General features: G+C 57.3%; 48 protein-coding genes and 1 riboswitch (2 of these 49 running past the window's edge). Of the genes, 24 read left to right on the top strand and 24 right to left on the bottom strand.

What is annotated here, in order from left to right:
- Nucleotides 1-602 carry the end of a beta-ketoacyl-ACP synthase gene (locus ABLV66_RS01355; protein ID WP_047078861.1) on the top strand. It extends 628 nt beyond the left edge of the window, so only the last 602 of its 1,230 coding nucleotides appear in the window; its start codon lies off the left edge, out of view; it ends in the stop codon at nucleotides 600-602.
- A 1-nt stretch (nucleotide 603) separates the two neighbouring features.
- Nucleotides 604-1,191 carry a 4'-phosphopantetheinyl transferase AcpT gene (acpT, locus tag ABLV66_RS01350; RefSeq protein WP_213797598.1) on the top strand — a complete coding sequence of 196 codons (588 nt, stop codon included), beginning with the start codon at nucleotides 604-606 and terminating at the stop codon, nucleotides 1,189-1,191.
- Here acpT and arnF read toward each other — a convergent pair.
- The 8 genes from arnF to ABLV66_RS01310 form a co-directional block, all read right to left on the bottom strand.
- Nucleotides 1,175-1,558, bottom strand: a complete 384-nt coding sequence (gene arnF / locus ABLV66_RS01345) for a 4-amino-4-deoxy-L-arabinose-phosphoundecaprenol flippase subunit ArnF (RefSeq protein ID WP_045397099.1) — start codon at nucleotides 1,556-1,558, stop codon at nucleotides 1,175-1,177. The genes acpT and arnF overlap by 17 nt on opposite strands.
- Complete coding sequence (arnE, locus tag ABLV66_RS01340) at nucleotides 1,558-1,896, bottom strand: 4-amino-4-deoxy-L-arabinose-phosphoundecaprenol flippase subunit ArnE (protein ID WP_045397101.1); 339 nt, start codon at nucleotides 1,894-1,896, stop codon at nucleotides 1,558-1,560. Before arnE ends, arnF begins: the two co-directional genes overlap by 1 nt.
- A complete protein-coding gene (gene arnT / locus ABLV66_RS01335; protein ID WP_047078859.1) occupies nucleotides 1,893-3,548 on the bottom strand; it encodes a lipid IV(A) 4-amino-4-deoxy-L-arabinosyltransferase in 1,656 nt (551 codons plus the stop codon). Before arnT ends, arnE begins: the two co-directional genes overlap by 4 nt.
- On the bottom strand, nucleotides 3,545-4,447 hold the full coding sequence (gene arnD, locus ABLV66_RS01330; protein WP_348876580.1) for a 4-deoxy-4-formamido-L-arabinose-phosphoundecaprenol deformylase: 903 nt from the start codon (nucleotides 4,445-4,447) through the stop codon (nucleotides 3,545-3,547). Before arnD ends, arnT begins: the two co-directional genes overlap by 4 nt.
- Nucleotides 4,444-6,429 (bottom strand): bifunctional UDP-4-amino-4-deoxy-L-arabinose formyltransferase/UDP-glucuronic acid oxidase ArnA, encoded by a 1,986-nt coding sequence (gene arnA / locus ABLV66_RS01325; protein WP_047078858.1) that lies wholly within the window; start codon nucleotides 6,427-6,429, stop codon nucleotides 4,444-4,446. Before arnA ends, arnD begins: the two co-directional genes overlap by 4 nt.
- On the bottom strand, nucleotides 6,426-7,409 hold the full coding sequence (gene arnC / locus ABLV66_RS01320; protein WP_348876581.1) for an undecaprenyl-phosphate 4-deoxy-4-formamido-L-arabinose transferase: 984 nt from the start codon (nucleotides 7,407-7,409) through the stop codon (nucleotides 6,426-6,428). The genes arnA and arnC overlap by 4 nt, the downstream gene beginning before the upstream one ends.
- Before the next feature lies 1 nt (nucleotide 7,410).
- The gene (gene arnB, locus ABLV66_RS01315) at nucleotides 7,411-8,550 is read right to left on the bottom strand and encodes a UDP-4-amino-4-deoxy-L-arabinose aminotransferase (RefSeq protein ID WP_045397116.1); all 1,140 of its coding nucleotides are present in this window, start codon (nucleotides 8,548-8,550) and stop codon (nucleotides 7,411-7,413) included.
- 393 nt (nucleotides 8,551-8,943) lie between these two features.
- On the bottom strand, nucleotides 8,944-9,450 hold the full coding sequence (locus ABLV66_RS01310) for a phenolic acid decarboxylase (protein WP_026612202.1): 507 nt from the start codon (nucleotides 9,448-9,450) through the stop codon (nucleotides 8,944-8,946).
- Between the two features lie 97 nt (nucleotides 9,451-9,547).
- On the opposite strand from ABLV66_RS01310, the gene ABLV66_RS01305 reads away from it, so the two are divergent.
- The 8 genes from ABLV66_RS01305 to ABLV66_RS01270 all read left to right on the top strand — a co-directional run bounded on the left by ABLV66_RS01305 (nucleotide 9,548) and on the right by ABLV66_RS01270 (nucleotide 17,188).
- Complete coding sequence (locus ABLV66_RS01305; RefSeq protein ID WP_049059225.1) at nucleotides 9,548-10,408, top strand: LysR family transcriptional regulator; 861 nt, start codon at nucleotides 9,548-9,550, stop codon at nucleotides 10,406-10,408.
- A gap of 117 nt (nucleotides 10,409-10,525) precedes the next feature.
- Entirely contained in the window at nucleotides 10,526-12,094 is a 1,569-nt protein-coding gene (gene nikA / locus ABLV66_RS01300) for a nickel ABC transporter substrate-binding protein (protein ID WP_063447379.1), read from the top strand.
- Nucleotides 12,094-13,038 carry a nickel ABC transporter permease subunit NikB gene (nikB, locus tag ABLV66_RS01295; RefSeq protein WP_045397197.1) on the top strand — a complete coding sequence of 315 codons (945 nt, stop codon included), beginning with the start codon at nucleotides 12,094-12,096 and terminating at the stop codon, nucleotides 13,036-13,038. Before nikA ends, nikB begins: the two co-directional genes overlap by 1 nt.
- Entirely contained in the window at nucleotides 13,035-13,868 is an 834-nt protein-coding gene (nikC, locus tag ABLV66_RS01290; RefSeq protein ID WP_348876582.1) for a nickel ABC transporter permease subunit NikC, read from the top strand. Before nikB ends, nikC begins: the two co-directional genes overlap by 4 nt.
- Nucleotides 13,868-14,632 (top strand): nickel import ATP-binding protein NikD, encoded by a 765-nt coding sequence (gene nikD, locus ABLV66_RS01285; protein ID WP_045397129.1) that lies wholly within the window; start codon nucleotides 13,868-13,870, stop codon nucleotides 14,630-14,632. The genes nikC and nikD overlap by 1 nt, the downstream gene beginning before the upstream one ends.
- Entirely contained in the window at nucleotides 14,629-15,420 is a 792-nt protein-coding gene (gene nikE / locus ABLV66_RS01280; RefSeq protein WP_213292951.1) for a nickel import ATP-binding protein NikE, read from the top strand. Before nikD ends, nikE begins: the two co-directional genes overlap by 4 nt.
- The gene (gene nikR / locus ABLV66_RS01275) at nucleotides 15,408-15,845 is read left to right on the top strand and encodes a nickel-responsive transcriptional regulator NikR (RefSeq protein WP_348876583.1); all 438 of its coding nucleotides are present in this window, start codon (nucleotides 15,408-15,410) and stop codon (nucleotides 15,843-15,845) included. The genes nikE and nikR overlap by 13 nt, the downstream gene beginning before the upstream one ends.
- A gap of 91 nt (nucleotides 15,846-15,936) precedes the next feature.
- Nucleotides 15,937-16,118, top strand: a riboswitch (M-box (ykoK) riboswitch).
- A gap of 56 nt (nucleotides 16,119-16,174) precedes the next feature.
- Nucleotides 16,175-17,188, top strand: a complete 1,014-nt coding sequence (locus ABLV66_RS01270; protein ID WP_320482746.1) for a magnesium transporter — start codon at nucleotides 16,175-16,177, stop codon at nucleotides 17,186-17,188.
- A 39-nt stretch (nucleotides 17,189-17,227) separates the two neighbouring features.
- Here the strand turns inward: ABLV66_RS01270 and ABLV66_RS01265 are convergent, their stop codons facing one another.
- Nucleotides 17,228-18,421, bottom strand: a complete 1,194-nt coding sequence (locus ABLV66_RS01265) for a BaiN/RdsA family NAD(P)/FAD-dependent oxidoreductase (RefSeq protein ID WP_047047843.1) — start codon at nucleotides 18,419-18,421, stop codon at nucleotides 17,228-17,230.
- A gap of 230 nt (nucleotides 18,422-18,651) precedes the next feature.
- Between ABLV66_RS01265 and pitA the strand changes: the two genes are divergently transcribed.
- The gene (gene pitA / locus ABLV66_RS01260; RefSeq protein ID WP_045397146.1) at nucleotides 18,652-20,148 is read left to right on the top strand and encodes an inorganic phosphate transporter PitA; all 1,497 of its coding nucleotides are present in this window, start codon (nucleotides 18,652-18,654) and stop codon (nucleotides 20,146-20,148) included.
- 67 nt (nucleotides 20,149-20,215) lie between these two features.
- On the opposite strand, the gene uspB is transcribed toward pitA, so the two are convergent.
- The gene (gene uspB, locus ABLV66_RS01255) at nucleotides 20,216-20,551 is read right to left on the bottom strand and encodes a universal stress protein UspB (RefSeq protein ID WP_015703743.1); all 336 of its coding nucleotides are present in this window, start codon (nucleotides 20,549-20,551) and stop codon (nucleotides 20,216-20,218) included.
- Between the two features lie 384 nt (nucleotides 20,552-20,935).
- On the opposite strand from uspB, the gene uspA reads away from it, so the two are divergent.
- From uspA to ABLV66_RS01240, 3 genes are all read left to right on the top strand, one after another.
- Nucleotides 20,936-21,373, top strand: a complete 438-nt coding sequence (gene uspA, locus ABLV66_RS01250; protein WP_004145166.1) for a universal stress protein UspA — start codon at nucleotides 20,936-20,938, stop codon at nucleotides 21,371-21,373.
- A gap of 267 nt (nucleotides 21,374-21,640) precedes the next feature.
- Nucleotides 21,641-23,113 carry a dipeptide/tripeptide permease DtpB gene (gene dtpB / locus ABLV66_RS01245; protein WP_045397149.1) on the top strand — a complete coding sequence of 491 codons (1,473 nt, stop codon included), beginning with the start codon at nucleotides 21,641-21,643 and terminating at the stop codon, nucleotides 23,111-23,113.
- 282 nt (nucleotides 23,114-23,395) lie between these two features.
- Nucleotides 23,396-23,779, top strand: coding sequence for a hypothetical protein (locus tag ABLV66_RS01240; protein WP_348876584.1), 384 nt, complete (start codon nucleotides 23,396-23,398; stop codon nucleotides 23,777-23,779).
- 337 nt (nucleotides 23,780-24,116) lie between these two features.
- Here the strand turns inward: ABLV66_RS01240 and rsmJ are convergent, their stop codons facing one another.
- Both rsmJ and prlC read right to left on the bottom strand, forming a co-directional pair.
- Nucleotides 24,117-24,869 carry a 16S rRNA (guanine(1516)-N(2))-methyltransferase RsmJ gene (rsmJ, locus tag ABLV66_RS01235; RefSeq protein WP_047078852.1) on the bottom strand — a complete coding sequence of 251 codons (753 nt, stop codon included), beginning with the start codon at nucleotides 24,867-24,869 and terminating at the stop codon, nucleotides 24,117-24,119.
- A 7-nt stretch (nucleotides 24,870-24,876) separates the two neighbouring features.
- Complete coding sequence (prlC, locus tag ABLV66_RS01230; protein ID WP_045397157.1) at nucleotides 24,877-26,919, bottom strand: oligopeptidase A; 2,043 nt, start codon at nucleotides 26,917-26,919, stop codon at nucleotides 24,877-24,879.
- Nucleotides 26,920-27,095: 176 nt separating this feature from the next.
- Between prlC and ABLV66_RS01225 the strand changes: the two genes are divergently transcribed.
- Together ABLV66_RS01225 and gorA are read left to right on the top strand one after the other, a co-directional pair.
- Complete coding sequence (locus ABLV66_RS01225) at nucleotides 27,096-27,938, top strand: 23S rRNA (adenine(2030)-N(6))-methyltransferase RlmJ (protein WP_015703746.1); 843 nt, start codon at nucleotides 27,096-27,098, stop codon at nucleotides 27,936-27,938.
- A gap of 72 nt (nucleotides 27,939-28,010) precedes the next feature.
- On the top strand, nucleotides 28,011-29,363 hold the full coding sequence (gorA, locus tag ABLV66_RS01220; protein WP_045359206.1) for a glutathione-disulfide reductase: 1,353 nt from the start codon (nucleotides 28,011-28,013) through the stop codon (nucleotides 29,361-29,363).
- Between the two features lie 32 nt (nucleotides 29,364-29,395).
- Here the strand turns inward: gorA and ABLV66_RS01215 are convergent, their stop codons facing one another.
- Nucleotides 29,396-30,490 (bottom strand): serine hydrolase domain-containing protein, encoded by a 1,095-nt coding sequence (locus tag ABLV66_RS01215; RefSeq protein WP_063415798.1) that lies wholly within the window; start codon nucleotides 30,488-30,490, stop codon nucleotides 29,396-29,398.
- A gap of 193 nt (nucleotides 30,491-30,683) precedes the next feature.
- Entirely contained in the window at nucleotides 30,684-31,307 is a 624-nt protein-coding gene (locus ABLV66_RS01210; protein ID WP_047065928.1) for a glutathione S-transferase family protein, read from the bottom strand.
- 99 nt (nucleotides 31,308-31,406) lie between these two features.
- Between ABLV66_RS01210 and ABLV66_RS01205 the strand changes: the two genes are divergently transcribed.
- From ABLV66_RS01205 to ABLV66_RS01190, 4 genes are all read left to right on the top strand, one after another.
- A complete protein-coding gene (locus ABLV66_RS01205) occupies nucleotides 31,407-32,555 on the top strand; it encodes an iron-containing alcohol dehydrogenase (protein ID WP_047065929.1) in 1,149 nt (382 codons plus the stop codon).
- A 270-nt stretch (nucleotides 32,556-32,825) separates the two neighbouring features.
- Entirely contained in the window at nucleotides 32,826-34,484 is a 1,659-nt protein-coding gene (locus tag ABLV66_RS01200; RefSeq protein ID WP_047078846.1) for an alpha,alpha-trehalase, read from the top strand.
- Between the two features lie 63 nt (nucleotides 34,485-34,547).
- Complete coding sequence (locus ABLV66_RS01195) at nucleotides 34,548-35,075, top strand: GNAT family N-acetyltransferase (RefSeq protein WP_047047824.1); 528 nt, start codon at nucleotides 34,548-34,550, stop codon at nucleotides 35,073-35,075.
- 75 nt (nucleotides 35,076-35,150) lie between these two features.
- Nucleotides 35,151-35,573 (top strand): glycoside hydrolase family protein, encoded by a 423-nt coding sequence (locus ABLV66_RS01190; protein WP_047047822.1) that lies wholly within the window; start codon nucleotides 35,151-35,153, stop codon nucleotides 35,571-35,573.
- On the opposite strand, the gene ABLV66_RS01185 is transcribed toward ABLV66_RS01190, so the two are convergent.
- Nucleotides 35,570-36,178 carry a helix-turn-helix transcriptional regulator gene (locus tag ABLV66_RS01185; RefSeq protein WP_015703753.1) on the bottom strand — a complete coding sequence of 203 codons (609 nt, stop codon included), beginning with the start codon at nucleotides 36,176-36,178 and terminating at the stop codon, nucleotides 35,570-35,572. The genes ABLV66_RS01190 and ABLV66_RS01185 overlap by 4 nt on opposite strands.
- Before the next feature lie 359 nt (nucleotides 36,179-36,537).
- Nucleotides 36,538-37,296 carry an SDR family NAD(P)-dependent oxidoreductase gene (locus ABLV66_RS01180; protein ID WP_348876586.1) on the bottom strand — a complete coding sequence of 253 codons (759 nt, stop codon included), beginning with the start codon at nucleotides 37,294-37,296 and terminating at the stop codon, nucleotides 36,538-36,540.
- A 118-nt stretch (nucleotides 37,297-37,414) separates the two neighbouring features.
- On the opposite strand from ABLV66_RS01180, the gene ABLV66_RS01175 reads away from it, so the two are divergent.
- The 3 genes from ABLV66_RS01175 (at nucleotide 37,415) to ABLV66_RS01165 (ending at nucleotide 41,047) form a co-directional block, all read left to right on the top strand.
- Nucleotides 37,415-38,314 (top strand): LysR family transcriptional regulator, encoded by a 900-nt coding sequence (locus ABLV66_RS01175; RefSeq protein WP_047047817.1) that lies wholly within the window; start codon nucleotides 37,415-37,417, stop codon nucleotides 38,312-38,314.
- Nucleotides 38,315-38,421: 107 nt separating this feature from the next.
- A complete protein-coding gene (gene yhjD / locus ABLV66_RS01170) occupies nucleotides 38,422-39,453 on the top strand; it encodes an inner membrane protein YhjD (RefSeq protein ID WP_045397187.1) in 1,032 nt (343 codons plus the stop codon).
- A 271-nt stretch (nucleotides 39,454-39,724) separates the two neighbouring features.
- Complete coding sequence (locus tag ABLV66_RS01165) at nucleotides 39,725-41,047, top strand: MFS transporter (RefSeq protein WP_045397190.1); 1,323 nt, start codon at nucleotides 39,725-39,727, stop codon at nucleotides 41,045-41,047.
- Between the two features lie 49 nt (nucleotides 41,048-41,096).
- Here the strand turns inward: ABLV66_RS01165 and ABLV66_RS01160 are convergent, their stop codons facing one another.
- Nucleotides 41,097-43,148 (bottom strand): AsmA family protein, encoded by a 2,052-nt coding sequence (locus ABLV66_RS01160; protein ID WP_348876587.1) that lies wholly within the window; start codon nucleotides 43,146-43,148, stop codon nucleotides 41,097-41,099.
- Nucleotides 43,149-43,342: 194 nt separating this feature from the next.
- Between ABLV66_RS01160 and kdgK the strand changes: the two genes are divergently transcribed.
- Nucleotides 43,343-44,272 (top strand): 2-dehydro-3-deoxygluconokinase, encoded by a 930-nt coding sequence (kdgK, locus tag ABLV66_RS01155; RefSeq protein WP_045397203.1) that lies wholly within the window; start codon nucleotides 43,343-43,345, stop codon nucleotides 44,270-44,272.
- A gap of 605 nt (nucleotides 44,273-44,877) precedes the next feature.
- Here the strand turns inward: kdgK and ABLV66_RS01150 are convergent.
- From ABLV66_RS01150 to bcsA, 7 genes are all read right to left on the bottom strand, one after another.
- Nucleotides 44,878-46,377: a M16 family metallopeptidase gene (locus ABLV66_RS01150; RefSeq protein WP_047047807.1), complete on the bottom strand. Its 1,500-nt coding sequence runs from the start codon at nucleotides 46,375-46,377 to the stop codon at nucleotides 44,878-44,880.
- 209 nt (nucleotides 46,378-46,586) lie between these two features.
- Nucleotides 46,587-47,873 (bottom strand): dicarboxylate/amino acid:cation symporter, encoded by a 1,287-nt coding sequence (locus ABLV66_RS01145; protein WP_015369244.1) that lies wholly within the window; start codon nucleotides 47,871-47,873, stop codon nucleotides 46,587-46,589.
- A 155-nt stretch (nucleotides 47,874-48,028) separates the two neighbouring features.
- Nucleotides 48,029-50,035 (bottom strand): biofilm formation regulator HmsP, encoded by a 2,007-nt coding sequence (gene hmsP, locus ABLV66_RS01140; RefSeq protein ID WP_047078840.1) that lies wholly within the window; start codon nucleotides 50,033-50,035, stop codon nucleotides 48,029-48,031.
- 196 nt (nucleotides 50,036-50,231) lie between these two features.
- Nucleotides 50,232-53,717, bottom strand: coding sequence for a cellulose synthase complex outer membrane protein BcsC (gene bcsC / locus ABLV66_RS01135; protein WP_348876588.1), 3,486 nt, complete (start codon nucleotides 53,715-53,717; stop codon nucleotides 50,232-50,234).
- Nucleotides 53,699-54,805, bottom strand: a complete 1,107-nt coding sequence (gene bcsZ / locus ABLV66_RS01130) for a cellulose synthase complex periplasmic endoglucanase BcsZ (protein WP_045390827.1) — start codon at nucleotides 54,803-54,805, stop codon at nucleotides 53,699-53,701. Before bcsZ ends, bcsC begins: the two co-directional genes overlap by 19 nt.
- A 6-nt stretch (nucleotides 54,806-54,811) precedes the next feature.
- Nucleotides 54,812-57,166, bottom strand: a complete 2,355-nt coding sequence (gene bcsB / locus ABLV66_RS01125; RefSeq protein ID WP_045390806.1) for a cellulose biosynthesis cyclic di-GMP-binding regulatory protein BcsB — start codon at nucleotides 57,164-57,166, stop codon at nucleotides 54,812-54,814.
- A 10-nt stretch (nucleotides 57,167-57,176) separates the two neighbouring features.
- Nucleotides 57,177-57,671: the final stretch of a UDP-forming cellulose synthase catalytic subunit gene (gene bcsA / locus ABLV66_RS01120; protein ID WP_045390803.1), read on the bottom strand. Its footprint extends 2,124 nt past the window's final position; only the last 495 of its 2,619 coding nucleotides appear in the window; its start codon lies off the right edge, out of view; the stop codon is at nucleotides 57,177-57,179.

The raw sequence follows: 57,671 nt of genomic DNA, 5'->3' as shown, positions 1-57,671 counted from the left end.
GCCAGCGTAATGAACAGCCCGACCTCACCCCCGCCCCGTTCGATGAACAGCGCGATGGGCTGGTGATCGGCGAAGGCGCCGGTACTCTCATACTGGAAGAGCTGGAGCACGCCAAAGCGCGCGGCGCGACTATCTACGGTGAAATCATCGGCTTCGCCACCAACTGCGATGCCGCGCATATCACCCAACCGCAGCGTGAAACCATGCAGATCTGCATGGAACAATCGTTAAAAATGGCAGGCTTAAGTGCCCGGGATATTGGCTACATTTCGGCCCACGGCACCGCAACCGATCGCGGCGATGTCGCCGAAAGCCAGGCGACGGCGGCGATTTACGGCGACGGCGTGCCGATCTCCTCGCTGAAAAGCTATTTCGGCCATACCCTTGGCGCCTGCGGGGCGCTGGAGGCGTGGATGAGTCTGCAGATGATGCGCGAGGGCTGGTTCGCGCCTACGCTGAATCTGCATAATCCAGATGCTAACTGCGGCAATCTTGACTACATCATGGGCGAATCGCGCAAGATTGATTGTGAATTCCTGCAGAGCAACAACTTCGCCTTCGGCGGCATTAACACCTCAATCATTATTCAGCGCTGGCCGTAAGATGTATCAGCTTATCCTCGGCCACATCTCAACCCTTAGCGCCCTGCCGCTGCCGCCTGTGCTGATGGCGCAGGCGCCGGACGGCCCGCGGCGGGCCAGCTGGCTTGCCGGGCGCGCGCTGCTGGCGCATGCGACTACCCCGCTAATGGATATTCAGTATGGCGAACAGGGTAAACCGGCATTCCCGCCCGGTAGCGGGCGGTGGTTTAACCTTAGCCACAGCGGCGACCATATTGCTCTGCTGTTGAGCGATGAAGGCGAGGTTGGCTGCGACATTGAAGTGATTCGTCCGCGCAACGGCTGGCAGCGGCTGGCTAACGCCCTGTTCAGCGAAGGCGAGCACCAGGAACTGGAGCGTGAACCGCCGGAGCGGCGGTTAGTCGCCTTCTGGCGTATCTGGACGCGCAAAGAGGCCCTGGTGAAACAGCGCGGCGGCAGCGCCTGGCAGATGGCCTCTGTTGACAGCGCCTTTCACGGCGCGCTGTCATTAAGCCAGATTCAGTATGAAGGGTTAAGTATTGCGGTCTGTACGCCAACGCCGTTTAAGCTGACGGCGGCGCACATTCAATGTTTTAACGGCGCGGCTTAACCGGCCAGAAGATAGTCAGCACGCCGGCGATAATAATCAGCACGCCCAGCAGCGATTGCCAATAAAACGGTTCATGCCAGCCGGGCAGCCAGATGGCGGCGGCCCACACCAGAATGTAGCTCAGGCTTAGCAGCGCGTAAGCTTTGGCCAGCGGTAAGCGGTGTAGCGCGAAATACCAGCAGACCATCGACAGCAGATAGCCAACCAGGCCGAAACCCAGGCTGAAGGTACCGGTGCGAAAATGCAGTAGATGATTGAGGAAGGTCAGGATATCGGTCAACGGCGGCAGTTCGACCATCGCGCTGCGCAACAGCAGCTGTGCGCCGCTGACCAGGCCAACGCTCAATAACGCCCAGATTAAACCCATCAGACGCTACTCCCCAGAACGGCGATACCGACGACGATCAGCCCGACGCCAAGCCAGTGGCGGCGCGCCACTGGCTCGCGCCAGATGCCCCATGCCGCCAGCGTCACCCAGACAAAATTGAGGCTCAGCATCGGATAGGCGATACCGACCGGGATTGCCTGCAGTACCCCCAGCCACAGCAGCATACCGCCGCCGAGCGCCAGCAGGGCTAATCCCAACCAGACCAGGATATGCCGCCCGCGCCGTCCGCTACGGGACGGCCGGGTTGCCTGCTTCTGGCACAACTGACCGGCGCAGCTAAGCAGGCTGGCGAGTACCAGACAGAACCAGACACTCATTGCGGCAGATACTGAATAAATACCACGCGCCCCAGCACGTAGGAGTTATCAGGTTTCGGTAACGCCAGTTCGTTCATCGTTTCACCTTTATCCATCAGCAGCACCAGAGAGATGGGTCCCTGCTGGCGGTGCGCTGCCAGCCAATCCGCAAATTCGTGAGTCGCCAGGAATTTGCTCTGCGCATCCGGCCAGCCGAGGCCATATTTTAGCTCCCCCTGCTTGTCATACAGGATGATGTCGTCACGCTTGAGCTCCCACGCCAGCCCCGCGCCGATACCGACGCTGTTGGTCAGTACATAGCGGCTTGGCGCCAACGATTCACTCACGATATCCACCAGGAACTGCGGCTGTTTACTGTCAATAACCCGATCCGGAATAGCGAAGCCCACCAGCAGCGCCAGCCCCAGCGGGCAGATGGCGGCCAGCGGCCAGCGACGACCGTTGTCCTTGATTGCCAACCAGCCCATTAGCGCCCATACGGCAAAGGCGATCGCCGCCAGCAGACATTTATACAGCTCGATCTTCGTCCACACCGGTTTATGCATGACGCCCCACGGTGAGACCACCAGCACCGCGACCAGGCCAATCAGACCAAAACCGAGGTTGATCATGCCGTTGATGCGCAGCGCTTTCGCCCCCGCCTTCGCGGCATCCAGCGCGTAGCGGGCCATCAAAATCGACAGCGGCATAAAGCACGGCAGAATGTAGGTCGGCAGTTTTCCTTTGGCGATGCTGAAGAACAGGAACGGCATCGCCACCCAGCCTAGCAGATACAGCGCGCCGCGGGCATCATCGCGTTCGCTCCAGCCGCGCTTGAGCGCGCCCGGCAGCAGCGCCAGCCACGGCAGGCTGCCGGCTATCAGGAACGGAATGTAGTACCAGAAGGGCGCTTTATGCTGGGCATCTTTCTCGGCGAAACGTTGGATATGTTCGACCCAGAAGAAATAGCGCCAGAAATCCGGTTCGCGATTAGCGATAGCCAATCCCCACGGCAGCACCACCAACGTACAGACCACCACCGCCAGCCAACCGTAGGTTAGCACCTCGCGCCAGCGCTTACGCGCAATCACCCACGGCAGCACGCCAACTACCGGTACCGCCAGCGCCAGGAAGCCCTTGGTCATCACCCCCATCCCGCAGGCGAAGCCCAGTACGATATAACCCAACAACTTCCCGCCGCGGCTCTGCGCCTGGGAGGCACCCCAGAAGCTGCACATCGCCAGCGCCATCCACATGGTGATCATCGGATCCAGCACCGCATAGGTGCCAATCGCGTAGACCAGCATCGCGGTGAGGAAGATAACCGGCGACAGGATCGCCACGCGTTTATCGCGGAAAATACGCCACGCTAGCCACGCCACCAGCAACGCGCTGACGGTAATGGCGAAAACCGCACCGAAACGCACGCCGAAGTTATTATGGCCGAACAGCCACTGGCCAATACTGTTAATCCAGTAACCGGCAATCGGCTTTTCAAAGTAACGCAGGCCCAGCAGATGCGGCACCACCCAGTCGCCGGAGGCCAGCATTTCACGGCTGATCTCGGCATAACGGGTTTCATCAGGCTGCCACAGCAAACGGAAATTTAACGGCAATAAGTAATACAGCGCAAAGAGTACAACCAGAGAGACGCCATAACGAATGCTTTTCATACACCCGAGCCCAGTAATTGTTCACGTCCAAGCCAACCTTCCCGGCCAGCCAGTTCACCACGGACCACTTTGCCTGACGGCAGCTCGCTAAAGTCAGCGGGCAACAGCTGGCTCAGTGGGCAAAATTGTATTTCTTCTTCCTCCGCCATGGCCAGCAGCGCATCGAACTGGTCGGCGTAGGCAATGCCTTCCACTTCGGCGTGGATGGTATAGACCGGCGTTCCCTTGTCGCGATGGATGCAGTCCAGCAGATAGAGGTTAAAGCCAGCGCTATCTACGGCGCTACCGACCACTTCATCCCAGGTGGGAAGCGTCACCGGGATTTGTACGGTGCCGGAGGCCCCGCCGCCAAGCTGCGGCAGGAATGGCCGCGTGCCGCGACAATCGCTGTTGTAGAGGAAATCGAAGGATTCTTTCGCTTTTACCACCCGCTGGTCGGCACGCCAGCCGGCGACGGCTGAGCAGGTTACCGGGCGACCGATAATGCGTTCCAGTTCGAGCAGACCGCGTTCCACTTCCAGCGTCAGACGTTCCTGCGGCCACACGCCGCTCCATGCCTGCCAGCTGTAGTGGTCCCAGGCATGCAGACCCACTTCATGGATCTGCGCGGCGGCGCGAATAACCTCTTCGTTACCCGCGCCAATCCTGCGCCCCGGCCACGCGGTACCGGCCAGCAGAATATCCCAGCCGTACAGCGACGCCGCGTTAGAGCGCAGCATTTTCCACAGAAACTTCGGTTTTACCAGGCGCCATAAATGGCGCCCCATATTGTCCGGCCCGACGCTGAAAAAGAAGCTTGCCTGAATTCCATGCTTGCCCAGCAGGGCCAGCAGCCGCGGTACGCCATCACGCGTCCCGCGAAAGGTATCGACATCTATGCGTAAGCCGACTTGTTTCATGAGTTTTTATCGTCCGTGAGCTCAACGGTGCGCAGGAAGAAGTCCAGAGTATGCTCAACGGTCTCTTCCATCTCGACGGTCGGTTCCCAGTTCAGGCAGCGTTTTGCGTTACGAATGCTCGGCTTACGATGCTCAACGTCCTGGTAGCCTTTACCGTAGTAATCGCTGCTTTCCACTTCACGGAAACCGGCGAACGGCGGGAAGCGATCGCGCAGCGGGTGGCGCTCGAAGCAGGCAAGCAGCATTTCCGCCAGCTCTTTGATGCTCGCTTCGTTTTCCGGGTTACCGATGTTGATGATCTGACCATCGCAGCGACCATCTTTATTCTCAATGATGCGGAACAGCGCTTCGATACCATCGCTGATATCGGTGAAGCAGCGCTTCTGCTTGCCGCCTTCGATAAGCTTAATCGGCGAACCTTCCACCAGATTAAGGATCAGCTGAGTGATGGCGCGGGAGCTACCGATACGCGCGGCATTAAGGTTATCCAGACGCGGCCCCATCCAGTTGAACGGACGGAACAGGGTGAACTTGAGGCCGTTCTTATCGCCGTAGGCCCAGATCACGCGGTCCAGCAGCTGCTTAGAAACCGAGTAGATCCAACGCTGTTTGTTGATCGGCCCGACCACCAGATTGGAGGTATCTTCGTCGAAGTTTTTGTCGGTGCACATGCCGTACACTTCCGAGGTCGACGGGAAGATGATGCGCTTATTGTATTTCACGCAGTCGCGGATAATCTTCAGGTTCTCTTCGAAATCCAGCTCGAACACGCGCAGCGGGTTACGGGTGTATTCGATAGGCGTGGCGATCGCGACCAGCGGCAGTACCACGTCACATTTCTTAATGTGGTATTCGATCCACTCGGAGTGGATACTGATATCGCCTTCCACGAAGTGGAAACGCGGGTTATCGAGGAAACGGCTGATGGCGTCAGAGCCGATATCCAGGCCGTAAATCTCATAGTTGTCGTCCTGCAACAGACGTTCGGTCAGATGGTTACCGATAAAGCCGTTGACGCCGAGAATCAGCACGCGGGTACGGCGCTTCACCGCCACCACCGGTTTGCTGCTCAGCACCGCGCTGGTCACCAGCCCCAGCGCCTGCGCCAGTTGGGTACCCTGCATATAAACGCCGCGTTCGGTCTGGCCGGTGACGATTTCCAGCGCCCCCTGCTGACAGGCAACCACCAGCGGCGCGACAGAGATCACGGTGCCGGGCTTGGCTGCCGGCAGGTCGGCGCGCACGCGGGATTTCCAGACGATAAATTTGTTCGCGCCGGCATAGGCGAAGGCGCCAGGCCACGGATCGGACACCGCGCGCACCAGATTGTGCAGAGTCTGCGCCGGTTTGTCCCAATCGAGACGCCCATCTTCCGGGGTACGACGGCCAACGTAGGTCGCCTGGCTGTGGTCCTGCGCGCGTTCCTGAGTCTTACCCTCACGAATAGCCGGCAGCGCCTGGCCCAGCAGATCGGAGGCGGCGGCGCACAGTTTACGGTGCAGCGCCAGCGCCGCTTCATCCGGACCGATAGCCACAGCTTGTTGAGCGACGATATCGCCCGCGTCGGCGCGGTTAACCATTCGATGCAGGGTCACGCCGGTTTCGCTTTCGCCGTTGACCAGCACCCAGTTCAGCGGCGCACGACCGCGGTATTTCGGCAGCAGAGAACCATGCAGGTTGAAAGCCCCCTTCGGCGCGATATTCAGGATCTCATCGCACAGCAGGTTGCGGTAGTAGAACGAGAACAGCACATCCGGCTTCATCTCGCGAATACGTTCAATCCACAGCGGATGGTTAACATCTTCCGGCGCCCATACCGGGATACCTTGCTCGGCGGCAATACGGGCAACGGAACCAAAGAAATGGTTTTCGCCAGGGTTATCCGGATGGGTAAAAATAGCGGCGATTTCATAACCGGCATCCAGCAGTGACTGAATACCTGCGCAACCCATATCGTGATAAGCGAAGACTACTGCTTTCATGAACGATCTTCCTCTTGAGACGCCGTTTCCGGCTGACGAACAACACGTTGAATAAAGTAACGGGGACGGGCGCGGACATCGTTATAGATGCGGCCGATATACTCCCCGAGCAGGCCCATACCGACAAACTGGGCGCCGATAAACATGAACAGCACGGCGAAGAGCATGAACACCCCTTCCGCCGCCCACTGTGGACCGAAGGCCAGACGCAGCACCACCAGCAGCAGGCCGAAGGCGAAGCCCAACAGGGCTATCACGCTGCCGAAAATGCTCAGTAAACGCAGCGGGGTGGTGGTCAGACAGGTCACCAGGTCATACATCAGGTTAATCAGACGCATGAAGCTGTATTTGGAGTCGCCGAATTCGCGCTCGGCGTGCATCACCGGGATCTCGACCGCCCGGCGGGCGAAAGTATTCGCCAGAATCGGGATAAAGGTGCTGCGCTCATGGCAGTTGAGCATGGCGTCGATGATATGGCGGCGATAGGCGCGCAACATGCAGCCGTAGTCCCCCATGGCTTTACCGGTGGTACGCTGGATCAGGCGGTTAATCATCTTCGAGGCAGATTTACGGAAGATGCTGTCCTGACGGTTCTGGCGCACGGTACCGACCACGTCGTAGCCTTCATCGGCTTTTTCCACCAGCCGCGGGATCTCTTCCGGCGGGTTTTGCAGGTCGGCATCGAGGGTGATGATCAGATCGCCGGTGACATGGCTGAAACCGGCCATAATCGCCGAGTGCTGGCCGTAGTTACGGTTCAACAGCACCGCCACCACGTGGCTGCCTTCGGCTTCGGCGGACTCGGTCAGCATGCGCGCGGAATCGTCGCTGCTGCCGTCGTCGATCAGCAGAATTTCATATTGGCGCCCTAGCGTCGCACAGGCGGCGTCGGTACGACGCAGCAGCTCCGGCAGACTATCCTGTTCGTTATAAACCGGGATAACCACCGAGACTTTTTTTACGGGAGGATAAGTAAGCATATCAACGTCCTGACAACTGATGCAGCGCGGTAATGACGCGGGTGACATCGTCGTCGGTCATATCCGGGAACAGCGGGATGGAACAAATGCGCGCGCTGTTCCATTCGGTATTCGGTAACGAAACTTCAGGAAAACGCTCGCGGTAATACTTTTGCGTATGGGCCGCGCGGAAGTGCAGACCGGTGCCTATGCCCATGGCTTTGAGTTTTTCCATCAGGGCATCGCGGCTGATGCCGCAGGCCGCTTCATCAACGCGGATAATAAACAGGTGCCAGGCGTGCTGGTGATCCCATGCCGGAACGGTCAGCGGCTTAAACGGGGTATCCGCCAGCTCGCGCAGGTAGCGCTGGGCGATTGCAGCGCGACGTTGATTCGCCTGCGCCAGCTTATCCAGCTGCACCAGCGCCAGCGCGGCGTTGATATCGGCCAGATTGTATTTGAAGCCGGGGGTAATCACTTCCGCCTGCGGCGCGCGGCCGTGGGTCTGGCGGTCGTAGGCGTCTACACCCAGGCCGTGGAATTTGAGGCTGCGGATGCGGGAAGCCAGCTCGTCATCATCGGTGACGATAAGCCCCCCTTCGGCGCAGGTCATATTTTTGATCGCGTGGAACGAGAAAATCGCGGTGCCGCGCCAGCCGACGTGGCGGCCCTTATAGTGCGTTCCCGCGGCATGCGCGGCATCTTCGATAACCGGAATACCGTGGCGCTCGCCAACGGCGCGGATCGCATCGATATCCGCAGGTGCGCCCGCGTAGTGGACGGGAATAATCGCTTTCGTCCGCGAGGTGATCGCCGCTTCCACCGCCTCGGGGGTAATCATCAGATTATCGTGATCGACATCGATCATCACCGGCGTAGCGCCCAGCAGACAGATCATATTCAGCGTCGACACCCAGGTTTGCGAAGGGGTGATCACTTCGTCGCCAGGGCCAATGCCCATCGCCATTAGCGTGACGTGCATACCGCCGGTAGCGGAGCTGACGGCGATGGCGTGGCGGTTGCCGGTCAGTTGGCAAAATGCCTCTTCCAGCGCCTGGTTTTTAGGACCGGTAGTAATCCATCCTGATTGCAAAACTTCACGCAGCGCAGCCAGCTCTGCGTCGCCCATCGACGGGCGCGAAAACGGCAGAAATTCGCTCATCTTTTTCCTGTTCTATTAATAACCCACTAAAAAAGGGGGCCGGTAGAAAGAAATATCCTGCGCCAGCGGACTTAAACAAAATGAAAATGAAGTCGGTTCACCGCCACATTTCATTCCAGGGTATTTCGACGGTTATAAATCTAGTCGCTGTTGCTTAGGATAATATTAAGAAATTAATATTTTTCGCGAGAATAGTAATATCTCATTGAGAATCAGATAGATAGTATTTTCTTATGACAGGAATCAGCAGCAAAAAGCCCCAGTTTCATAGAGAAAACTGGGGCTTAACGGGTGAAAGTAAACGAATCGTCAACCAGCCCGCAATAAATATTTATTTACGTTTTAATCTATCGGTAAAAATTAGTGTTAGATCACAGAATTATTTCTGCTGTATTACAAATTTGCAGGAAAATCTGCGGGTAATTCATTAGCCGGGCAATTAATTACATCGTTATTATCCGCGCCGCAATCGCGAACAAAGGTGATAGTCGCGAATTCATCAATCACTTCGGTCGGGTAGGCCGGACCGGCGTCACGATAGGCGTTCATTAACGGAATATGATCGTTCTGGAAGCAGACGGTTTTTTCCGGGTTATTCATGATCCAGCGGGGGAAGAATATAGTGCCGTGGAACAGTTTGTCGCCCAGGTTGACGATCAGGCTGACGTCGGTACCGGTTGGTTCGGTCCAGGAAATTTTATAAATGCTTTCGCCTACCCGCACGATGTACGCATGCTGGTCTTTCACCCAACGGTTGGCAACGATGCCGCTGTGAATACGATAGTCCAGAGTGGTGCCATTTTTAACGTAAATTTCGTAGTTCCAGCCGTTGTCGTAGGTATAAACCAGATGTTTACCGATAAAGCCGCTGAGGTCATGTTTGTCAAAAGTGCTCATTATTTATTCTCCTCTGTTTCGTTGAGGTAAGAATACGGCTTTAAAAATTGAATGAATAACGCTATGTTTGGATGAAAATAATCTAATTTTTAGATGAATCATGCACAAGACCACGCTGGAACAATGGGCGCTATTGGAAAAAGTGATTGAGCTGGGCAGCTTTGCCAAAGCCGCGGAAGAGACCAACCGCAGCCAGTCTTCGGTGAGCTATAACCTGGCGCTGCTGCAGGAACGTTTAGGAGTGGCGCTGCTGGCGCCGTCCGGACGGCGAGCGGTGCTGACGCCCGCTGGCGAACTGCTGCTCAATCAGGTGAAACCGTTACTGAAGGCCTTTTCGTGGGTTGAGACCCACGCCGCGACGCTGCGCAACGGCGTGCGCACCCGTCTGGATCTGGTCGTCGACAGCATTTTCCCCCGCCAGCGGCTGTTCGCCATTCTGCGTCAGTTTCAGCAACGCTACCCGCAAACTCAGGTTCGGCTGACCGAAGTGCTGGAAAACGTCGATGAGGCAAGCGCCGCCCGCAGCGAGGCCGACGTGATGGTCTTAACCCGTCGCCAGGATATTACCGGACGCGGCGAATGGCTGATGAATATCGACTTTATCGCGGTCGCCCATCGCGACCATCCGCTGTCGCAATCGGATGAATTGCTGGACGACAACGCGCTGGCCCCCTGGCCGCTGATCCGCATTGCCGACCGTAGCGGCGACGCCTCATCCACCCGCGATGCCTGGACCTTTTCTACTATTGATGCCGCCATTGATGCGGTGCTGTATCAGGTGGGATTCGGCTGGTTGCCGGAGGAGCGGATACGCGCACATCTGGAACAGGGCGTGCTGAAAGCGCTGCCGCTGAGCCATGGCGCCCGCCGCGCCACGCCGCTGCATTTGATAGTCAAGCGGGACCTGGCGCCGCTCGATGAACAGGTCACCACCCTGCTGGATTTGTTCAGACAATCGTAATCTTATGCTACATATGATTTTGTTATGGTTTTCTCCCAACATATTGATCCAGGTTACTCCTTAAGTATGACAAATTATTAAAATCGTCATACTTTTCGTTCCTTCTGGATGTAAACCTTGTCTATTTTCCGCACCACCTTGCTGGCGCTCTGCGCCTGCATTCCTCTGCTCGCGCCCGCCGCCATGCATGAAATCGCCATCGCCTGGCCGGTTAACGTCGGTCCTCTCAATCCACATCTGTATACGCCGAACCAAATGTTCGCCCAAAGTATGGTGTATGAGCCGCTAGTCAAATATCAGGCTAATGGCCGGGTTACCCCCTGGCTGGCTACCCGCTGGATCCACTCAGCCGATGGTAAAATCTGGCGTTTCACCCTACGTGATGATGTCTACTTCTCCAACGGCGAACCTTTTAACGCCCAGGCCGCGGTGGCCAATTTTCAGGCGGTGCTGGCCAACCGCCAGCGGCACGCCTGGCTGGAGTTGACCAATCAGATAACGGACGTTCAAGCGCTCAGCGATAACGAACTACAAATCACCCTGAAAAGCGCCTACTACCCGTTCCTGCAGGAACTCGCCCTTCCCCGCCCGTTTCGTTTTATCGCCCCCTCGCAGTTTGTTGACGGTAGTACCCAACGAGGCATCAAGGCGCCCATCGGCACCGGTCCGTGGATGCTGGCCAGCTCGCAGCTTAATCAGCAGGATGTACTGGTACGCAACCCGCGCTACTGGGGAAAAAAACCGGCGCTTGAGAAAGTCACCGTGAAAGTGATCCCCGATGCCACCAGCCGGGCGGTCGCCTTTGAAACCGGTGAAGTTGATCTGCTGTATGGTGATGAAGGGCTACTGCCGCTGGATACGTTCGCCCGTTTTCGCCAGCAGGACGCGTACCGCACGCGTCTTTCCGCCCCGACGCAAACCGTGATGCTGGCGCTCAATACACTGCAAGCGCCAACGAATGAACTGGCGGTACGCGAGGCGCTTAACTATGCCGTCAATAAACAGGCGCTCATTGACGGCGTGCTGTACGGCACTCAGCAGGTCGCCGATACGCTTTTCGCGCCCTCGGTACCTTACGCGCCGGATAACCTGCTGGCGCGCCGCTTCAATCCGGATAAGGCCCGTACGCTACTGGAAAACGCCGGCTGGACGCTAACGCCCGGCAAGGATATTCGTGAAAAAGACGGGCGCCCGTTGCGACTTGAACTGGCTTTTATCGGCACCGATGCGCTGGCTAAGTCGATGGCGGAAATCATCCAGGCCGACCTGCGCCAGGTAGGTATCGATGTCGGGCTGGTCGGCGAAGAGGAGAGCAGTATCTATGCCCGCCAGCACGATGGCCGCTTCACGATGATCTTCAACCATACCTGGGGAGCGCCGTTCGACCCGCACGCGTTTATGAGTTCGATGCGCGTCCCTTCGCACGCCGACTATCAGGCGCAGCGTGGCCTGCCGGATAAGGCAATGATTGATCAAGAGATAGGAGAGGTCCTGACCACCACCGACGAGAGCCGCCGTCGCGAACTGTATCGCGATATCCTCACCCGTCTGCACAACGAAGCGGTCTATCTGCCGATAAGCTACGTCTCGCTGATGTCCGTCGCCCGCAAAACGCTGGGCGAAGTTCCCTTCGCGCCGGTGACCACCGATCTGCCGTTAGAGCTGATTACGCCGGTGGCGCCATGATGCTGAAATATCTTCTTCGCCGCCTGCTCCCGCTGCCGTTGATGCTGCTTGCCGCCTCGGCGATCATCTTCCTGTTGTTACGTCTTGGCGCCGGCGACCCGGCGCTGGACTATCTGCGTCTCTCCAACGTGCCGCCCACCAGCGAAATGATTGCCGCTACCCGCGAGCAGCTCGGGCTCAATCAGCCGCTGGCGCGGCAGTATCTACACTGGCTGTGGCGCGCGCTACATCTCGATTTCGGCGTCTCCTACGCCAGCCAGCGCCCGGTGCTGGACGACCTGCTGCATTTTCTGCCGGCGACGCTGCAGCTCACCGGCGCGGCGCTGGTGATTATTCTGCTGACCTCGCTACCGCTGGGGATCTGGGCCGCGCGCCATCGCGACCGATTACCCGATTTCGCCGTACGTTTGATTGCCTTCCTCGGTGTCTCAATGCCCAACTTCTGGCTGGCGTTTTTGCTGGTAATGTTCTTTTCCGTCCATCTGCGCTGGCTACCGGCGATGGGCTACGGCGGCTGGCGACATCTGCTGCTGCCGGCGTTCTCCATCGCCCTGATGTCGCTGGCGATCAATGCTCGCCTACTGCGCGCCAGCATGCTGGAAGTGTCCAGTCAGCGCCACGTGGTCTGGGCGCGTCTGCGCGGGCTGAGCGAAGGTCAGATTGAGCGGCGACACGTGCTGCGTAACGCGACCTTGCCGGTGGTGACGGCGCTGGGTATGCACATCGGCGAGCTGATTGGCGGCACGATGATCATCGAAAATATCTTCGCCTGGCCCGGCGTCGGTCGCTATGCGGTTTCCGCGATTTTCAATCGCGACTACCCGGTGATCCAATGCTTTACCCTGATGATGGTGGCGGTGTTCGTGCTGGCCAATCTGGCGGTCGACCTGCTTAACGCCGCGCTCGATCCGCGCCTGCGCCGCCATGAGGAGGCCGCCGTATGACGCTGTTCGCGACCTTCCGCTGGCCGGTAAAACTGGCGCTGCTCACTATTGCGCTGCTGGTGGCAATCGCCATGAGCAGCGGCTGGTGGCTGCCCTATGACCCGGCGGCCATCGATCTCCATCAACGTCTGCTCTCTCCAGGCGACGCCCACTGGCTCGGTACCGATCACCTCGGCCGTGATATTTTCTCGCGCCTGCTGGCCGCCACCCGCGTCTCGCTGGGCGCGGTGATGGCCTGCCTGCTGCTGGTGCTGCTGATAGGCCTTACGGTCGGCGGCAGCGCCGGGATGGTGGGCGGCCGCGTCGATCGCGGCCTGATGCGCCTGGCCGAGCTATTTATGACCTTCCCGACTTCAATACTCTCGTTCTTTATGGTCGGCGTACTCGGTACCGGTCTTAGCAACGTGATTATCGCCATTGCGCTGTCGCACTGGGCCTGGTACGCAAGGATGGTGCGTAACCTGGTGGTCTCTCTGCGCCAGCGCGAGTTTATTCTCGCCGCACGCCTGAGCGGCGCGGGCCATTGGCCATTGTTCCGTGACCATCTGGCCGGTGCGGTGCTCCCTTCGCTGCTGGTGCTCGCCTCGCTGGATATCGGTCATATGATGCTCCACGTAGCCGGGATGTCGTTCCTCGGCCTCGGCGTCAGCGCGCCAACGGCGGAATGGGGGGTGATGATCAACGACGCCCGCCAGTACATCTGGACGCAGCCGCTGCAAATGGTCTGGCCCGGACTGGCGCTGTTTATCAGCGTGATGGCTTTTAATCTGGTGGGCGACGCGCTGCGCGATCGTCTCGATCCTCAGCTGATCGCGGAGCATAACCACTGATGCCGCAAAAGATCCAACTGGAACAACTTTCGCTCGTCGCCGACCGTCCGCTGGTCAGCGACGTTTCCCTTACCCTGCGCCGCGGTCAGGTGCTGGCGCTGCTCGGCAGTAGCGGCAGCGGTAAATCGCTGACCTGCGCCGCCACGCTCGGTATTTTACCGCCTGGCGTCAGGCAAACCGCGGGCCGGGTGCTGCTCGACGGTATCCCGGTGTACGGCGAACAGCTGCGCGGCGCGACCATCGCCACCATTATGCAAAATCCGCGCAGCGCCTTTAATCCGCTGCACACCATGGCGGCGCATGCGCGGGAAACCTGTCGGGCGACGGGTTACGAAGTCAATAACGCCGCCCTGCTGGCAACGATGGAAGAAGTGGGGCTGGAAAATCCACTCTCGCTGCTCAAGCGCTACCCCTTCGAGATGAGCGGCGGCATGCTGCAGCGGATGATGGTGGCCCTGGCCCTGCTCAGCCGCGCGCCGTTTATTATCGCCGACGAGCCGACCACCGACCTTGATGCCGTCGCCCAGGCGCGCATTCTCGACCTGCTGGCGGATATCGTCGCCAACCGCGGACAGGGGCTGCTGCTGGTGACCCATGATATGGGCGTTGTCGCCCGGCTGGCGCATGACGTGGCGGTGATGGAAAACGGTCGTATTGTTGAACGCTGCGACGTTAACACGCTATTTAGCGCCCCGCAGCACTCGCTCAGCCAGCGCCTGCTGGCCGCTCATCTGGCGCTGTATGGCCTGGAGAAAACACCATGAATTTACTCAGCGTAAACGCAGTGAGCCACGATTACCCCCATCATGGCCCGGTATTGCGCGATATCCAGTTCGACATCGCCTCCGGTGAAACGATGGCGCTGCTCGGGCGCAGCGGCTGCGGCAAAAGTACCCTGGCGCGGATGCTGGTCGGTCTCGAAACGCCGCGGTATGGCGAGGTCGCCTGGCGCGGCGCGTCGCTGACCTCCCTGAAGGGGGAGGCGATCGGCGCCTTTCGCCGCGATATTCAGTTGGTGTTTCAGGATGCCATTAGCGCGGTGAATCCGCGCAAAACGGTGCGCGAGATTATCAACGAGCCGCTGCGGCACCTGTTTAGTTTATCGCACGATGAGCGTACGCAGCGGGTGGAGGAGATGCTGCTGGCGGTTGACCTCGCCCCGGCGCTGCTCGACAAGCGTCCGGCGCAGCTCAGCGGCGGACAGCTGCAGCGCGTGTGCCTGGCGCGGGCGCTGGTGGTCCGGCCGCAGCTATTAATTCTCGACGAAGCGGTATCGAATCTCGATCTGATGCTTCAGGCGGAAATTATCGCCCTGCTCAAACGCCTGCAGGCGCAGTTCGCCACCGCCTGCCTGTTCATCACCCACGACCTGCGGCTGGTGGAGCGTTTTTGCCAGCGGGTGCTGGTGATGGAGAGCGGACGTATCGTCGAAACGGCAACGGTTAGTCTGCCGCTGCGCCTTACATCCGCTGCCGGACAGGCGCTACAGCGCGCGGTGCTCCCGCCCTTTCCCCACACTCTGCTTAACGAGGCCATGCCATGCAGCGCGTAACCCTGACTCTGGATGATGACCTGCTGGCCGCGCTCGACGCGCACAGCGCCCACCGCGGCTATCACAACCGCTCAGAAGCGGTGCGCGATATTCTGCGTGACGCGCTCCACCACAATCCGCTGCAACAGGCGGCGCAGCGCGGCTATGCGGTCCTGTCGTACGTGTATGAGCATGAAAAACGCGAACTGGCGAGCCGGCTGGTCGCCTCTTCGCATCAGCATCACGATCTCTCGGTCGCCACGTTACATGTCCACATCAATCATGATGACTGTCTGGAGATCGCGGTGCTGAAAGGCAACATGGACGAAGTACAGCATTTTGCCGACGAGGTGATTGCCCAGCGCGGCGTGCGGCATGGGCATTTGCGGTGTTTAGCGGATGATCAAAACCTTGAAAATGAAGCCGCTCAATCCATAAAAAATTGAGAATGATTTATGTGGTTTATCAACAGTTGATAAACCACATAAACTATACGCTTTGTGAATTATCCCTGTTCGCCAATAATGGCGCCTCATTTAACGATCTCGTTATGGCGAGGCTCCTGCATAAATACAAGTTACCGCCCTGTTGGTATCGAGAGAGACCACTCAGGGAAATACAGGCTTCCATCGAATCAAGGTGTTGCCAAGGTAACTTCTGGCGGTCATAACCGTTCAGATACGTTATGCAGTGCTAAAACCAGGACGTAGGGATCTGCCTGCGCTAACCCTGTCTTGTTCGCCCCTATGAGTGATTTTTTATAGGGATTTTAATCATGTCTTCCATTCAACTCTGCGCCGCGCATCAGGCGACCTCTGGCTTCGACGGCGATGCGATCGCCCAGTACATGCGTACCGATTTTATTACGTTGCAGGAACATTTCAGCGTCCATGAGGCGCGTGAACACTTTATCTCGCAGCTCGCCAGCGACGATATCCCCGGCCAGGTATTTGTCGTCGCCGGTAACAAGCTGCGCGGCAGCTTATCAGTCAAAAAACTATTGCAGGAGGTAGAGGTAGGCCAGTCTATTCGCTACCTGATGGACAGCTGTCTGTTCCGCGTTAAACCCGACGATGAGCGCCCTCAGGTCATTGCCGAACTCACCGAGCGCGGCCTCGATCTGGTGCCGGTTGTCGATAAAGGCGAGCTGGTCGGCTGCCTGATGGAAAAGGAGATAGCCCATCTGCTGGAGGATGACGTCACCGAAGACGCCCAGCTGCAAGGGGCGACGCTACCGCTGGAAAAACCGTATCTGGAAATCAGTCCGTGGACGCTGTGGAAGAAACGCTCGGTCTGGCTGCTACTGTTATTTGTTGCCGAAGCCTACACCAGCAGCGTGCTGCAGCATTTTGAAGAGGCGCTGGAATCTGCCATCGCGCTGGCCTTCTTCATCCCGTTACTGATCGGTACCGGCGGCAACAGCGGAACTCAGATAACCTCAACGCTGGTGCGTTCAATGGCGTTGGGTGAAGTCCGCTTACGTGACATGGGACGGGTTATCCGCAAAGAGGTGTCGACCTCGTTTCTGATTGCCCTGACCCTGGGTCTGGCGGGCTGCCTGCGCGCCTGGATGATGGGGATTGGCATGGAAATCACGCTGATCGTCAGCCTGACGCTGGTCTGCATTACTCTGTGGAGCGCGGTGGTGTCTTCGGTTATTCCGATGTTGCTTAAGCGGGTCGGTATCGACCCGGCGGTGGTTTCCGCGCCGTTTATCGCCACGCTGATTGATGGCACCGGGCTGATTATCTATTTCAAAATCGCCCAGTATTTTCTTGGGCTGAACTGATCGAAACAGCCCGGGCGCCAGGGTGCCCGGGCTCTCGGATTAAATTTCCGCCAATGCCTGCGCGCAGGCCCAGGCGCTTGACCACGCCCACTGGAAGTTATAGCCGCCGAGCCAACCGGTGACGTCCATCACTTCACCGATAAAGTAAAGCCCCGGCGCTTTGCGCGCCTCCATGGTGCGTGACGAAAGCTCATTGGTATCCACGCCGCCGAGCGTCACTTCCGCAGTACGATAACCTTCAGTGCCGTTCGGCTGCACGCGCCACGCGGTTAGCGTCTCCACCAGTGCCTGCTGATCGCGAACGTTCAGTTGCTTCAGTGTCACATCAGGTATTTGCCCAAGCTGCTGTAAACATTCGACCAGCCGCTTCGGCAACTGCATCGCGAGGGTATTTTTCAGGCTTTGGTTCGGATGAGCGCCCCGCTGCTCGTTGAGGAACGCCTCAAGATCGCAGTCCGGCAGCAGGTTGACGGTGACAAACTCGCCAGGCTGCCAGTAGCTGGAAATCTGCAGCACCGCCGGGCCGGAAAGGCCGCGATGGGTAAACAGCAAATTTTCGCGGAACAGCGTACCGTTCTCGGCGGTAATGGTAGCAGGAACCGAAACGCCGGAAAGCACCTGCAGCTGTTCAAGCAGCGGTTTATGCAGGGTAAACGGCACCAGCCCGGCGCGGGTCGGCAATACCTTCAGGCCAAACTGCTCGGCTACCTTGTAGCCAAACGGCGACGCGCCGAGCCCCGGCATCGACAGGCCGCCGGAGGCGATTACCAGCTTCTTCGCCGCCAGCGTTTCACCGTTAACCTGTAGCCGGTAGCCTTGTTCATCGCGCTCGACGCTAAGAATTTCGCTGCGCAGACGGATCTGTACGCCGCCCTTTTCACATTCCGACAGCAGCAGATTGACGATTTGCTCCGCTGAATCATCACAAAACAGCTGGCCCAGCGTTTTCTCATGCCAGGCAATGCCATATTTACCGACCAGTTCTATAAAATCCCACTGGGTGTAGCGCGCCAGCGCAGATTTGCAAAAATGCGGGTTTTGGCTGAGATATGCCGCGGGTTCGACATACATGTTGGTAAAGTTGCAGCGTCCGCCGCCGGACATCAGGATTTTGCGCCCCGGCTTTTTGCCATTATCGAGCAGCAGCACCCGGCAGCCCAACTGCCCCGCCTGCGCCGCACAAAACATTCCCGCCGCACCGGCGCCGATTACAATGGCATCAAACCTTTCCACTCAACTTTCCTCATTCCCGAATTGTCGGGAATTGTAAATATTTCACTCTGGTCACACCAGCACGAAAAAAACAACATTCAGTTACGTCTTTGAAAGATATAGGATTACTCCCAACCGGGTAAAACCCAAACAGGAAGAAAATCAAAAAAAGTCTATATTTCACTTTGCCCGCGCCGCTAAAGTCACTGATAATGCGCCGCGTTCATGTCCTCAAAATGGCGTAACGTCCTATGCTACATTTATTTGCCGGTCTGGATTTACATACCGGACTATTATTATTGCTTGCTTTAGCTTTTGTACTGTTTTACGAAGCGATTAACGGTTTTCATGATACCGCAAACGCTGTTGCAACGGTGATCTACACTCGCGCAATGCGGTCGCAGCTTGCTGTTGCGATGGCGGCACTCTTCAACTTTTTCGGCGTTCTGCTGGGCGGTCTCAGCGTAGCCTATGCCATCGTGCATATGCTGCCAACGGACCTGCTGCTTAACATGGGTTCCGCACATGGCCTCGCCATGGTGTTCTCTATGCTGCTGGCGGCCATCATCTGGAACCTCGGAACCTGGTATTTTGGCCTCCCGGCCTCCAGTTCTCACACCCTGATTGGCGCCATCATCGGTATTGGTTTAACCAATGCGCTGATGACCGGTACGTCAGTGGTTGATGCGCTGAATATCCCGAAAGTCATCGGCATTTTTGCCTCGCTTATCGTCTCGCCGATCGTTGGCCTGGTGGTAGCGGGCGGCCTGATTTTCATTCTGCGTCGTTACTGGAGCGGTACCAAAAAACGTGCTCGTATCCACCTGACCCCAGCGGAACGCGAAAAGAAAGACGGTAAGAAAAAACCGCCGTTCTGGACCCGTATCGCGCTGATCCTGTCCGCTATTGGCGTGTCGTTCTCGCACGGCGCCAACGATGGGCAGAAAGGCATTGGTCTGGTCATGCTGGTACTGATTGGCGTCGCGCCGGCGGGCTTCGTGGTCAACATGAACGCGTCAGGTTACGAAATCACTCGTACCCGCGATGCGGTCAACAACGTGGAAACCTTCTTCCAACAGCGTCCTGAGCTGCTGAAGAAAGCCACCGGCGTTGATCAACTGGTTCCGTCACCGGAAACCAACACCGCGGCCAACGGCGAGTTCCACTGCCATCCGGCGAACACCATCAACGCGCTTGACCGCGTGAAGACGATGCTCACCGGAACGGAAAGCTACGATTCGCTGTCAGTGGATCAGCGCGGCCAACTGCGTCGTATTATGCTCTGCATCTCCGACACCACCGACAAAGTGGCCAAACTGCCGGATGTGAGCTCTGACGACCAGCGCCTGCTGAAGAAACTGAAAACCGATATGCTGAGCACCATCGAGTACGCGCCAATCTGGATCATTATGGCGGTCGCGCTGGCGCTGGGTATTGGTACCATGATCGGCTGGCGCCGCGTGGCGACCACTATCGGCGAGAAGATTGGTAAGAAGGGTATGACCTACGCGCAAGGTATGTCCGCACAGATGACCGCTGCGGTGTCTATCGGCCTTGCAAGCTACACCGGGATGCCTGTTTCTACCACCCACGTGCTCTCCTCCTCGGTTGCGGGGACGATGCTCGTTGATGGCGGCGGCCTGCAGAAGAAAACCGTCACCAGCATCCTGATGGCATGGGTCCTCACCCTGCCGGCAGCCATTTTGCTGTCAGGCGTGCTGTACTGGCTGGCTCTGAAGCTTATCTAAGCAGTAGTCATGCGAAAAATGGGTCAGGAAACTGGCCCATTTTTTTTTGCCGTCTATTCAGCGCAGCTCAATGCCAGATAAGCAGCGCAATCATACTCACCAGCACCAGACCACATAGCGCGCTGGTCAGGATGAACTGCCGGCGAACACGCTCACAGCGACGAATAAACTCGTCATCATGATGATCGCGATATCGTTGGGCATAGATATACCAAACCAGCCGCATTTGTTTACTGGGCTGCCCATGCGAGGTGAAAAAACCTCCGCCATCAACATATTGATAGAGCAAGGGATCGCAACCACGTAGCACAACCAATAATGCACGCAACGATGAGAAGTAGCGTGCCATATTCACCACACAAACGATACACAGGGCCCAAAACAGCGCAACAGTGCTGATCATACTTCCTCCCCGGCGACCCATCCACGGAGATCCCTCCGGGACTACCGCTCCCCAATATCATCCAACCCACCGTACAGTAAAAGAGTGCGATACCGGTCACGTTTATTTATCCAACCGGCTCATTAAATAGTGTAGGAGATCAGTTAATTTTTTTACCACAAGGTTAATCGTTATCAATACGTAAGACGGAATAATTTGTTTAACTAACGGTGAACCAGGTGCATTGACGGAGTGCGAGGGGCGCTATATTGTAGAAATTATCTTCTACAATTAAGTCCTTAAAGGCTTAGCCCCCCGCGAATCTAGCTTGCAGGACGCGGGCGAATCGGCAGCACAGGCTGTCTGGTCCAACGGTCATCGACAACTTATGGAAGGAGTAACACTATGGCTTACAAACACATTCTTATTGCAGTAGACCTATCACCGGAAAGCAAAGTGCTGGTAGAGAAAGCGGTTTCTATGGCGCGTCCCTACAATGCGAAAGTTTCCCTGATTCACGTGGATGTGAATTACTCCGACCTCTACACCGGTCTTATCGATGTCAATCTGGGCGACATGCAGAAACGCATCTCTGAAGAGACGCACCACGCGCTGACCGAGCTTTCCACTAACGCCGGCTACCCGATTACCGAAACCCTGAGCGGCAGCGGCGATCTTGGCCAGGTGCTGGTCGACGCGATCAAAAAATACGATATGGACCTGGTGGTCTGCGGTCACCATCAGGACTTCTGGAGCAAGCTGATGTCCTCCGCGCGTCAGCTGATCAACACCGTTCACGTTGATATGCTGATCGTACCGTTGCGCGACGAAGAAGACGAATAATCCGCTTCTCCTCGCCAGCCAACGCCCGCACCTGCGGGCGTTTTTGTTTTTATGCTGTATCCCGCCTGAAGCGCACCGACCACATCAGGATATCAATCCAGATAATTAATGTCGGTTAGTGTGATCAACCATTTATTAGAAATAATATCTATATAATAATCTATACATTCAGCCAATGACCGCATCATGATGGGTCATCAGACTTTTTCGGCGCGTTTTGGCAGACGCGTTCATACTTTTTGGGATAGCACTAAAAGGCGAAGGAATATGAAAACAACTGCACCTACGGGCTTGCTGCAGCAACCCCGTCCGTTCTTCATGATCTTTTTTGTAGAGTTATGGGAGCGTTTTGGCTATTACGGCGTCCAGGGCATCCTGGCGGTGTTCTTTGTTAAACAGCTTGGTTTCTCTCAGGAACAGGCATTTATCACCTTTGGCGCCTTCGCGGCGCTGGTCTACGGCCTCATTTCCATTGGCGGCTATGTCGGTGACCATCTGCTGGGAACCAAACGCACGCTGGTGCTCGGCGCCGTCGTGCTGGCTATCGGCTACTTTATGACCGGCCTGTCGCTGCTCAAACCCGATCTTATCTTTATCGCGCTTGGCACGATCGCCGTCGGCAACGGGCTGTTTAAAGCCAATCCCGCGAGCCTACTGTCAAAATGCTATCCGCCTAAAGATGCCCGTCTCGACGGCGCCTTCACCCTGTTTTATATGTCGATTAACATCGGTTCGCTGCTGTCGCTGTCGCTGGCGCCGGTTATTGCCGATAAGTTTGGCTACGCGGTAACCTACAACCTGTGCGGCGCCGGGCTTATCGTCGCGCTGCTGGTCTACTTCGCCTGCCGCGGAATGGTGAAAGATATCGGTTCCACCCCGGATCATCAGCCGCTGAGTTTCCGTAATCTGCTGTATGTGCTGGTCGGCACCGTGGTGATGATTTTCCTCTGCGCCTGGCTGATGCATAACGTTAAAATCGCCAACCTGGTGCTGATTGTGCTGTCCATCGTGGTGACGATTTTCTTCTTCCGCGAAGCTTTTCGCCTCGATAAAACCGGCCGCAACAAGATGTTCGTCGCCTTCATCCTGATGCTCGAAGCGGTGGTGTTTTATATCCTGTACGCCCAGATGCCGACCTCGCTCAACTTCTTCGCCATCAATAACGTGCATCACGACATTCTCGGCATGACGATTAACCCGGTGAGTTTCCAGGCGTTGAATCCGTTCTGGGTGGTGGTCGCCAGCCCGGTACTGGCGGCTATCTACACCCGTCTTGGCAACAAAGGCAAAGACCTGACCATGCCGATGAAATTCACTCTCGGCATGTTCCTGTGCGCGCTGGGCTTTCTGACCGCCGCGGCGGCCGGGATGTGGTTTGCCGACCCGCAGGGACTGACCTCGCCGTGGTTTATCGTGCTGGTTTATCTGTTCCAGAGTCTCGGCGAACTGCTGATTAGCGCCCTGGGACTGGCGATGGTCGCCGCGCTGGTGCCGCAGCGGCTGATGGGCTTTATTCTGGGGATGTGGTTCCTGACTCAGGCCGCCGCGTTCCTGATGGGCGGCTATGTCGCGACCTTCACCGCGGTACCGGAAAATATAACCGACCCGCTGCAGACGCTACCGATCTACACCAACGTGTTCAGTAAAATTGGCCTCGTGACCCTGGCGGTGACGGTGGTGATGGCCTTTATGGTGCCGTGGCTGAACCGGATGATAAATACCCCAGCCAGCGCCGAGTAACCCGTTAGCCGCCCCGGCGACAACCGCCGGGGCGAGAATAAAAGGCGGCAACGGCCGCCATTATTTTAATCTAGAGAACAAATGAAAAGCTGGCTTTAATATATATTTATAATATGTCTGTAGTAGAGCAAGCATAATTCTCAGTTTTCTCCCCACCACACTTTTTCCCCGCCTTATTATGCTAGAGTACATTACAGCGCGTCAGGCCTCACCTCATAAAAATGGCAAACTACGTTCATATTTATACGTAATCATGCGGCGAATAATATAAAAGGAATTATTATGAATAATGGGTTTAAAAGGGATAACTTGCTCCAGATACTGAGCGAATTATTGCCAAAAGAAACCATTGATGAACGGAAATATGTTCATGGTCTTATTCGTTCGAAGCCAGCGGTGCTGTACTTCGCCGATACACAAATAGTCCAGCTTAATCTTTCATTGTTTTATGATTACAAAGATAATTACCAGCGCATCCCTTATACTGATATACGCGAAATTAAAATACGCAACGTTCTCTGGCGAAAGTTCGCGCTCATATATACCAATCCGATCGCGCCCATTGAAGTTGAAATGCCCGGCAAATGCCTCGGTTGCCCATGGCAGGCTGAAAACTTAAGCTATCTATTAGAGAATGATTTCTTTCAGAATAGTTGGCCTCATTAGGCCTTATTAAGTAGATACTGTTATCGGTTTGCAACTTTTTAAGGGTTTTTCCCGGACGCGGCGCGTTGCGCCTTCTCCGGGCTACCAAATCGCATCGTGCTGTAGCCCCGGTAAGCGGCAGCGCCACCGGGGGATTTTGAGATCGCCAGCACCAGTAGTGTCAGCCATCATGGTGAATTAATTAAAGGCAGGCCGCACGGACCGTAGGTCGGGTAAGGCGTTAGCCGCCACCCGACAAAAAACGACACCGCGAGTAGCTAGCCCGGGTAAGGCTTAAGCCGTAGCCCGGATAAGGCGCGTTGCGCCGCTATCCGGGAGATACCATCACGGCGTAATATTACTCCGGCGTACCGGCATAAATATCAAACCGATGCCCTTTGGTGACCACCGCGTTCGGCGTGGCGACATCCGCCAGCGGCGGCGCATAATCCGGACGCTTCACCACCACTCGTTTGGTCGCCAGCTGTCGCGCCGGCGCCAGCAGGCCATCGGCGTCTAAATCGGGCCCCACCAGCGACTGAAATACCCGCATCTCTTTTTTGACCAGCGCGCTTTTCTGCTTATGGGGAAACATTGGATCCAGATACACCACCTGCGGGCGCGGGGTGATATCGGTCAGCGCATTCAGACTGGAAGCATGAATCAGCTGCAGGCGCTCCTGCAGCCAGCCGCCGATCTCCGCATCGGCATAGCCACGTTTCAAACCATCGTCGAGCAGCGCGGCGACCACCGGATTACGCTCCAGCATCCGCACGCGGCAGCCGACCGACGCCAGCACGAAGGCATCACGCCCCAGGCCGGCGGTGGCGTCGACAACATCCGGCAGATAATCGCCTTTAATACCCACCGCTTTGGCTACCGCTTCGCCGCGGCCGCCGCCAAACTTGCGCCGATGGGCCATCGCCCCGCCGACGAAATCGACAAAGATTCCGCCAAGTTTGGGCTCATCACGCTTGCGCAGTTCCAGATGCTCGGCCGTCAACACCAGCGCCATCGGATTCTCAGCATCATGCTCCAGCCCCCAACGGGCGGCCAAAACAGATAAGGCGCCGTCACCGGCGCCTGTTTCATCAATTAAGCAGATCTTCACGTAGCAATCAGCCTTTGATCCCGTAATGCTCAAGCATCGCGTCCAGCTGCGGCTCGCGCCCGCGGAAGCGTTTGAACAGCACCATCGGCTCTTCGGAACCGCCGCGGCTCAGGATATTGTCGAGGAATGACTGACCGGTTTCGCGGTTGAAAATCCCCTCTTCTTCGAAGCGCGAGAAGGCATCCGCCGCCAGCACGTCGGCCCACAGGTAGCTGTAGTAGCCCGCCGCGTAGCCGCCCGCAAAGATGTGGCTGAATGCATGCGGGAAGCGGCCCCAGGTCGGGCCAGGCACCACGGCGACCTGCTTTTTAATCTCGGCCAGCGTCTCGAGGATTTTCGCCCCCTGCTCCGGCGAGTATTCCGCGTGTAGACGGAAATCGAACAGACCGAACTCCAGTTGGCGCAGAATAAACATCGCCGCCTGGTAGTTTTTCGCCGCCAGCATTTTCTCCAGCAGTTCCTGCGGCAGCGGTTCACCGGTTTCGTAATGACCGGATATAAAGGCCAGCGCTTCCGGCTCCCAGCACCAGTTTTCCATAAACTGGCTCGGCAGCTCGACCGCATCCCACGGCACCCCGCTGATGCCGGAAACGCCAGCGGTATCAATGCGGGTCAGCATGTGGTGCAGACCATGGCCGAACTCGTGGAACAGGGTAATTACTTCATCGTGCGTGAACAGCGCCGGTTTGCCGTTTACCGGGCGGTTGAAGTTACAGGTCAGATAAGCGACCGGTTTTTGCAAGGAGCCATCCAGTTTACGCATCTGGCCGACGCAGTCGTCCATCCACGCCCCGCCGCGTTTATGTTCGCGAGCATACAGGTCGAGATAGAAGCTGCCGCGCAGCTCGTTATTTTCGTCATACAGCTCGAAGAAACGCACTTCCGGATGCCACACATCGACATCGGTACGCTCTTTGGCGGTGATGCCATAAATGCGCTTAACCACTTCAAACAGGCCGTTAACGGCTTTGTTTTCCGGGAAATACGGGCGCAGCTGCTCATCGCTGATGCTGTAGAGATGCTGTTTCTGTTTTTCGCTGTAGTAAGCGATATCCCACGGCTGCAGTTCATCGACGCCAAACTCGGCTTTGGCGAAAGCACGCAGCTGAGCTAGCTCTTTCTCGCCCTGAGGACGCGCGCGTTTTGCGAGGTCGGTCAGGAAATCGAGCACCTGCTGCGGGTTTTCGGCCATTTTGGTGGCCAGAGATTTAAAGGCGTAGCTGTCAAAGCCCAGCAGTTGCGCCAGTTCGTGACGCAGCGCGAGGATCTCCGCCATCACCGGGCTGTTATCCCATTTCCCAGCGTTCGGGCCCTGATCGGAGGCGCGAGTGGAATAGGCGCGATACATCTCTTCGCGCAGCGCCTGATTGTCGCAGTAGGTCATCACCGGCAGATAGCTCGGGATATCCAGCGTCAGCAGATACCCTTCCTGCTCTTTCGCCTGCGCCTGGGCCTGAGCGGCGGCCAGCGCGCTTTCAGGCATGCCAGCGAGATCGGCGACGTCGGTCACCAGCTTGTTCCAGCCCATGGTGGCATCAAGCACGTTGTTGCTGTACAGATTGCCAAGCTCAGAGAGGCGCGCGGCGATTTCGCCGTAGCGTTTCTGCGCTTCTGCCGGCAGGCCAATACCGGATAATTCGAAATCGCGCAGCGCGTTATCGACCGCTTTTTTCTGCGCGGTATTCAAGGTGGCGTAGTTATCGCCGTCGCGCAGGTCGCGGTAGGCTTTATACAGGCCTTCATGCTGGCCGACCCAGGTGCTGTACTCGGAGAGCAGCGGCAGCGTCTGTTCGTAGGCTTCACGCAGCTCCGGGCTGTTTTTTACCGAATTTAAATGGCTGATTGGCGAGAAGATGCGTCCCAGCACATCGTCCACTTCCGCCAGCGGCTGGCAAAGATTTTCCCAGCTATACGGCGCGCCGTGCGCCACCGCGCTTTCCACCGCGGCCCGGCAATCATCCAGCGCTTTGGTGACCGCAGGGACCACGTGCTCTGGTTTAATCGCAGAAAAAGGCGGCAATGAAAAAGGCGTCAGTAATGGATTGGTCATATGCGCTGTCCTGTTGAAGAAGGTGAATGAAGCGCGCGTTCCGGCGCTTTTGCATGAGATCTAGAATGGGGGATAGTTGCGGGAATTTCAATGACAGGCGGTGCGACAGCGGCAATCCTGGGCGAACTGCGGTAAACTGTCGGTTAACTTGTTTACTTCCCGGAATCTCTGCATACATGCTCAGTTATCGCCACAGCTTTCACGCAGGCAACCACGCCGACGTCCTTAAACACACCGTTCAGAGTTTGATCATTGAATCGCTGAAAGAGAAAGAAAAACCGTTTCTCTACCTGGACACCCACGCCGGCGCGGGCCGCTATCAGCTGAGCGGCGAGCACGCCGAACGTACTGGCGAGTACCTTGAAGGCATCGCCCGTATCTGGCAGCAGGACGATCTGCCGACCGAGCTGGAGCCGTATATTTCGGTCGTCGAGCACTTCAACCGCAGCGGCCAGCTGCGTTACTACCCGGGTTCGCCGCTTATCGCGCGCCAACTGCTGCGCGAGCAGGACAGCCTGCAAATGACCGAATTGCACCCGAGCGACTTCCCGCTGCTGCGCGCCGAGTTCCAGAAAGACAGCCGCGCGCGCGTCGACAAAGCCGATGGCTATCAGCAGCTGAAGGCCAAGCTGCCGCCGGTTTCCCGTCGCGGTCTGATTCTTATCGACCCGCCATACGAAATTAAAACCGATTATCAGGCGGTGGTCACCGGGATTAACGAAGGTTATAAACGCTTCGCCACCGGCACCTACGCGCTGTGGTATCCGGTGGTGCTGCGCGCGCAAATCAAACGCATGATTAAAGATTTAGAAGCCACAGGTATTCGCAAAATTCTGCAAATCGAGCTGGCGGTGCGTCCGGACAGCGATCAGCGCGGCATGACCGCCTCCGGGATGATCGTCATCAACCCGCCGTGGAAGCTGGAACAGCAGATGAATAACGTGCTGCCGTGGCTGCACAGCAAACTGGTTCCAGCCGGTACCGGTCACGCGACCGTGAGTTGGATCGTACCGGAGTAATCGCAACCATCGGTGGAACCTTTTAAGCCTCGCGCTACAATCGCGGCAATTAACGATTAAGGACATATGGGCATGAGCAAACATTATGATTACCTCGCCATCGGCGGCGGCAGCGGCGGTATCGCCTCGATTAACCGTGCGGCGATGTACGGCCAGAAGTGCGCGCTGATTGAAGCCAAAGAGCTGGGCGGCACCTGCGTCAACGTCGGCTGCGTGCCGAAAAAAGTGATGTGGCATGCGGCGCAGATCCGCGAAGCAATCCACCTGTATGGCCCGGATTACGGTTTCGATACCACCATCAATCATTTCGACTGGGATAAGCTGGTCGCCAGCCGCAGCGCCTATATCGACCGTATTCATACCTCTTACGACAACGTACTGGGTAAGAATAAAGTTGATGTTATCAAAGGGTTCGCGCGCTTTGTCGATGCCCACACCGTGGAAGTCAACGGCGAAACCATTACCGCCGATCATATCCTGATCGCCACCGGCGGCCGCCCGAGCCACCCGAACATTCCGGGTGTGGAATACGGTATTGATTCCGACGGTTTCTTCGAACTGCCGGCGCTGCCGAAGCGCGTGGCGGTAGTCGGCGCGGGCTATATTGCCGTTGAACTGGCCGGCGTGATTAACGGCCTCGGCGCCGAAACGCACCTGTTCGTGCGTAAACACGCGCCGCTGCGCAGCTTCGATCCGCTGATCGTTGAGACTCTGGTGGAAGTGATGAACGCCGAAGGCCCGCAGCTGCACACCAACGCAATTCCGAAAGCGGTAGTCAAGAATGCCGACGGCAGCCTGACTCTGGAGTTGGAAGATGGCCGCAGCCAGACCGTAGATTGCCTGATTTGGGCGATTGGCCGCGAACCGGCGACCGATAACTTCAACCTGGCGGCAACGGGCGTTAAAACCAACGATAAAGGCTACATCATCGTTGATAAGTTCCAGAACACCAACGTACCGGGCATCTACGCGGTGGGCGATAATACCGGCGCCGTTGAGCTGACGCCGGTCGCCGTGGCCGCAGGCCGTCGTCTGTCCGAACGCCTGTTTAACAACAAGCCGGAAGAGCACCTCGACTACAGCAATATCCCGACCGTAGTCTTCAGCCACCCGCCAATCGGCACCGTCGGCTTAACCGAGCCGCAGGCGCGCGAGCAGTACGGCGATGACGCCGTGAAGGTGTACAAATCGTCCTTCACCGCGATGTATACCGCCGTGACCTCTCACCGCCAGCCGTGCCGTATGAAGCTGGTCTGCGTCGGTCCGGAAGAAAAGATTGTCGGTATTCACGGTATCGGCTTCGGAATGGATGAGATGCTGCAGGGCTTTGCGGTAGCGCTGAAGATGGGCGCCACCAAAAAAGACTTCGACAACACCGTCGCCATTCACCCGACCGCAGCGGAAGAGTTTGTCACTATGCGTTAATCCGCGCAGCCCCGTCTCAGGACGGGGCTTCACTATTGCTCCGTCACCAGGTTACGCAGGATCTGATGGCCGATGTAGTTACTCCAGTTAAAGCTGTTTTGCAGCACCACCACCGCGTTTTGATTCGCTTTATCGAAGCCGATATAGCTCGAATATCCGCCGATGTAACCCACCTGATAGGTCAATTGCTGCTGACCAAACGTATCGGTCACCCAGGCAATGTTCGCCGCTTCGATTTGCCGCGGATAATAATCGACGCTAACGTCCCTGAATGCCTTATCCAGCGCCGTCTGCCCCGTGGGCGCGAAGTGAGCGCGGGCATAATTAATCAGATCGCCGGCGTCGCTGTACAAACTCGCCGCGCCAACCATGTTATTGGTAAACTTCCAGTCCGGCGTCAGCGCGCCGCGCGGTTTAAATTTCGGCTGATCGCCTGCATGTCCCAGCGCCCGCCACGGATATTCACGCAGCGTTTGCGGCTGGAAGCTGGTATTCCCCATCGCCAACGGCCGGAAGATCATCCGTGAAGCCAGCGTCTCAATCGATTCGCCGGTTTGGTATTTGAGGATATATCCCAGTATCGCAAAACCAAGGTTGGAGTAGCCCGGCTCGCGTTCCTGCGGCGCATTGAAGTTGCTCAGATAGCTCAACACGCCATCGGCATCGAGCTCGTGATAGAAGTTTTCACCGTCGTTAAGATAGGCCAATAGATGCTCAAGCGACAGCATATTCATCGGCTGACGCGGCAGCCCGGAGGTATGGGTGACCAGCTGCAGCAAGGTTATCTTACGGGCATCTTCGCTCAGCGCCGTACCCGGCGGCAGCAGAGTTTGTAAGGTGTCGTTCCAGTGCAAGCGTCCCTTGTTAACCAGCATCGTCACCACTTCAGCGGTTACGCCTTTACTTAACGAGCCGAGGGCAAAAAGCGTTTGCGGGGTTATCGGGTAGCGCTGCTTATCATCCGTCACGCCGAAGCAGTGAAATTCAGCCGGACCGTTGTGATGAATAACCGCCACCACCACGCCGCTAACCTGCTTTTCACGCATGTAATGGCTGACGAAAGCGTCGATGGAAAGCCGCTGCCCATCATTTCCCACCAGGCTGGTTTCATTGCTGGGCGGACTCATTTGCGACAGCGTACCGGAACAGCCTGAAACCAACAGTAATGCCAATAGCACAAGGCCTAACCGCCTGTTCAAACTTCACCTACCTGCCGCGCATTTTGGGATGAGATAAAAAATAGACGCGGATCGTAGCGGTATTACTCTGCCAGCGCAAAGCGAATACGCTGAAAAATAAATAAGCTCCAGGCTTAGGACGCTACGCCACGCCGTTATTGCCGTGGCGCATAAATGCCGGACGCTGGTTAAGGGCCATATACCAGCGTTCGACGTTTGCCATCTCCGGGTGGGCGAACGGCGTCATTTTCCAACGGTGCACCGAAAGCCCCAGCACGATATCCGCCAGCGTAAACGTCTCGCCGGTCAGCCACGCGCCGGTGCGCTGTAGCTGGTTGTCGACAATCTGTACGCAGCGCGTCCACGCGGCGATACTCTCTTTAATCGCTGCGGGGTCCTGGAAACGCGGGTCTTTACGCACCAGTCCCGTGAAAGCGTAGCGCCAGGCGCTATTAAACTCCGTCGCCTGCCAGTCCATCCAGTGCTCTACCTGCGCCGCGGCACGTAACGCCGAGGGTAGCAAATCCTCACGTCCGGCCTTACGCGCCAGATAGCGGCAGATGCTGTTCGACTCCCAAAGGACAAAATCGTCATCCACCAGCACCGGCACTAACGCATTCGGATTGAGCGCCAAAAATTCCGGCGTATCAAGCGGGCTATAGCCGCTGCCATAATCTTCCTGCTGATACTCGATCCCCGCCTCTTCGCAGGTCCAGAGGACTTTACGCACGTTAATAGACGAGCGTTTACCCAAGATTCTTATCATCGTCAGCAACCCTTTTTCGTAATATGGCAGACATGAAGCTTGCCGGATAATGTGTATAGTGGATTGCAGAATAATTATCCACTACAGGTACTCTTACACATGGTCACTCCCTTCAACATTTTAACGCCCGGCAATATCCGCTTTGGCCGCGGGCAGGCCCGCAGCGCCGCGCCGTGGCTGGCGCAATATGATGCCCCGGTGCTGCTGGTTCACGGCGCGACCAAAAGCCGCGCCCAGTTTTTATTGAGTGAACTGACCGCATTGCATCTTCAGGTCAGCACGTTTGCTATCGCCAATGAACCCACGCTGGACGATATAGAACGCGGCGTACGGCTGGCGCGCGAGCGCGGCGTCGGCGCGGTGGTCAGCCTTGGCGGCGGCGCGGTCATTGATGCCGGTAAAGCCATTGCCGCGCTGGTCCCGGCAAGCGGGCCTGCCATCGACTATCTGGAAGTCGTCGGAACGGGGAGAATACTGGAAGCCAGCCCGCTACCGTTTGCCGCTATTCCCACAACGTCCGGCACCGGCGCGGAGGTCACTAAAAACGCGGTCATCAACGTCCCGCAGCAGCAACGCAAAGTCAGCTTGCGTGACGACCGCATGCTGCCGCAGCTGGCGATTGTCGATCCGGCGTTAACGGATAACGCCCCCCGCGCCGTCACCCTCGGCTCCGGCCTTGATGCCTTAACTCAGGTTATCGAACCCTGGCTGTGCACCCGGGCGACGCCCTTCACCGATGCTCTGTGCCGTGAGGCGATCCCCCGCGGCATCGCCGCGTTAAAAACGCTGATGGAAAAAGAGTGTGCCGACAGCCGCGACGAGCTGGCCTGGGTCAGCCTGTGCGGCGGGCTGGCGCTGGCCAACGCCGGGCTGGGCGTGGTTCACGGTCTTGCGGGGCCGCTTGGCGGGCTAAGCGATGCCTCCCACGGCGCGCTCTGCGGCTGCCTGCTGCCCTTTGGGCTGGAACTCAATGAGTCGCAGGTAACCAATCCGGCGCTGCGCCAGCGTTTCCTCGACGTGCGCCAGTGGATCGCTGCCGGACTCGGCGTCTCGCCGGATGACGCCTGGCAAAGCCTGCGCGAATGGAGCCAGCGCTCGGGGCTCGGCAATTTACGCGACCTCGGCGTGCCGCGCGAAGCGCTGGAACCCGCCGCGCTGGCGGCCAGTAGTTCATCGTCGATGAAAGCCAATCCGGTCACGCTGGATTCAGAGCAACTGCTGGAGATGCTGGAAGCCGCCTGGGAATAAACGAGCCAACCGCCTGCGTTTACCCGGGGCGGTTCAAATTTTGTTGCATAATGAATGCTCCGAATTTCGTTTTCGCGCATTCACGATACCGGTAAATATTCACCCTTTAATTTCAAAGACCTGCTCTACTTCCCTGTCGTTTTTATGCACTGAAAAGCGTGACCTGACGCACAGTTTGTCTTCCGCAGACCGAAGCGAGTGTCTACGCTTATTAGAGAGCCCGGGCATGCCCGGCCCCTAAACTCACGCTATCCGGAGGCCTGTATCGCTATGTTCAGCCAGAAACTACGCAACGTTGATGACGACGAGTTGAGGATCGAAAACGATCCGTGCTACGAAGCCGATCCGTATGAGTTAAAACTGGATGAAATGTTCGACGCCGAACCGGAGCCGGAGATCATCGAAGGGCTACCGGCGTCCGACGCGCTGACCCCCGCCGACCGCTATCTCGAGTTGTTTACCAACGTCCAAAAGTCGCGCATTTTTCTTGATAGTAAAACCTTTCCCGACTGCGCGCCGAAACACGATCCGCTGGATATCCTGATGCACTATCGACGGGTTAAGCGTACGCCGGAGTTCGATTTGCGTCAGTTTGTGGAAGACAACTTCTGGCTGCCGGATAACCGCGCCGATGATTACACTTCTGATCCGAAACTGACGCTAAAAGAGCATATCGATAAGCTCTGGCCAGTCCTCACACGTGAACCGCAGGATCATATTCCGTGGTCGTCGCTGCTGGCGCTACCGCAGTCATATATCGTCCCCGGCGGGCGTTTTAGCGAAACCTACTACTGGGATTCCTACTTCACCATGCTGGGGCTGGCGGAAAGCGGCCGTGAAGATTTGCTCAAATGTATGGCCGACAACTTCGCCTGGATGATTGAAACCTACGGCCACATTCCCAACGGCAATCGCACCTACTATCTCAGCCGCTCCCAGCCGCCGGTGTTCGCCCTGATGGTTGAACTGTTTGAGGAAGATGGCGTTCGCGGCGCGCGCCGCTATCTTGACCATCTCAAATTAGAGCACGCCTTCTGGATGGACGGCGCGGAATCGCTGATCCCTAACCAGGCCTACCGTCACGTGGTGCGTATGCCTGATGGTTCGCTGCTTAACCGCTACTGGGACGACCGCGATACGCCGCGCGATGAATCCTGGCGAGAAGATGTAGAAACGGCAAAACATTCCGGCCGCCCGCCGAACGAGGTCTATCGTGACCTGCGCGCCGGCGCGGCTTCCGGCTGGGACTACTCCAGCCGCTGGCTGCGCGATATCACCCGGCTGGCGAGTATCCGTACCACCCAGTTTATTCCCATCGACCTCAACGCTTTTCTGTTTAAGCTGGAAAATACTATCGCCAACCTTTCCGGCCTGAAGGGCGATCGCGAAGCTGAAGCCGAATTTCGCCGTAAAGCTAACGCACGCCGGGAGGCGGTGACCCGCTATCTGTGGGATGAAGAGTGCGGCTGTTTTCGCGATTACGACTGGCGCCGTGAGCAGTTGGCCTTGTTCTCCGCCGCCAGTATCGTCACGCTATATGTCGGGATGGCGACTCACGCCCAGGCCGAACGGCTGGCGGATGCCGTACGCGCGCGTCTGCTCACCCCTGGCGGCATCATGGCGACGGAATATGAAAGCGGAGAACAGTGGGATAAACCCAACGGCTGGGCGCCGCTGCAGTGGATGGCGGTACAGGGATTCAAAATGTACGGCCACGACCCGCTCGGCGATGAAATCGCCCAGAGCTGGCTGCAGACGGTGAATCAATTTTATCTCAAACACCACAAGCTGATTGAGAAATATCATATCGCCAGCGGCGTCCCACATGAGGGTGGCGGCGGGGAGTATCCGCTGCAGGATGGCTTCGGCTGGACCAACGGCGTGGTACGGCGACTCATCAGCCTGTACGGCGAGCCGAGGTCTTCATGAGGCACTTTCCGTCGGCATGCTGTGCTGCTAAGGTTTTATTTTCCCCTTGCCAGAGCCGACAACATGCCCGAACTGCTTACGCCGCGGCTGCGCTGCTCGCCGCTGCAGCTTGACGACTGGTCTTTTTTTCTCAGCCTGCAACAGGATCCGCAGGTGATGCTCTATGTCGCGGATAACCGGCCCATCGCCGATATCCGCGCCGCGTTTGATACGCGCCTGCCGGCCTGGTCGCCTAAGGCCGCGCACTGGTTATGTCTGGTGGTTCGCGATCGGCAAAGCCATACGCCCCTCGGCCTGACCGGCTATTGCCACCACGATGATGATATTGCCGAAGTGGGCTTTCTCTTCGCCCCACAGGCGCAGGGCCAGGGCTACGGATATGAATCACTGCGGGCGCTATGTGATTACGCGTTTTCTACAGGCGGCATCCGTCGCCTGACCGCCAGCGTCACCGCCGGGAACCAGGCCTCAAAACAACTGCTGCTAAAAACAGGATTTATTCAGGAAGGAGAGCTACGCGAGAGCTACTGGCTACATGGCCGTTGGCACAATGACTGGCTGTTTGGCCTGATGCGCCACGATTACCAATAAGGTCCTGGGCCATCCGGCGAATGGGGGCAACCCCGCTTTTCCTCTACACTGCCGCCAACCACAGAGGAAAAGATCATGACCGTCACCACGTTAAGCCTGCCGGGGCTGCGTTTTATCCAGCAGACGCAAGGGCTGGCGCTACTGCCGTATCAGGACAAATTTGGGCAATGGCGGGTCGGCTACGGCCACGCTATCGGTGAAGATGAGAAAGAGACGCCCATCACCGCCGAACTGGCGATGATGCTATTGACGCTAGACCTGCTGCGGTGCCAACAGATATTACAGCGAAGGTTAGTCGTGGAACTGACTCAGCCGCAGTGCGATGCCCTGCTGGCGCTGGTATTCAGTTTAGATGGCAGCGCCCAACCGGAGTTGGAGGCTATTTTGCGTTCACTTAACAGCCACAACATAACGCAGGCGCTGGCGATATGGCGGAAAATTGACCGCGATAACGCCTTCCGCCTGCAGGAGTGCGAGTGGTTTTCTCAGACCAGTTAATTTTCACCGACGCTATTAAATGCCATCGCCGCCTGGGTCCGATTTTTCACATCCAGCCGCCGATATAACGACTCAAGATGCGCTTTCACGGTCCCGGCGCTGATATTTAACGTACGGCTAATTTCCTTATTAGAGCTGCCTTCCGCCAGCAGTTTTAAAATTTCCTGCTGGCGACGACTTAAATGCACAGCGTGTTTCCCGCGCTCCGCCGAAGTCATTAACCAGGTGCCAGGCAGACACATCATACCCAACATGATGCTATTAATGATCTGGGCAAACATATCGGCGCTATCCTCACGTTGGGCAATGGCGCGCACGTTCCACGCCAGCGCTCGTTGCAGCCAGCTTTTATTATCATCCGAAACCACTAATAATACTTTGGCATGCGGAAAACGCTGCTGCTTTTCCTGGAGCAACCAGCAACAAAATTCACTATTCAGGTCGCCATCAAGGATAAGAAGCGCCTGCGGATGAGCCGTGAGCAGTTGCCACAGCTGTTCTGCCTGACAGGTGCTATGAATATTAATTTCAGGAATACGTTGTTGTAAGCCGACCTTCATTCCATGAATAAATATTGACTGCCTGTCAAACATGATTACTTGCATGGACTGCTCTCCATCGAAAAAATACCCCTTAAAAAGTGGGGGAAGGGTAATATCAGCCGACAAAAATAAGAACTCGCCGTATGACCTAAGCCATTTTACCGATGGAGTAGATGATATAAACATCATGAAGATGAATAGTTACACGCCAGCGCGGAACGATTACCCATTCATAATATTTATTACATTTGATGTAAGGAATTCCTTAATTAAACGGACAGCTAAGCGGAAAATAATATTATTTCCGCCAGTGTAATCCACTCGCGAAAAATCAGCGATATGCATGAGGAAAAAGAGTGTTACGGAATAATAAAACGCACAATATGGTGACGCCCTGCGCCATTATGCGCAGGGCGTTCTCATTACAAAAACATGCCGCCGGAAACCTCAATGCGCTGAGCGTTCATCCAGCCAAGCTCGTCGCTCAGCAACGCGGCGATAGCATCGCCGATATCATCCGGCAGACCGACGCGTCCCAGCGCCGTCTGGGCGGCAATATGCTGGTTAAGCTGGGCATTATCACGCACCGCACCGCCGCCAAAGTCGGTTTCAATTGCCCCGGGAGCGATAATATTGACCGATATCCCGCGCGCGCCGAGCTCTTTGGCCTGATAACGGGTTAATACCTCCATCGCGCCTTTCATCGCCGCATAAGCGGAATAGCCCGGTAGCGCAAAACGCGCCAGCCCGCTGGAGACGTTCAGAATGCGCCCGCCATCTTTAATCAAAGGCAGCAGCTGCTGGGTAAGGAAGAACGGTCCCTTAAAGTGGATGCTCATCAGCTCGTCAAACTGCGCTTCGCTGGTCTCGCTAAACGGCGCGGTCAACCCGATGCCGGCATTGTTCAATAAATAATCGAAGCTATCGCGCTGCCACTTCTCCTTGAGACATTGCGTCAACTGTTGCGCAAAGCCAGAAAAACTGGCGCTATCACCGACGTTCAGCGGTAATGCTGCTGCTTCCGCGCCTGTTTGCTCAATTTCGCCCACCACTTCCAGCGCCGCCTGCTGGTTACTGTGGTAGGTCAGAATAATATCGGTTCCCTTGGCCGCCAGCTTCAGCGCCGCGTTTTTTCCCAGGCCGCGGCTGCCGCCGGTCACTAAAGCGATACGTTGTGTCATCAGAAACCTCTTCGTCATTACGTGTGTGTGAATAAAGAGCTTATTAGCAGACGCAGTAACAATAAATTGGCTAAATTACGTTTTACTGTTTCAGTATTAACAACAATAGGCAGTAAGTATGGATAAAATTCACGCAATGCAACTCTTCATCCGCGTCGCGGAGCTGGAGAGCTTCTCTCGCGCCGCCGATACCCTTGGGTTGCCCAAAGGTAGCGTATCGCGACAGATCCAGGCGCTGGAAAGCCATCTCGGCGCCCGCCTGCTCCACCGCACCACCCGCCGGGTGCAGCTGACTCAGGACGGCATGGTCTATTACGAACGCGCCAAAGACCTGTTAAGCAATATCGAAGAGCTGGATGGTATGTTTCAGGGCGATCCGTCGAGCATCAGTGGCCGCCTGCGTGTCGATATGCCGATCAGCGTCGCCAAAAAACTGGTCATCCCGAAACTTCCCGCGTTTTTACAACAGTATCCCGGTATTGAAGTCGAACTGAGCAGTAGTGACCGGCTGGTCGATGTGGTGCGCGAAGGTTTCGACTGCGTGATCCGGGTGGGTACGCTTAAAGACTCGGGACTCATCGCCCGCCCGCTCGGCAAGCTCACGCAAATTAACTGCGCCAGTCCACATTATCTGGCGCGCTTCGGCTACCCGGAAAGTCTCGACGATCTGGCGGATCATGCCCTGATCCACTATGCCAGCAACTTCGGCGCGCGGCAGTCAGGTTTTGAGGTCGTCAGCGACGGCGTCGTGCGCTGGGTCAAAATCGGCGGCGTGTTGACCGTCAATAGCACCGAAACCTACCAGGCCGCCTGTCAGGCCGGGCTCGGCATTATTCAGGTTCCGCGCATTGCGGTACGCGAACCGCTGCGTACCGGCGAGCTGGTTGAGATCCTGCCGCAGTACCGCGCCGAACCGATGCCGGTATCGATTATCTATCCACATCGGCGCAATCTCTCCCGCCGCGTACATCTCTTTATGGAGTGGCTGGGCGGATTGATGAAAGGTTATGTCGATTAATCGGCGCGGGTCGTCAACGCCCGTCGGGCCGATGGGCGCCTGCAAGATGCGTCGTTTAAGGTATACTTTTGGCTGAATATCGCTGTAAAGAAAGGAAGAAATCACTTATGACGCCGGAAAACGACGATCGCCAGCCGCCACAGGAAACGGACCAGCTGCCGGAGAAAAACAAAAGTACGCTCGCCGCCATCAACGATTCCGCCGTTGGGCAGAAAGCTAACCAGGCGCTGAAAACGGTCACCGGAACAGCGGCGAAAGTCCAACGAAATCCGGTGATAGCCCACCTGCTGCGCGCCGCCGAGCGCTTCAATGACAGGCTTGGCAATCAGTTTGGCGCGGCCATTACCTATTTCTCATTCTTGTCGATGATCCCGATTCTGATGGTCTCGTTCGCCGCCGCCGGTTTCGTACTGGCCTGGCATCCGACCCTGCTGCAGGACATCTTCGATAAAATTCTGCAGAACGTCAGCGACCCGACGCTGGCGGCAACGCTTAAAAACACCATCAACACCGCCGTGCAGCAGCGTACCGCCGTCGGGCTGGTCGGCCTGTTGGTCGCGCTCTACTCCGGTATTAACTGGATGGGCAACCTGCGTGAAGCGATTCGCGCCCAGTCGCGCGACGTGTGGGAACGTACGCCGCAGGATCAGGAAAAAATCTGGGTAAAATACTTCCGCGACCTGATCTCGCTGATTGGCCTGCTGGTCGCGCTGGTGATCACCCTGTCGATTACCTCCGTTGCCGGATCCGCGCAGCAGATGATCATCTCCGCGCTGTACCTCGATTATATTGAATGGCTGAAACCCGCATGGCGCCTGATTGGCCTGGCGATTTCCATCTTCGCTAACTATCTGCTGTTTTTCTGGATCTTCTGGCGATTGCCGCGCCACCGTCCACGCCGCAAAGCGCTGTTCCGCGGTACGCTAATTGCGGCGATTGGCTTTGAGATTATCAAAATCGTGATGACCTGGACGCTGCCGGCGCTGGTGAAATCCCCATCCGGCGCCGCCTTTGGTTCGGTACTGGGACTGATGGCCTTCTTCTACTTCTTCGCCCGTCTGACCCTCTTCTGCGCCGCGTGGATTGCGACCGCAGAGTATAAAGACGATAAGCGGATGCCGGGGAAAACCCACGATTAAAGTCATTATCGGGCTGAATAAAGACGCAAAATTCAGCCCGACCTATCATTTCAGCAGATAAATCCAGTGCGTAACTTTTATTTAACCTAAAACTGGTTTTATTCTCTAATATTTTAATTATGTGAAGCATTTCATAGAAGATATTTTCTCAGGGCGAAAATTATCCGCTTTTTGCCTGTTTTTTGCGCAATGGCGAGTTTTGTTACAGATTGAAATGTCTCTTTTGCTGTGGCTATATGGCTTTTCGTTCGCTCAAAAATAAGAAAGATCTATGCAAGCCACAGCCACTACTATCGACAACGCGCAAGACGCCACGCCGGTTAACTCGCGTAATAAAGTCGTCGTCGCCTCGCTCATCGGCACCGCCATTGAGTTCTTCGACTTCTATATTTACGCCACCGCCGCGGTTATCGTCTTCCCCCATATCTTTTTCCCACAGGGTGATGCCGCCGCCGCGACGCTCCAGTCGCTGGCGACGTTCGCCATCGCCTTTGTCGCGCGCCCGATTGGCTCAGCGCTATTCGGCCACTTCGGCGACCGTGTAGGCCGGAAGGTCACACTCGTCGCCTCGCTGCTGACCATGGGGATATCCACCGTGGTCATCGGCCTGCTGCCGGGCTATGAAAGCATTGGCATTCTGGCGCCGATGCTGCTGGCGCTGGCGCGCTTTGGTCAGGGTCTCGGCCTGGGCGGCGAATGGGGCGGCGCGGCGCTGCTGGCGACGGAAAACGCTCCGCCGCGCAAACGCGCGCTATATGGCTCCTTCCCGCAACTGGGGGCGCCAATCGGCTTCTTCTTCGCCAACGGCACCTTCCTGCTGCTGTCGTGGCTGTTGAGCGACCAGCAGTTTATGGAATGGGGCTGGCGCGTGCCGTTCATCTTCTCTGCGGTACTGGTCATTATCGGTCTGTATGTTCGCGTGTCGCTGCATGAAACCCCGGTGTTCGCCAAAGTGGCGGCGGCGAAAAAACAGGTCAAAATCCCGCTGGGTACGCTGCTGACTAAGCACGTACGCGTAACCGTGCTCGGCACCTTCATCATGCTGGCGACCTATACCCTGTTCTATATCATGACCGTTTACTCCATGACCTTCAGTACCGCTGCCGCGCCGATTGGTTTAGGTTTGCCGCGTAACGAAGTGCTGTGGATGCTGATGATGGCGGTCATTGGTTTTGGCGTGATGGTGCCGGTGGCGGGCCTGCTGGCGGATGCCTTTGGCCGTCGTAAGAGCATGATCATCATCACCACGATGATTATTCTGTTCGCGCTGTTCGCCTTTAAACCGCTGCTCGGTTCCGGCAACCCGCTGCTGGTCTTCGCCTTCCTGCTGCTGGGCCTCAGCCTGATGGGGCTGACCTTCGGCCCGATGGGCGCGCTGCTACCGGAGCTGTTCCCGACGGAAGTACGTTATACCGGCGCCTCTTTCTCCTATAACGTGTCGTCGATCCTTGGCGCGTCGGTCGCACCGTATATTGCCGCCTGGCTGCAGGGCAATTACGGCCTGCCGGCTGTCGGTATCTACCTGGCGGCGATGGCGGCGCTGACGCTTATCGCCCTGCTGTTGACCCACGAAACCCGCCATCAATCGCTGTAAGCTGCAGGCCCTGACGCTGTTGCCGTCAGGGCCATCACTCATCCCATCCTTACTTTTTCATCTGCGACAAAATCGTCCGGCACTGATTCGCCTCGCCTTCCGCCGGCGAGATCAGCGCCAGTAAAGCGGCCGCCGGCGTGACCAACGTCGCCAACGCTGCCGCCACCGCGCCGCGGGCAATCAGCGGCCCGGCTTTCACCCCGGCATCCGGCGATTTAAATGTGCCGCGCACGTACAGCGGCGAGCGCAGAGTAATCACCCGCAGGCCCTTACTTTCCGGGTCAACGGTCAGATCCAGCTGTTCAGAGGCAAAGCTGGCGGTGCCGGTCACGTTAATCAACGCGTTCTCGGTATCGAAGGCGAAAATTTGCGGTCGCGCCACGCCGTCGACCACATCGATATTAGCCGCCGCACAGTTCACCCGAACCTCCTCATCGCCGAAAATCTGCCCGATGATAAAATTACCGACGTTTAAGCCGAGAATTTCCATCAGGTTGCGGCTAATCAGACCATCATTCATCAGCAGCTTAAGGTTGCCGTTGCTGTTGCCAAGCAGCGCCGCCACCGAGTTACCGCTGCCGCGCAGTTGCACATCGCCGCTCATCTCACCGAGCGTTTTCTGCATCATCTCGACGTTCGGCATCAACGCCTTAAGCTTGAGCCGCCGCGCCTGCAGATTGGCCTCGCCCTGTAGCGGTTTTTTATCGCCCTGCAGATGCACGCTGCCGGCAATCGAACCGTTAGCCAGGCCAAAACGCACCGGCTGCAGGCGCAGGTCGCCGCGTTCAAGAATAATATGGGTCGCCAGGTCGCTGATGGGCAGAGTACCGCCGTGTTCGATTCGCCGCCCCTTGAAGCGCACATCGGCGTCCATCACCTGCCATTTATCCGTCTCAAAGCGATCGGCCGGCAGGACTTTCCCCGCCGGCTGTAGGGCATCGCCCGCTTTACGTGATGAGGATTTCTTCGCCCCGCCGCCGGAATCAACGCCAATCAGCGGGCCGAGGTCCGCCAGCCGCAACTGTTTAGACTCCAGATCGCCGGTGAGCTTCGGTCGCGGTTTGCCGGTAGTATAGGTCAACGAACCGTGGATATCGCTGTCGCCAATCCGGCCGTTAAAATCGCGATAGGCAAAACGCATGCCGTTTTTGTGCTTAAAGTCGGCGCGCAGGCGGCCATCGGTGGAAAAGGACGGCGTTTCCGGCAGCAGGACGCCGGTCAGATCGTAGAAGTCGCGCAGCGAGTCGCCGGCGAATTTCAGCCGCAGATCGAGCCCGCCGACGTTAAGCGGATCGCTGACTGTGCCGCTAAACGCAATCCGGGTATTACCAGAGTGAAAATCCCCTTGTAGCGGGAACGGCGTACTATCGCTACGCAGCGCCAGCATGCCGCCAATTTTTCCGCTGCCGCTCAGCGGCTGGCCTTTGTAGCGCCCCTTCACCGACAGGCCAAAGATATAGTCGCCGGCTTTTTTCGCCTGCGCTTTGTTGCCCGCACCGGTAACTTCGCTAAACGGCAGCGCTTTGCCAAGCGGATCGACCACGATCGCGATATCGCTGCGGGTTACCTTATCGTCAATACCGATGTTGCCGCGATCGAAGAGAATATTATCAAGGCGGAAAGACCAGGCCGATGGCGGGTTGGCTTTTTCGGGTGCCGGGTCAGAAGCTAATTTAAAGGTCCAGTTATTGCTGTTTTCCGTCAGCCTTATCAGCCGGACGTCAGGCTGTTCGAGCTTAATCCACGGCAAATAGACCGTTTTGCTCAGCAGCGCCAGCGGGGCCAGCGTCGCTTCCACGCGCGGCAGATGCACCATCGTCACTTGCGGAATGTCGGGTGGGTTACCCAACACGATATCTTCGGCATGCACGTGCGGCCACGGGATCCAGCTGCGCCAGCCGCGCTCCTCGGGCTGTCGCTCCCATACCACGCCAAGGTCGCCGCGAATGGCGAATGGCCGATTGAGTTCGGCGGAGACTTTCTGATTGATCGTCGGCTTGAGCCGGTTCCAGTCAAAGGTCGCCAATACGATGAAAAAAAGAACGATTAACAGCACAATCGTTCCCGAGATAATAGCAATCGTTTTACGGGTTCTGGTCATCCCCTCTCCGCTCCTTTTGCGTCTCGTCACTCCTCACTATAGTTGAAGAGCGGAGATTCATCCGCCAAATGCGCTTTTCGTCACATTTTGCGCGTCAGGTCAAAAAATAATGGAACGATGTTTTAATATGATTGACCCTGCCGGGTGCCCAGCGCAAACTACCGCTAATTTCGATTCAATTTCAGGTCAGCACTATGTCTAAGAAAATTGCCGTGATTGGCGAATGCATGATTGAACTGTCAGAGAAAAACGCGGCGGTGAATCGCGGTTTCGGTGGCGATACCTTAAACACATCGGTCTACATCGCGCGCCAGACCAGCGCGGATGCCCTTAGCGTGCACTACGTGACCGCGCTGGGCACCGACACCTTCAGCCAGCAGATGCTGGAATCCTGGCAGGGCGAGCAGGTAAAAACCGATCTGATTCAGCGCATGGCTGACCGCCTGCCTGGCCTCTACTACATTGAAACGGACGAGACCGGCGAGCGCACCTTCTACTACTGGCGCAACGAAGCGGCGGCCAAATTCTGGCTCGAAAGCGAGCGCGCGGACGCCATCTGTGAAGAGCTGGCGACCTTTGATTACCTTTATCTGAGCGGTATCAGCCTCGCCATCCTCAGCCCGTCCAGCCGGGAAAAGCTGCTCACGCTGCTGCGCGAATGCCGCGCTAACGGCGGGAAAGTGATTTTCGATAACAACTACCGTCCGCGCCTGTGGGCCAGCCAGCAAGAGACTCGCCAGGTGTACCAGCAAATGCTGGAATGTACCGATATCGCTTTTCTGACGCTGGATGATGAGGATGCGCTGTGGGGAGCGGTACCGGTTGCCGAGGTTATCGCCCGTACCCACGCCGCTGGCGTCGAAGAGGTGGTGGTGAAGCGCGGCGCCGACTCCTGTCTGGTGGCGATTGCCGGCCAGCCGCTGCTGGAGGTGCCCGCGGTGAAGCTGGCGAAAGAGAAAGTGGTGGATACCACCGCGGCGGGCGATTCGTTCAGCGCCGGCTATCTGGCGGTGCGCCTGACCGGCGGCGACGCGGAATCCGCGGCGAAACGCGGACACCTCACCGCCAGCACGGTTATCCAGTATCGCGGGGCGATTATCCCGCGCGAAGCGATGCCGGACTAAGCTCCGATTCCCCCTGCTTGCGCTGCGCTTAGCAGGGCTACCAAATCGAACAGTGCTGTAGCCCCGGTAAGCGGTAGCGCCACCGGGGATTTTGAGGCCGCACGAACCGTACCACAGGCGGTGGACGCAGAGCAGATTTTGCGCCGGGTGGCGGCTAACGCCTTACCCGGCCTACGGCCATTGCCATTGCCATTGCCATTGCCATTGCCATTGCCATTGCCATTGCCATTGCAACTGAAGCTTTTAACTCTTCCTTTGTACCCATGACTACTGAAACTGCCGGTGTTGGTGGCCTCAAAATCGCTGAGACGTTCCAGGAAGGCCGGGGCAGCCCGCATGGATGCGGGCTGAGGGCCGTGTTTTGCAAGGACGCGGCCTCGGCCCGACCCGAAGCCTGCCGGGATAAGTCGAAGGTACCACGAAGTGGCGATTTTGGCGGCCAGAGCCCGGGGGTACAGGGGGCGGCGGCGACTGGCCGCCCCCTGTGCGCTCCCTGAGCCATGAGAGACATAACGCAGAAGAAATATCGGGAGCGCAATGTGCTCGGAATTAACACAAAGCACATATTTTTCCCGACCAAAACCGTTGCAAACTGATAACAGTATCTACTGCGCTGGAGGAATATCCGTCGCCTCATTATGCGCATCAGCCGCATCCGGCGTGGCGCTCACCGCCGCAGCGGGCGCTGGCGCCATCAGTTTTTCCCACGTCGCTTTCAGATCCTTCATGTTGTACTCCGGCTCGCCTTTCGGCTGCTGCAGCACCAGCGCCATATCCTGCGATAACTGCTGGCGCAGATACTGGTTCAACATGTCGACCGTCAGTGAATTGAGGAACTCCTGGCGCAGTTTCTGATACTGCTCCGGCGCGATATCCACCACCTGATTTTGCAGCGAACGCATGCGTTGGCTAATCAGAATATCGGTATCCGTGCGCGCATAGGTAGCGAACAGCTTTTGCAGTTCGAGGTTTTTCTGCGCAATCAGCGCATCAAACTCTTCCTGCGGCAGGCCGTTGTCACGCACCTTCGCCAGCTCGCGCGATACCGCGCTCAGGTTGGCGTTCAGGCGTTCGCCCGGCGAATCGATATTGATTGCGCACTGGGCGCGCTGGTACAGCACGCGGCAATCAAAACCGAGGCCGATATCTTTTACATTGCTTTTGCTCAGGTTCTGCTGCACGTGCCAGAACAGCGCTTCCCGAGCCAGGTCATCGCGCCAGTAGCGCTGCAGCGCGGCGGAATCGCGGATCGGCTGCCATGGGGAATCCCACATGATCGACAGCTTATCCTGACGCACGGCCTCGGTCATGATGCTGACCGGCGTAGCCGGCAGAGGTGAAAGCGTTGGCACCGCCGCCGGCGTCTCGCGTTTACCTTTCAGTTCGCCGAAGATTTTGTTGATTTGCTCCGCGACGCTGCGGCTATCGACGTTGCCGACGACAATCAGCGTCATCGCGTCCGGGGTGTACCATTTCTGATAAAATTCTTTCAGCTGTTTAATATCAACCGGTTGTTTCAACGGCGCCGCCGGATCGTGACCGAGCATCGTCGAGCCCTTCAGGCGATAGCGCCACCAGCCTTCCTGGGTATCCAGCGGCCAGGTCGCCACCATATCGCTGCCCTGCAGCGCATGATTGACCGCTTGCTGGGTGATGCTCAACTTACCGTTAGCGTCCGCCAGCCAGTTCAACGCCTCTTTAAGCAGGTCGTTGCGGTTGTTCGGCAGGCTCAGATTAAACAAGGTGAAATCGTACGAAACGATCGCCGGCGGCAGAGGACGCTTCGGGTCAATACTCTGCTGCCACAGCGAACGCGCCTGCATCGTCGGGAGGCTGCCGCTTTGGGTCAGCGCCAGGCGCGGAATGAAATGACTGAAGCCGCTCTGCTGAGTGCTTTCGCTCAGCGAGCCAATATTCACAGCCAGGCGGACTTCGACGCGATCGCTAGGACGCTGCGGCGTGGCCAGTACCTGCCACGAAAAACCGTTCGCCAAAGTCCCCTGTTGCCAGGCCGGGTCCGGCTGGAGCGCTTCTGCCTGCACAGAACCGGCCGTCGCTATCATCAGCAAACCACCGGTTAAGAGTCGAATTTTTGTGCCCTGCATGTGAACCCCTGATGAACATTCCTGGTTACATAGGCAACCCATCGTCGGATTGCCGAAAAAGGTGGTGAATCAAATACGTCGGTTAGACCACGCGAAGGCGAAAATGTCGCATGAAGACGTAAAATAATCATGAGGTATCATTCCCCCAGAAGGGGAATGATACCTAATTTTGCGCAGGAGCCCATAGTTCATGGGCATAACATGAGGAATTACGAGGATAATTCTTGTGATTTGTCCGCGGGAACGCGGTTATTCAACACATCATCGAGCTGTTTGGCATCGAGTTCTTTCACCCATTTCGCGACGACCACGGTCGCCACGCCGTTACCCACAAGGTTGGTCAACGCGCGCGCTTCCGACATAAAGCGGTCGATACCGAGAATCAGCGCCAGACCCGCCACCGGCAGATGCCCCACCGCGGAGATGGTTGCCGCCAGTACGATAAATCCGCTACCGGTAACGCCCGCCGCCCCTTTCGAAGAGAGCAGCAGCACCACCAGCAAGGTGATCTGATGGAAGATATCCATATGGCTATTGGTGGCCTGGGCGATGAACACCGCCGCCATCGTCAGGTAGATGGAGGTGCCGTCGAGGTTAAAGGAGTAGCCGGTCGGTATTACCAGCCCCACCACCGATTTGCGGCAACCCAACTTCTCCATCTTATCCAGCATTCGCGGCAGCGCGGACTCCGAAGAGGAAGTACCCAGCACAATCAGCAACTCTTCGCGGATATAGCGAATGAACTTGAAGATGCTAAAGCCGGTGGCCCGCGCGATAGAGCCCAGCACCAGCACCACGAACAGAATACAGGTGATGTAGAAGCAGATGATCAGTTGGCCCAGCTGTACCAGAGTACCGACGCCGTATTTACCGATGGTAAATGCCATGGCCCCGAAAGCGCCGATCGGCGCCAGGCGCATAATCATGTTAATGATGCCGAAAATGACCTGCGAGAAGCTTTCAATGACGTTGAAAATCAGCTGGCCTTTGCTACCTAAACGATGCAGCGCAAAGCCAAACAGGACGGCAAACATCAATACCTGCAAAATATTACCGCTGGCGAAAGCGCCAATCACGCTGCCCGGGATAATATCGAGTAAGAAGGCGACAACACCCTGATCTTTAGCCTGCTCGGCGTAGACCGCCACCGCGTGCGCGTCCAGCGTCGCCGGATCGACGTTCATGCCCGCGCCGGGTTGCACCACGTTGACAATGATAAGACCGATAATCAACGCAATGGTACTCACCACTTCAAAGTAGAGTAACGCCACCGCACCGGTACGACCGACGGCCTTCATGCTTTCCATTCCGGCAATCCCTGTCACAACGGTACAGAAGATAACCGGAGCAATGACCATTTTAATCAGTTTTACGAAGGCGTCGCCGAACGGTTTCATCTGCGCGCCAAGTTCCGGGTAGAAATGGCCCAGCAAAATACCGATGGCTATGGCCGATAAAACCTGGACATAGAGGCTTTTGAAGAGAGAGAGTTTCATAGGGTGTCCTTTGGGAATAACCACAGACAATGAAAGGTTATCTGTGTCTGTGGCTTAAAAATAACACCCTGGAAACATTTCAGAAATAAGTAACCGCGAAGTTGCAACGGAATTGTTAAAATATTTGAGCTGACTCGCACAAACAACTAAAAATGTTACAAACTTGCATCATCCTTTTCAGCGTGCAGGAAGCGCTGCATAAAGCTTTCCAGCGGTAAGGCGCAACCAAACAGGTAACCCTGAGCGATGTCCACCCCCGCCGCTTGCAACCATTTCAGCTGTTCTTCTTTTTCGACGCCCTCAGCGACAATCCGCAGCTTGAGCCCGCGTGCGAGCTGAATTATCGCCGGGACCATGCTGGTATCATCCGGCACCATATCAATAAACGCCTTGTCGATTTTCAGGATATCCACCGGCAGCGATTTCATATGTTGCAGCTGGCGCAACCCGGCATAACCCATGCCGAAATCATCCAGCGCAATGCGCGTACCGGCGTCGCGCAGCGGGCGCAGCAGGGCAATCACCGCCTGCGGATCGTCAAGACGGCGGCTTTCCGTCACCTCCAGCACCAGCGTGCCCGGGGCGATACGGTAGCGTTCAATGAGCGCCAGTAGCTCAACGCCGCGCTCGGGATGCAGCAGCTGCAGGAGAGAGACGTTCACCGACAGCGGCAGCATGATCCCTTGTTGCTGCCAGGCTGCCAGTTGACGGCAGGCTTCTTCCATTACCCAATAACCTACCGGCACCATCAACCCGCAGTTTTCAATACGCTCGATCAGATCGCACGGTAGCGACCAGCTGCCATCGGACTGTCGCTGACGCAGCAGAACTTCCGCACCGCAAATATCGCCGCTGGCAATATCCACCTGCGGCTGGAACCAGATGGCGAACTGCTGATTATCGAGCGCGGTGAGGATGTCATGCTCTTCCATTAACCGGCGCTGGGCTTTTTCCATCTGCTCAGGGTCAAAGAACTCGATCTGATTTTTACCCTTACGCCGCGCCGTCACCGCGGCGGAAACCGCACGGCGATAGAACTGCTCGGCATTCAGCTCGCTATTAAACATCGCGATGCCAACGCTGGCGCAAGGGCGCAGCTGGACACCGTGCAGCGGCAATCGCTCGCTAATAGAAGTTAGCACTCGCTTACTTAGCGACACCGCTTCCCAAGGCTCGCTAAGTCCGGGCGCGTAAATGGCGAAATCGTAACCGCTCACCTGCGCCAGTACCATATTGGCCGGGATAACCGCTTTTAGTTTCTCGACCAGCGTTAAGAGCAGCATCTCGCGCTGGCTCTCTTTCAGGACGCCCGCGGCATCTTGCAGGGTTTCACACGCCACCACCAGCAGCGCCGAAGGCTGCGGACGGGTCGCGGTCTGCTCCAGCATCGCCATCAGAAAGGCTTTGTTGGGGAGCTCAGACACCGGAAAACGGGTCGATTGCAGCGATAGCTCATCATGCTGGCGCAACAAGGACTGCTGATTGCGGTTGTAGCAGCGCACCAGCATGCCGATTTCATCGTCCTGGTGCAGTCGCGGTAGGCTCAGTTGATGCCCGAGACGATCCTGAGGCGGAATATCGTTGAGCTCGCGAGCGATGGCGCGCAGCGGGCGAACAATCAGTCGGTTGATGCACCAGGTGAGCGCTACCGTTAAAACCAGCACCAAAAGTAAGTAAGTAGTCACTAACGTCGCAAGCGCGCTCATGACGAATTTGTACATGCGATAGGAATCCGCCTGCAGCACCAGATAAGCCAGCGGCTGCGGGTTAGCCGGGCGTTCCAGCGAGTAGATTGGCAGAGATATCTGCACCGGCAGTTCAAACAGGCGAGTGATCATCACCGGCACCGGGCGTTCGGGAATAAAGCGCATCCGCAGCGCCTGGAATTGATTCGGTAGCACCACATCCGCCCGGCTGACGATGCCAGCAGGCTGAATGCGGCCCAGAATGGCTTCCGCTTCGGGAATGTCGGCTTTCAAAATTGCCGCCGACAGCGGTTCGCGAACGGAACGGGCGATACTTTCTAATTGCGTGGCCGTGGTATAGCGACTCTGTTGCACAAAGTGAAACAGTAAAATGGAACAAAAGACCAGGACAAACGCCATGGACACGCTCGCGACCATCGCCATCTGTTTAATTGTAAGTGAGCGGCTGACGCGCAACTGTGTTCTCCACTGAAACTGAACGACTATCCGGCGAGATCCATCACTACCGGTCGTTTTCAGGCTGATTATATACGCAAATTGTTCGCTCTCGCCCGCAAGACGGGTTCTTCCCGAAAGCGGCGGGCGAGGTACGGCGAGTATACGCGAACAGCGGGGTGGATTGGCGATTAGCCGTAGAAATCAGGCTAATCTGCTACCAATCCGCATAAGGCACCAACGGCTGCGGCGGCATATCCATGTCGCCCTGCCAACCGGAAGCGGAATAGCGCACGTACAGCAGCGCGTGGCTCGGCGTGTAATCTTTGGCCTGCTGAATATCCACCGCCGCGCCGACAAACCAGTTGCCGGTAACTCGCCGTTCCACCAGCGCCCGTGCGGTATAACCGAAGCCCTGGCTGCTGCCGCCCTCTTCTTTTAGCTGGCTGGCCTCGTAGCGATACTGCGACGGAATCAAATTCAGCAACGGATAGCGCGCCTGAGTTTGCGTGCGCGAATGGGACCATGACACCGAACCGCCGAGTTCCCATGACCAGTTTTCGGTACGCTGACGCCAGATGACCGGCACCGAGAAAGAGAGATACTCCTGCGGGCTGTAGTAACCGCCCTGACCCAGCGTATAGCCGCTGAGGTCTTTGTCGTAGTGCCAGATCATATTGGTCAGGCCGACGGTCACCCGGCGATTATTTTCATTGATCGCTTTATAGTAGTAACCGGTCATCCAGCGCACGCGCCAGTTGTCCTCGACGTTTTTGCCGGTGAGTTGGTCCGCACCCAACGATGACCAGATGCCGTTCGCCTCGCCTTTATCGTAGCTCAGGCTGATACCGCCGCCGGCGGCGCGTACCCCGCCCCAGGTGGTACCGGTGTGGCCGTCGTTAGGGTTATCTTTTTGCCCGCCGAAGGAGAGCAGCGAGCTGGAAATGGGCCGCCGGTGGACGTTGACGGTATAGCCGACCGGCCCGGCATCGCCGCTATAACTCAGTCCCCCCACGACATCGACCACGTTAAAGCCCATCGGCGTGGTGCCGATATCGCCGCTCCAGGTGTCGTTCTTCCAGCCGACCGCCACGCTGGCGCCGCCGTCGCTCTGATTTTTGCTACCGCCATAGCAGCTAATTTCGCCGCAGGTCCCCCAGCTCGGCGAGTAGCCGCCGTCGCTATTGGTGGAAAACGTCCCGGCGTTCATATTCACCACATCGGTACGGAAGAACATCCGTCCGTCATACAGCGGCGCGTCCACCTGCAGCATGGTGGTGTGCGCTTTGAGGTCTGAATAACCGCCGGTGCCGCTCGATCCCCAGTAGTCGTGCTCAAGGGTAACGTTAAGATCCTGCTGGCGATAAAGATCGGCGGCGTCGCTGCGGATCCCGCGCTTCAGCCAGTCATCCTGGCTATCGTTGCGGGTCAGGCGGGTAAAGGCGTCATTATCCTGCGGGCGAACGCGGGTCACGCCAGAGGCTACCATCACGTCTTTATAGCTTTCCAGGGCCTGCTGTGGTTGATCGCTTTGCGTCTGGAAGCGCGCGGCATCACGCAGCACCAGCGCGCTTTCCATCGACGGCGGCTGGCTTTTCGCCTGCGGCACGATGCGGTCGAATATTTGTTGCGCGCCCGCGGTATCGTCAAATCCGGCGCGGGCCAGCGCTACCCGGCGCTGCATGTTGATCGATTCCGTATCCGCATCCTTCAACTGCGCGACCTGCGCGCGGGCGGCATTTTTATCGCCCTCGGCAAGATAGACTTCCGCCAATCCCAGGCGCGCATCGCCATTATCAGCCTGCTGGCTCAGCACCCGATGGTACTGGGCTATCGCCTCTGCGCTATCGCCGCGCTGCTGCGCCCAATCCGCCAATGCCAGATCGTAGCGTACCGATTCCGGCTGCCGTTTAATCAAGGCAATAGCCTGCGCTTCCTGCCCGCTATCGCGAAGTTGGTTGGCCTCGCGCATCACTTTGTCGCTTTGCAGACGCCCTTCCAGTTCACGGATATTATCGGTCCACTGTCCGCGCGGCAGCGCGTTAATTTGCGCCAGCGCCGCATCATCCTGATTATTACCGGACAGATAGAGCCCGTAGGCGTAAACCCGTTCGGCATCGCCCGGCTTGCGGTTGGCCATGTTACGCATCAGCGCGTCCGCTTCCGGCCGCTGGCCGGCGCTGACCAGATCTTTCGCCAGCCGATAGGTTATCCACACGCTTTCGGGATCCAACGCCAGACGCCGCCGCTGCACCTCCGCGGCCTGCGCCCAACTGCCCTGGCTTTCCAGCGCTTCAGCCTGTTTTTCCAGCCGATCGTTGGTGAGACTGCGTTCGATATCATCAATACTGCGCCGCTGACTAGCGGATAGGCTGGCAATATAGGCGCTGGCTTTTTCAGGCGACTCACGGCGATAAACATTCGCCAGACCGCGTACCGCGAGGTTATTGCCGCGATCCATCCGCAGCGCCTGTCGATAGTAGCGCTCGGCGGCGGCGTCATCTTTGCGCGCCGCGGCGACATCGCCTAACCCCAGTACCGCGTAGCTGTCGGTGTTATCCACCCGCTGCGCCTGGGCGTAGGCGTTTTGCGCCTGCGCCAGTTGGCCTGCTTTCAGCGCGTTATCACCCTGTTTAATCAACAGCCAATAGCGGTTGGTCTTCAGCAGACTGTCCCACTTATCGCGATTCGGGCTTTTCGGATCCATCGCGATCGCTTTATTGAGCTGCGCCACCGCCCGCGCCCGGTCGCCGCGCTGTGAGTAAGCGGCGCCCAGCGCGCCGACGGCATCGCTATCGCGGGCATCGGCGCGTACCGCCTGCTGCAGATCGGCCACCGCCTGCGCCGCATTGCCGGATTTCACCGCCGCCAGTCCTTCGCTTTTAGCGCGGAAGGTCGGATCTTTCAGTTGAGTTTGTTGCTGCGCCAGCAGCAGCCGGGCATTAGCGGCGGCGGATCCGGCGGGGAACAAGAGCAGGAATCGCTGTAATGCCTGAACGCTGCCGCTGCTGACCGGCATAGTTTTAATTTCGCCGAGCCACATATCTGCCGCGATACCGCGACCTGAAGCTGAACGCGCCATCTGTTCCAGATAGGCGAAGCCTTCCTGCTGCTTGTTATCTGAAAACATCTGCTTCGCCAGCGAGGTCAGCAGAGTGACGTTATCCGGGGTACTGGCATTGAGTTTTTTTAGCTGGCTAACGCCTTCACTATGGCGAGCGGGCAATCGCGCCACCAGCGTCCAGTATTCGATAGCCGCTTCGGTATCCGTCGGGACGCCGCCGAAGAGCTTTTCATAGGCGGCGATGGCTTCATCGACCTTTCCGGCCACGCCAAGCAGGCGCGCCTGCTGCAGCTCTTGCTGTCCTTTGCCTCCGCTGAGATCGATCTCGCTGCGCGTCGCTTTCAATGCCGCTGAGTCAGGGGCCAGTTTCGCCAGCAGATCGAGCTGCTTTTGCGCGCCGGCGGTGTCGCCCTGACGCAGGAGGTAGCGAGCCCGCGCGGCGAGATAATCCGGGTTATTCGGGTCGATCAATTCCAGTCGATAAAGCGACTGACGTACCAGGTCTTCACGGCTGCTCGCCTCGCCGAGACGCACTTGTTCCAGCAGATGCTGCTGCGCAGGGGTATTCGCCGCCTGCGCCAGCGGCAGTAGTGCGAGACCGACAGACAGCGTGATGAAGCTTAGTGAGAACTTGCGCATTCCTGGTTCCAGTCAGGTTGTAATTCGCCACCTGCGGCGAAACGAAAACGATGTTGATCCCACCCCTGGCCGAACAGCGTCAGCACCGCGCTATAGTAGGCATCCGCGTCGGGATAATGATCGGCGACCCGTTGGCGCTGTAGCGCGCGGGCGTCCTCATCTTGTAAAAACGGCAACATGGAAGCGGAGAAACCAACCGGACCCTCACCGGTGGTTTTCCCGCTGGCGATATTGGTTTTTTCCGGCGGCAATCCCTGTTTGATCGTCTGAGTCGCCATCGGTTTGAAACGCGCCAACAGCGGCGCTTTTTGTTTATCGGCGTTATTGAGCATCCCGACCCACAGATAGACGCGAATAGCGTCATAGCTACCAATAATCGGCTTATCGGTTTTCAGCTGCCAGCCGCTGCCTTTCTCATAGCGCACCCAGTCCGGCGAGAAGCCTTTCGGCGCCGTTTCCAGCAGCAGCCGCAGATTGCTGTCGCGGATCTTCGGCCACGGCGCGCCAAAGCGGGTAAAGTAGGTGGCGAGCTGCGGCGGCAGATAGCTTGGATTAAAGCGCCAGCCCTTGTCGTCCGCGAAACCGACTTTCCCCGGCAGTACCGACGGCCCCAGTCCCGGAACATCAGCGACTTCTTCATCGGCAATCCGCGCCAGCAGCGCTTTTCCTACCTCAGTATAGTTATCAACCTTCCACAGGCGTCCGGCTTCCAGCAGCGCCCAGGCAATCCACAAATCAGAATCCGATGCCGAATTGGTGTCCAGCACCGTCCATTCATCCTCGCTCTTTTTCCCCCATAGCCATCCCGGCAGATGGGCGCGCAGATCGCCTTGCGCCAGGTTGTTCTGCGTCCACTGAAATAGCTTATCGAAGCCCTGACGATCGTTGGCCGCCAGGGCGAAGAACAACGCGTAGCTTTGCCCTTCGGAGGTAGTGATTTTGCGCGCATCGCTGGGGTCGATGACTCGTCCTTCGGCGCTGACATACGCTTTTTTAAACTGCTCCCAGGCGGGCCACTGGCAGGCGGCGCTCACCTGCCCCGCCGCCAGCATTAAAACCGAGAGAAGTACCCCACGAAATGCGTTCATCAGCAATTACTCATCATCAGGATCAAGACGGCGACGGCTGAGAATACGCAGCATGCGCCACAGCACCCACGCCAGCAGCACAATGCTGACGGCCGCCAGAATCGCCAATAGTATCGGATGGCTGGAGAGCGCAAACCAGATGCGCTCGAACCACGGCAGGTGGCCGACATAATAGATATCGCCAACCCGCAGGCTATTGACGCCGGATTCACGAATCACCGCCACCGAACCGAACATCGCCGCCCGTTTACCGCTGTCATTTAAGGCGTTTGTGAGCAGCTCGTTGCCGCGTGGGCTATCGGCCATCAGGGCGATCACGCTGCGTTGGTCGTTGTACGGCGACTGGAAGCCAATAATGGCCGCCATCGGCCCGGAAGAGGTGATGTCGGTTCGCGTATGCGGCGTGCGCGCGTCATCATCCGGATAGATGCTCGCCAGGTCATAATGACGCATCGGCGTTTTCACCCAGCTTTTGGTCGCCTCGACCAGTAGATTGATTTTGGTATCGTCTTTCAGCGACGGCGGAATAGCGCCAATCAGCATCAGATCGGCATCTTTGCCCTTAATCTGGTTGCCGTCGTCGGTCATCTGCACGTTGATAGCCGCCAGCCCGGTCTGCGCGCCGATGCCGCCTACCGCCTGCAGCAGCGTCTCAACCTGACCCGCATCAGGCGTTTTCGGCACCACGATTAGCGTCTGAGAAAGATCGGCCATGCGGGTATACGGGAAACCGGCATTAGCGAAGACGCGCAGATCCGGCATCGCCAGGAAGTGGTAATACTTCGAAAAGTCGATGGTGGAGTCATCGCCGATCACCACGTGGTTCTGCACCGGCTGGAAGGTAATACAGTTATCGATGTTGCCGCCGGGCATCGGGTTCATGTACTGAAAATCGAAGCGCAGCTGGTTCATCGCGCCAAGACGCAGCGCGGGTATGGTCACCTGGTTCTGGCCATCCAACAGCCCCTGCAGCACCGGCAGGCGTAAAATTAGCTTATTCACATCCTGCGAGCTATTGAGGCTAAACGACTGCAGGAACTGATCGTTAAGGCTGATATCCATCCGCGAGCTGTCTTTGATAGGCGGCATGGTATAGCGATATTTCAGATCCATATCGATGCCGTTGGCGCGAAGCAGGTATAGATCCGGCGGTAGATTCAGCGCCAGGTTAATCGAATCTGGCACCAGGCCGCTTGATTGCAGCTGCTGCTCATAGGTTTTCAGCTCGCCGAAAGTCACCGGTCTGTCGGTACGGACCCAGTTCGGCGCGTCATACGGCTGGCGCGCCTTCAACTCTTTCACGCCATCCACTACCACGCTATCGCCGCGGAACAGAATATTGCCCTGGGCAATACCCTTCGCCGCCACCAGCAGGTCTTGATCGTTGCGACCGAAGATCACCAGCAGCTTGACGTACGGGTTGCTCGGGTGGTTGACCATTTCGATGGTCGGCGCTTTCACCGGCGGATGGTCGCGCAGGAAGTCCGGACGCTTATCGTTGGTGGCGAAGATGATAGCGTTGCGTTCCGGTATCTCATTGAAGTGGACCGGGAACTGCTGACCGCGCCAGCCGGCCTTGCTGCCAAACCAGGAGGCGACAATCGCCGCCGCCTGCTGCTGTTTGACGTCAGGCGCAGCAGCAAAAACCATCGGCAACGTCAGCGGACGGTTGTCGCGCGAGTCGTAGAACGGTACCGGGAAGTGGGACAGGTCGTTACGTACCTGCAGCGACTGATAGGTTAAATCCAGCGAGCTCTCACGGCCGATATCGAGCCACAGCGTACTGCTGGCCGGGTTTTCGCAAACGTCGCGATAGTGGCCGACAAACTCCAACCGCACGCGGTTAAAATCGGTGATATACAGTGGATCGACGGGGATCTGGGCGCTCACTTTTTTACCCAGTTGCTCTTTGGTGACCGGCAGTACGCCCATCAGCTCGTCGTTGAGATAAACCTTCAGCTGCGACTGCACCGGCAGCAGCGATGGCGACGGCGTGTAGTCAAGATTGAGCAGCGCTTTGGCGACCACTTCATCACTGCGCATGCCGAATTCCACGGCGCCCTCTGGGTGCGAACCGCGTAGCACCATACTCCCCGGCGGCGGCGCGATTTGCGCAAAAGTCAGCTTCACGTCGCGAGAGGGAATGTTGTCCGCCACCACCACCGGCGCGGCAGGATCGATAACCGCCGCCGTCGGCTGGCCATCGATAATCACCGGCGCTGGCTGGGCCGCACCCGTTGTGGCGGGAGCGTCGACCACCGCGGCATTCGGCGTCGCCGCCGGAGCCGAAAATGTTGCGAAGGGGTACCAGCTGCTCATTCCCACCGCCACTGCACAAATCAAGGAAAGTTTTCTTTTCATCGCATTATCATCATTGTTGAGCCATTGCTGGTTCTGCCGAAAGCACCGCCGCGGCGCGTTCGGGACGGCGCGGCAAAAACGATACAATCCAGGCCACCAGCGAGGTGAGCGAGCGGAAAATAACCTTCACCGACGGCGGCGAGAACTCCGCCAGGTGACGATATCCACGGAACCCCAGCTTGAGGATATCCAGCAGGCTTTCCATCGGCTTATCTTCCGGGAAGCTGTCCTGCCAAAGCGCCCACGTATCAGCGCGGGCAAACGTACACTGCACAAAATCAATATGTTGCTGGTTAGTCAGCGGCAGCAATTGCAGGCCGACTTCACCGCCGTTGACCCGCGCGACGCGAACCGGGAAGACGTATTCTTGCTGTCCGCGTTTGAGCAGCAAATTCACGTGTTGCCCTTCCAGTACCCGCGCGTCGCCGTGAATTTTTATCCCCAGGCCGCCGTCAGAGTAGTCATGAACGGTACAGGAGAACAGGTGGCCATCCGGGCGGGCAAT

The organism is Klebsiella sp. CN_Kp073 (assembly GCF_040065495.2).
In the GTDB taxonomy this organism is placed as follows: Bacteria; Pseudomonadota; Gammaproteobacteria; order Enterobacterales; family Enterobacteriaceae; genus Klebsiella; species Klebsiella aerogenes.
The sequence above is the reverse complement of the archived record's forward strand: the minus strand, read 5'-3'. Positions and strand labels throughout refer to the sequence as shown.

Coding starts and splice junctions, on each gene's coding strand:
- ABLV66_RS01190 (WP_047047822.1), top strand. CDS start 35,151: ATGACCGTCACCACGTTAAGCCTGCCGGGGCTGCGTTTTATCCAGCAG.
- dtpB (WP_045397149.1), top strand. CDS start 21,641: ATGAAAACAACTGCACCTACGGGCTTGCTGCAGCAACCCCGTCCGTTC.
- nikC (WP_348876582.1), top strand. CDS start 13,035: ATGACGCTGTTCGCGACCTTCCGCTGGCCGGTAAAACTGGCGCTGCTC.
- ABLV66_RS01150 (WP_047047807.1), bottom strand. CDS start 46,377: ATGCAGGGCACAAAAATTCGACTCTTAACCGGTGGTTTGCTGATGATA.
- bcsB (WP_045390806.1), bottom strand. CDS start 57,166: ATGAAAAGAAAACTTTCCTTGATTTGTGCAGTGGCGGTGGGAATGAGC.
- ABLV66_RS01205 (WP_047065929.1), top strand. CDS start 31,407: ATGGTCACTCCCTTCAACATTTTAACGCCCGGCAATATCCGCTTTGGC.
- ABLV66_RS01175 (WP_047047817.1), top strand. CDS start 37,415: ATGGATAAAATTCACGCAATGCAACTCTTCATCCGCGTCGCGGAGCTG.
- ABLV66_RS01165 (WP_045397190.1), top strand. CDS start 39,725: ATGCAAGCCACAGCCACTACTATCGACAACGCGCAAGACGCCACGCCG.
- arnA (WP_047078858.1), bottom strand. CDS start 6,429: ATGAAAGCAGTAGTCTTCGCTTATCACGATATGGGTTGCGCAGGTATT.
- ABLV66_RS01270 (WP_320482746.1), top strand. CDS start 16,175: ATGTCTTCCATTCAACTCTGCGCCGCGCATCAGGCGACCTCTGGCTTC.
- arnC (WP_348876581.1), bottom strand. CDS start 7,409: ATGCTTACTTATCCTCCCGTAAAAAAAGTCTCGGTGGTTATCCCGGTT.
- ABLV66_RS01180 (WP_348876586.1), bottom strand. CDS start 37,296: ATGACACAACGTATCGCTTTAGTGACCGGCGGCAGCCGCGGCCTGGGA.
- prlC (WP_045397157.1), bottom strand. CDS start 26,919: ATGACCAATCCATTACTGACGCCTTTTTCATTGCCGCCTTTTTCTGCG.
- ABLV66_RS01225 (WP_015703746.1), top strand. CDS start 27,096: ATGCTCAGTTATCGCCACAGCTTTCACGCAGGCAACCACGCCGACGTC.
- ABLV66_RS01145 (WP_015369244.1), bottom strand. CDS start 47,873: ATGAAACTCTCTCTCTTCAAAAGCCTCTATGTCCAGGTTTTATCGGCC.
- arnF (WP_045397099.1), bottom strand. CDS start 1,558: ATGGGTTTAATCTGGGCGTTATTGAGCGTTGGCCTGGTCAGCGGCGCA.
- uspB (WP_015703743.1), bottom strand. CDS start 20,551: ATGATCAGCACTGTTGCGCTGTTTTGGGCCCTGTGTATCGTTTGTGTG.
- ABLV66_RS01210 (WP_047065928.1), bottom strand. CDS start 31,307: ATGATAAGAATCTTGGGTAAACGCTCGTCTATTAACGTGCGTAAAGTC.
- uspA (WP_004145166.1), top strand. CDS start 20,936: ATGGCTTACAAACACATTCTTATTGCAGTAGACCTATCACCGGAAAGC.
- ABLV66_RS01215 (WP_063415798.1), bottom strand. CDS start 30,490: ATGAGTCCGCCCAGCAATGAAACCAGCCTGGTGGGAAATGATGGGCAG.
- nikB (WP_045397197.1), top strand. CDS start 12,094: ATGCTGAAATATCTTCTTCGCCGCCTGCTCCCGCTGCCGTTGATGCTG.
- kdgK (WP_045397203.1), top strand. CDS start 43,343: ATGTCTAAGAAAATTGCCGTGATTGGCGAATGCATGATTGAACTGTCA.
- ABLV66_RS01305 (WP_049059225.1), top strand. CDS start 9,548: ATGCACAAGACCACGCTGGAACAATGGGCGCTATTGGAAAAAGTGATT.
- arnT (WP_047078859.1), bottom strand. CDS start 3,548: ATGAAAAGCATTCGTTATGGCGTCTCTCTGGTTGTACTCTTTGCGCTG.
- ABLV66_RS01160 (WP_348876587.1), bottom strand. CDS start 43,148: ATGACCAGAACCCGTAAAACGATTGCTATTATCTCGGGAACGATTGTG.
- ABLV66_RS01240 (WP_348876584.1), top strand. CDS start 23,396: ATGAATAATGGGTTTAAAAGGGATAACTTGCTCCAGATACTGAGCGAA.
- yhjD (WP_045397187.1), top strand. CDS start 38,422: ATGACGCCGGAAAACGACGATCGCCAGCCGCCACAGGAAACGGACCAG.
- ABLV66_RS01195 (WP_047047824.1), top strand. CDS start 34,548: ATGCCCGAACTGCTTACGCCGCGGCTGCGCTGCTCGCCGCTGCAGCTT.
- gorA (WP_045359206.1), top strand. CDS start 28,011: ATGAGCAAACATTATGATTACCTCGCCATCGGCGGCGGCAGCGGCGGT.
- pitA (WP_045397146.1), top strand. CDS start 18,652: ATGCTACATTTATTTGCCGGTCTGGATTTACATACCGGACTATTATTA.
- nikD (WP_045397129.1), top strand. CDS start 13,868: ATGCCGCAAAAGATCCAACTGGAACAACTTTCGCTCGTCGCCGACCGT.
- nikE (WP_213292951.1), top strand. CDS start 14,629: ATGAATTTACTCAGCGTAAACGCAGTGAGCCACGATTACCCCCATCAT.
- arnE (WP_045397101.1), bottom strand. CDS start 1,896: ATGAGTGTCTGGTTCTGTCTGGTACTCGCCAGCCTGCTTAGCTGCGCC.
- bcsZ (WP_045390827.1), bottom strand. CDS start 54,805: ATGAACGCATTTCGTGGGGTACTTCTCTCGGTTTTAATGCTGGCGGCG.
- arnD (WP_348876580.1), bottom strand. CDS start 4,447: ATGAAACAAGTCGGCTTACGCATAGATGTCGATACCTTTCGCGGGACG.
- acpT (WP_213797598.1), top strand. CDS start 604: ATGTATCAGCTTATCCTCGGCCACATCTCAACCCTTAGCGCCCTGCCG.
- arnB (WP_045397116.1), bottom strand. CDS start 8,550: ATGAGCGAATTTCTGCCGTTTTCGCGCCCGTCGATGGGCGACGCAGAG.
- bcsC (WP_348876588.1), bottom strand. CDS start 53,717: ATGCGCAAGTTCTCACTAAGCTTCATCACGCTGTCTGTCGGTCTCGCA.
- ABLV66_RS01185 (WP_015703753.1), bottom strand. CDS start 36,178: ATGCAAGTAATCATGTTTGACAGGCAGTCAATATTTATTCATGGAATG.
- nikR (WP_348876583.1), top strand. CDS start 15,408: ATGCAGCGCGTAACCCTGACTCTGGATGATGACCTGCTGGCCGCGCTC.
- ABLV66_RS01200 (WP_047078846.1), top strand. CDS start 32,826: ATGTTCAGCCAGAAACTACGCAACGTTGATGACGACGAGTTGAGGATC.